This window comes from Blastococcus sp. TF02A-26, assembly GCF_003319125.1.
Lineage (GTDB): Bacteria > Actinomycetota > Actinomycetes > Mycobacteriales > Geodermatophilaceae > Trujillonella.
Genome location: NZ_QOHG01000009.1, coordinates 108,556 through 163,510 on the forward strand (window position 1 = coordinate 108,556; position 54,955 = coordinate 163,510).

At 75.3% G+C, this 54,955-nt stretch carries 58 protein-coding genes (2 of these 58 running past the window's edge); 25 read left to right on the forward strand and 33 right to left on the reverse strand.

All coding sequences use genetic code 11. The features are described from left to right. From DQ240_RS12200 to glgA, 8 genes are all read right to left on the reverse strand, one after another. A protein-coding gene (locus DQ240_RS12200) for a spore photoproduct lyase family protein (protein WP_199589266.1) crosses the window boundary here: on the reverse strand, positions 1–670 show its 5' portion. The gene continues 446 nt to the left of window position 1, outside the view; 670 of the gene's 1,116 nt are visible here — the first part of the coding sequence; it begins with the start codon at positions 668–670; its stop codon lies beyond the left edge, outside the window. Positions 671–751: 81 nt separating this feature from the next. Next, positions 752–1,495 carry an ANTAR domain-containing protein gene (locus DQ240_RS12205; protein ID WP_113839878.1) on the reverse strand — a complete coding sequence of 248 codons (744 nt, stop codon included), beginning with the start codon at positions 1,493–1,495 and terminating at the stop codon, positions 752–754. A 45-nt stretch (positions 1,496–1,540) separates the two neighbouring features. Continuing rightward, positions 1,541–2,638 carry a hypothetical protein gene (locus DQ240_RS12210; RefSeq protein ID WP_233498668.1) on the reverse strand — a complete coding sequence of 366 codons (1,098 nt, stop codon included), beginning with the start codon at positions 2,636–2,638 and terminating at the stop codon, positions 1,541–1,543. Further along, positions 2,635–3,840, reverse strand: coding sequence for a PP2C family protein-serine/threonine phosphatase (locus DQ240_RS12215; RefSeq protein ID WP_233498669.1), 1,206 nt, complete (start codon positions 3,838–3,840; stop codon positions 2,635–2,637). Before DQ240_RS12215 ends, DQ240_RS12210 begins: the two co-directional genes overlap by 4 nt. 46 nt (positions 3,841–3,886) lie before the next feature. Next, positions 3,887–4,672, reverse strand: a complete 786-nt coding sequence (locus tag DQ240_RS12220; RefSeq protein ID WP_113839880.1) for an ABC transporter ATP-binding protein — start codon at positions 4,670–4,672, stop codon at positions 3,887–3,889. Continuing rightward, a complete protein-coding gene (locus DQ240_RS12225) occupies positions 4,669–5,760 on the reverse strand; it encodes an iron ABC transporter permease (RefSeq protein WP_233498670.1) in 1,092 nt (363 codons plus the stop codon). Before DQ240_RS12225 ends, DQ240_RS12220 begins: the two co-directional genes overlap by 4 nt. 11 nt (positions 5,761–5,771) lie before the next feature. Beyond that, a complete protein-coding gene (locus tag DQ240_RS12230; protein ID WP_113839881.1) occupies positions 5,772–6,719 on the reverse strand; it encodes an ABC transporter substrate-binding protein in 948 nt (315 codons plus the stop codon). Positions 6,720–6,954: 235 nt separating this feature from the next. After that, positions 6,955–8,118 carry a glycogen synthase gene (gene glgA / locus DQ240_RS12235; protein WP_113839882.1) on the reverse strand — a complete coding sequence of 388 codons (1,164 nt, stop codon included), beginning with the start codon at positions 8,116–8,118 and terminating at the stop codon, positions 6,955–6,957. A gap of 119 nt (positions 8,119–8,237) precedes the next feature. Between glgA and glgC the strand changes: the two genes are divergently transcribed. Together glgC and DQ240_RS12245 are read left to right on the forward strand one after the other, a co-directional pair. Continuing rightward, positions 8,238–9,458, forward strand: a complete 1,221-nt coding sequence (gene glgC / locus DQ240_RS12240) for a glucose-1-phosphate adenylyltransferase (protein WP_113839883.1) — start codon at positions 8,238–8,240, stop codon at positions 9,456–9,458. Positions 9,459–9,474: 16 nt separating this feature from the next. Continuing rightward, entirely contained in the window at positions 9,475–9,999 is a 525-nt protein-coding gene (locus DQ240_RS12245) for a 2'-5' RNA ligase family protein (protein WP_113839884.1), read from the forward strand. A gap of 7 nt (positions 10,000–10,006) precedes the next feature. Here the strand turns inward: DQ240_RS12245 and DQ240_RS12250 are convergent, their stop codons facing one another. Then, positions 10,007–10,684, reverse strand: coding sequence for an O-methyltransferase (locus DQ240_RS12250; protein ID WP_113839885.1), 678 nt, complete (start codon positions 10,682–10,684; stop codon positions 10,007–10,009). Between the two features lie 199 nt (positions 10,685–10,883). Here DQ240_RS12250 and sigE point away from each other — a divergent pair, with 199 nt between their 5' ends. The 4 genes from sigE (at position 10,884) to DQ240_RS24430 (ending at position 14,227) form a co-directional block, all read left to right on the forward strand. After that, positions 10,884–11,477: an RNA polymerase sigma factor SigE gene (gene sigE, locus DQ240_RS12255; RefSeq protein ID WP_113839957.1), complete on the forward strand. Its 594-nt coding sequence runs from the start codon at positions 10,884–10,886 to the stop codon at positions 11,475–11,477. Next, complete coding sequence (locus DQ240_RS24425) at positions 11,474–12,070, forward strand: anti-sigma factor (protein ID WP_113839886.1); 597 nt, start codon at positions 11,474–11,476, stop codon at positions 12,068–12,070. The genes sigE and DQ240_RS24425 overlap by 4 nt, the downstream gene beginning before the upstream one ends. Before the next feature lie 200 nt (positions 12,071–12,270). Next, positions 12,271–13,713 carry a S1C family serine protease gene (locus tag DQ240_RS12265; protein WP_233498671.1) on the forward strand — a complete coding sequence of 481 codons (1,443 nt, stop codon included), beginning with the start codon at positions 12,271–12,273 and terminating at the stop codon, positions 13,711–13,713. A 73-nt stretch (positions 13,714–13,786) separates the two neighbouring features. Beyond that, the gene (locus tag DQ240_RS24430; RefSeq protein ID WP_113839888.1) at positions 13,787–14,227 is read left to right on the forward strand and encodes a twin-arginine translocase TatA/TatE family subunit; all 441 of its coding nucleotides are present in this window, start codon (positions 13,787–13,789) and stop codon (positions 14,225–14,227) included. A gap of 217 nt (positions 14,228–14,444) precedes the next feature. Here the strand turns inward: DQ240_RS24430 and DQ240_RS12275 are convergent, their stop codons facing one another. After that, the gene (locus DQ240_RS12275) at positions 14,445–15,596 is read right to left on the reverse strand and encodes an Mrp/NBP35 family ATP-binding protein (RefSeq protein WP_113839889.1); all 1,152 of its coding nucleotides are present in this window, start codon (positions 15,594–15,596) and stop codon (positions 14,445–14,447) included. Positions 15,597–15,752: 156 nt separating this feature from the next. Here DQ240_RS12275 and DQ240_RS12280 point away from each other — a divergent pair, with 156 nt between their 5' ends. Genes DQ240_RS12280 through DQ240_RS12290 form a run of 3 tightly spaced genes read left to right on the forward strand, consistent with a single transcriptional unit; the run spans position 15,753 to position 17,283 of the window. Beyond that, positions 15,753–16,262: an SRPBCC family protein gene (locus DQ240_RS12280; RefSeq protein ID WP_199589267.1), complete on the forward strand. Its 510-nt coding sequence runs from the start codon at positions 15,753–15,755 to the stop codon at positions 16,260–16,262. An 11-nt stretch (positions 16,263–16,273) separates the two neighbouring features. Then, on the forward strand, positions 16,274–16,972 hold the full coding sequence (locus DQ240_RS12285; RefSeq protein WP_113839891.1) for an AzlC family ABC transporter permease: 699 nt from the start codon (positions 16,274–16,276) through the stop codon (positions 16,970–16,972). After that, positions 16,969–17,283 (forward strand): AzlD domain-containing protein, encoded by a 315-nt coding sequence (locus DQ240_RS12290; RefSeq protein ID WP_113839892.1) that lies wholly within the window; start codon positions 16,969–16,971, stop codon positions 17,281–17,283. Before DQ240_RS12285 ends, DQ240_RS12290 begins: the two co-directional genes overlap by 4 nt. A gap of 2 nt (positions 17,284–17,285) precedes the next feature. Here DQ240_RS12290 and DQ240_RS12295 read toward each other — a convergent pair whose 3' ends face one another. From DQ240_RS12295 to DQ240_RS12315, 5 genes are read right to left on the reverse strand one after another with little or no spacing between them, the layout of a single operon-like run. Next, entirely contained in the window at positions 17,286–17,771 is a 486-nt protein-coding gene (locus tag DQ240_RS12295) for a Clp protease N-terminal domain-containing protein (RefSeq protein WP_199589268.1), read from the reverse strand. Positions 17,772–17,794: 23 nt separating this feature from the next. After that, a complete protein-coding gene (locus DQ240_RS12300) occupies positions 17,795–18,022 on the reverse strand; it encodes a helix-turn-helix domain-containing protein (RefSeq protein ID WP_113839894.1) in 228 nt (75 codons plus the stop codon). Positions 18,023–18,069: 47 nt separating this feature from the next. Further along, complete coding sequence (locus DQ240_RS12305) at positions 18,070–18,546, reverse strand: methylated-DNA--[protein]-cysteine S-methyltransferase (RefSeq protein ID WP_113839895.1); 477 nt, start codon at positions 18,544–18,546, stop codon at positions 18,070–18,072. Between the two features lie 30 nt (positions 18,547–18,576). Continuing rightward, complete coding sequence (locus tag DQ240_RS12310; protein WP_113839896.1) at positions 18,577–19,101, reverse strand: DUF1003 domain-containing protein; 525 nt, start codon at positions 19,099–19,101, stop codon at positions 18,577–18,579. Beyond that, positions 19,094–20,332 carry a magnesium transporter MgtE N-terminal domain-containing protein gene (locus DQ240_RS12315; protein ID WP_113839897.1) on the reverse strand — a complete coding sequence of 413 codons (1,239 nt, stop codon included), beginning with the start codon at positions 20,330–20,332 and terminating at the stop codon, positions 19,094–19,096. Before DQ240_RS12315 ends, DQ240_RS12310 begins: the two co-directional genes overlap by 8 nt. A 26-nt stretch (positions 20,333–20,358) precedes the next feature. Here DQ240_RS12315 and DQ240_RS12320 point away from each other — a divergent pair, with 26 nt between their 5' ends. The 3 genes from DQ240_RS12320 (at position 20,359) to DQ240_RS12330 (ending at position 23,196) form a co-directional block, all read left to right on the forward strand. Then, complete coding sequence (locus DQ240_RS12320; protein ID WP_113839958.1) at positions 20,359–21,225, forward strand: PhzF family phenazine biosynthesis protein; 867 nt, start codon at positions 20,359–20,361, stop codon at positions 21,223–21,225. A 29-nt stretch (positions 21,226–21,254) separates the two neighbouring features. Next, positions 21,255–22,148: a DMT family transporter gene (locus DQ240_RS12325; protein ID WP_233498672.1), complete on the forward strand. Its 894-nt coding sequence runs from the start codon at positions 21,255–21,257 to the stop codon at positions 22,146–22,148. Positions 22,149–22,242: 94 nt separating this feature from the next. Further along, the gene (locus DQ240_RS12330) at positions 22,243–23,196 is read left to right on the forward strand and encodes a CoA ester lyase (protein ID WP_113839898.1); all 954 of its coding nucleotides are present in this window, start codon (positions 22,243–22,245) and stop codon (positions 23,194–23,196) included. A gap of 88 nt (positions 23,197–23,284) precedes the next feature. Here the strand turns inward: DQ240_RS12330 and DQ240_RS12335 are convergent, their stop codons facing one another. Both DQ240_RS12335 and DQ240_RS12340 read right to left on the reverse strand, forming a co-directional pair. Beyond that, entirely contained in the window at positions 23,285–23,695 is a 411-nt protein-coding gene (locus DQ240_RS12335) for a DUF4190 domain-containing protein (RefSeq protein WP_113839899.1), read from the reverse strand. Positions 23,696–23,708: 13 nt separating this feature from the next. Continuing rightward, a complete protein-coding gene (locus DQ240_RS12340) occupies positions 23,709–24,395 on the reverse strand; it encodes a hypothetical protein (RefSeq protein ID WP_113839900.1) in 687 nt (228 codons plus the stop codon). 130 nt (positions 24,396–24,525) lie between these two features. Between DQ240_RS12340 and DQ240_RS12345 the strand changes: the two genes are divergently transcribed. After that, positions 24,526–25,725: an acyl-CoA dehydrogenase family protein gene (locus tag DQ240_RS12345; protein WP_113839901.1), complete on the forward strand. Its 1,200-nt coding sequence runs from the start codon at positions 24,526–24,528 to the stop codon at positions 25,723–25,725. A 50-nt stretch (positions 25,726–25,775) separates the two neighbouring features. Here the strand turns inward: DQ240_RS12345 and DQ240_RS12350 are convergent, their stop codons facing one another. From DQ240_RS12350 to DQ240_RS12370, 5 genes are all read right to left on the reverse strand, one after another. After that, positions 25,776–26,567: an ABC transporter permease gene (locus tag DQ240_RS12350; RefSeq protein ID WP_113839902.1), complete on the reverse strand. Its 792-nt coding sequence runs from the start codon at positions 26,565–26,567 to the stop codon at positions 25,776–25,778. Then, a complete protein-coding gene (locus DQ240_RS12355; RefSeq protein ID WP_113839903.1) occupies positions 26,564–27,514 on the reverse strand; it encodes an ATP-binding cassette domain-containing protein in 951 nt (316 codons plus the stop codon). The genes DQ240_RS12350 and DQ240_RS12355 overlap by 4 nt, the downstream gene beginning before the upstream one ends. Before the next feature lie 13 nt (positions 27,515–27,527). Then, the gene (locus tag DQ240_RS12360; protein WP_113839904.1) at positions 27,528–28,319 is read right to left on the reverse strand and encodes a DUF4097 family beta strand repeat-containing protein; all 792 of its coding nucleotides are present in this window, start codon (positions 28,317–28,319) and stop codon (positions 27,528–27,530) included. 88 nt (positions 28,320–28,407) lie between these two features. Beyond that, the gene (locus tag DQ240_RS12365) at positions 28,408–28,911 is read right to left on the reverse strand and encodes a toxin-antitoxin system HicB family antitoxin (protein WP_113839905.1); all 504 of its coding nucleotides are present in this window, start codon (positions 28,909–28,911) and stop codon (positions 28,408–28,410) included. 109 nt (positions 28,912–29,020) lie between these two features. Then, on the reverse strand, positions 29,021–29,416 hold the full coding sequence (locus tag DQ240_RS12370) for a hypothetical protein (protein ID WP_113839906.1): 396 nt from the start codon (positions 29,414–29,416) through the stop codon (positions 29,021–29,023). A 79-nt stretch (positions 29,417–29,495) separates the two neighbouring features. Between DQ240_RS12370 and DQ240_RS12375 the strand changes: the two genes are divergently transcribed. Together DQ240_RS12375 and DQ240_RS12380 are read left to right on the forward strand one after the other, a co-directional pair. Further along, on the forward strand, positions 29,496–31,037 hold the full coding sequence (locus DQ240_RS12375) for an acetolactate synthase large subunit (protein WP_113839907.1): 1,542 nt from the start codon (positions 29,496–29,498) through the stop codon (positions 31,035–31,037). Positions 31,038–31,180: 143 nt separating this feature from the next. Then, a complete protein-coding gene (locus tag DQ240_RS12380) occupies positions 31,181–33,781 on the forward strand; it encodes a bifunctional diguanylate cyclase/phosphodiesterase (protein ID WP_147261984.1) in 2,601 nt (866 codons plus the stop codon). A 4-nt stretch (positions 33,782–33,785) separates the two neighbouring features. Here DQ240_RS12380 and DQ240_RS12385 read toward each other — a convergent pair whose 3' ends face one another. Continuing rightward, a complete protein-coding gene (locus DQ240_RS12385) occupies positions 33,786–34,433 on the reverse strand; it encodes a response regulator transcription factor (RefSeq protein ID WP_113839909.1) in 648 nt (215 codons plus the stop codon). Further along, the gene (locus DQ240_RS12390; protein ID WP_113839910.1) at positions 34,430–35,596 is read right to left on the reverse strand and encodes a sensor histidine kinase; all 1,167 of its coding nucleotides are present in this window, start codon (positions 35,594–35,596) and stop codon (positions 34,430–34,432) included. The genes DQ240_RS12385 and DQ240_RS12390 overlap by 4 nt, the downstream gene beginning before the upstream one ends. Positions 35,597–35,766: 170 nt before the next feature. Here DQ240_RS12390 and DQ240_RS12395 point away from each other — a divergent pair, with 170 nt between their 5' ends. Further along, complete coding sequence (locus DQ240_RS12395) at positions 35,767–37,923, forward strand: MMPL family transporter (RefSeq protein WP_113839911.1); 2,157 nt, start codon at positions 35,767–35,769, stop codon at positions 37,921–37,923. Between the two features lie 4 nt (positions 37,924–37,927). Here the strand turns inward: DQ240_RS12395 and DQ240_RS12400 are convergent, their stop codons facing one another. Both DQ240_RS12400 and DQ240_RS12405 read right to left on the reverse strand, forming a co-directional pair. Continuing rightward, positions 37,928–39,007: an acetate/propionate family kinase gene (locus DQ240_RS12400; RefSeq protein ID WP_113839912.1), complete on the reverse strand. Its 1,080-nt coding sequence runs from the start codon at positions 39,005–39,007 to the stop codon at positions 37,928–37,930. Next, on the reverse strand, positions 39,004–41,406 hold the full coding sequence (locus tag DQ240_RS12405; RefSeq protein ID WP_113839913.1) for a phosphoketolase: 2,403 nt from the start codon (positions 41,404–41,406) through the stop codon (positions 39,004–39,006). The genes DQ240_RS12400 and DQ240_RS12405 overlap by 4 nt, the downstream gene beginning before the upstream one ends. A gap of 337 nt (positions 41,407–41,743) precedes the next feature. Between DQ240_RS12405 and DQ240_RS12410 the strand changes: the two genes are divergently transcribed. Genes DQ240_RS12410 through DQ240_RS12435 form a run of 6 tightly spaced genes read left to right on the forward strand, consistent with a single transcriptional unit; the run spans position 41,744 to position 45,879 of the window. Next, positions 41,744–42,988, forward strand: a complete 1,245-nt coding sequence (locus tag DQ240_RS12410) for a CpaF family protein (protein ID WP_113839960.1) — start codon at positions 41,744–41,746, stop codon at positions 42,986–42,988. Beyond that, complete coding sequence (locus DQ240_RS12415; protein WP_233498673.1) at positions 42,976–43,842, forward strand: type II secretion system F family protein; 867 nt, start codon at positions 42,976–42,978, stop codon at positions 43,840–43,842. The genes DQ240_RS12410 and DQ240_RS12415 overlap by 13 nt, the downstream gene beginning before the upstream one ends. Next, complete coding sequence (locus DQ240_RS12420; protein WP_233498674.1) at positions 43,839–44,771, forward strand: type II secretion system F family protein; 933 nt, start codon at positions 43,839–43,841, stop codon at positions 44,769–44,771. The genes DQ240_RS12415 and DQ240_RS12420 overlap by 4 nt, the downstream gene beginning before the upstream one ends. A gap of 28 nt (positions 44,772–44,799) precedes the next feature. Continuing rightward, positions 44,800–45,006: a hypothetical protein gene (locus DQ240_RS12425; RefSeq protein ID WP_113839914.1), complete on the forward strand. Its 207-nt coding sequence runs from the start codon at positions 44,800–44,802 to the stop codon at positions 45,004–45,006. After that, on the forward strand, positions 44,999–45,412 hold the full coding sequence (locus DQ240_RS12430) for a TadE/TadG family type IV pilus assembly protein (RefSeq protein WP_113839915.1): 414 nt from the start codon (positions 44,999–45,001) through the stop codon (positions 45,410–45,412). Before DQ240_RS12425 ends, DQ240_RS12430 begins: the two co-directional genes overlap by 8 nt. Continuing rightward, positions 45,409–45,879 carry a hypothetical protein gene (locus tag DQ240_RS12435; protein WP_233498675.1) on the forward strand — a complete coding sequence of 157 codons (471 nt, stop codon included), beginning with the start codon at positions 45,409–45,411 and terminating at the stop codon, positions 45,877–45,879. Before DQ240_RS12430 ends, DQ240_RS12435 begins: the two co-directional genes overlap by 4 nt. 38 nt (positions 45,880–45,917) lie before the next feature. Here DQ240_RS12435 and DQ240_RS12440 read toward each other — a convergent pair whose 3' ends face one another. The 4 genes from DQ240_RS12440 to DQ240_RS12455 all read right to left on the reverse strand — a co-directional run bounded on the left by DQ240_RS12440 (position 45,918) and on the right by DQ240_RS12455 (position 48,979). Continuing rightward, entirely contained in the window at positions 45,918–46,781 is an 864-nt protein-coding gene (locus tag DQ240_RS12440) for a hypothetical protein (protein WP_147261985.1), read from the reverse strand. A 188-nt stretch (positions 46,782–46,969) separates the two neighbouring features. Then, a complete protein-coding gene (locus DQ240_RS12445) occupies positions 46,970–47,188 on the reverse strand; it encodes a hypothetical protein (RefSeq protein WP_113839917.1) in 219 nt (72 codons plus the stop codon). 98 nt (positions 47,189–47,286) lie between these two features. After that, the gene (locus DQ240_RS12450; protein WP_113839918.1) at positions 47,287–47,928 is read right to left on the reverse strand and encodes a DUF4230 domain-containing protein; all 642 of its coding nucleotides are present in this window, start codon (positions 47,926–47,928) and stop codon (positions 47,287–47,289) included. Positions 47,929–48,055: 127 nt separating this feature from the next. Continuing rightward, positions 48,056–48,979, reverse strand: a complete 924-nt coding sequence (locus tag DQ240_RS12455) for a hypothetical protein (protein WP_113839919.1) — start codon at positions 48,977–48,979, stop codon at positions 48,056–48,058. A 239-nt stretch (positions 48,980–49,218) separates the two neighbouring features. Between DQ240_RS12455 and DQ240_RS12460 the strand changes: the two genes are divergently transcribed. Both DQ240_RS12460 and DQ240_RS12465 read left to right on the forward strand, forming a co-directional pair. Beyond that, positions 49,219–49,884 (forward strand): DUF4142 domain-containing protein, encoded by a 666-nt coding sequence (locus DQ240_RS12460; RefSeq protein ID WP_113839920.1) that lies wholly within the window; start codon positions 49,219–49,221, stop codon positions 49,882–49,884. Beyond that, positions 49,881–50,546, forward strand: a complete 666-nt coding sequence (locus DQ240_RS12465; RefSeq protein ID WP_147261986.1) for a class F sortase — start codon at positions 49,881–49,883, stop codon at positions 50,544–50,546. Before DQ240_RS12460 ends, DQ240_RS12465 begins: the two co-directional genes overlap by 4 nt. A gap of 6 nt (positions 50,547–50,552) precedes the next feature. On the opposite strand, the gene DQ240_RS12470 is transcribed toward DQ240_RS12465, so the two are convergent. Continuing rightward, the gene (locus DQ240_RS12470) at positions 50,553–52,100 is read right to left on the reverse strand and encodes a serine/threonine-protein kinase (protein WP_158548661.1); all 1,548 of its coding nucleotides are present in this window, start codon (positions 52,098–52,100) and stop codon (positions 50,553–50,555) included. A 143-nt stretch (positions 52,101–52,243) separates the two neighbouring features. Here DQ240_RS12470 and DQ240_RS12475 point away from each other — a divergent pair, with 143 nt between their 5' ends. Then, positions 52,244–53,272, forward strand: a complete 1,029-nt coding sequence (locus DQ240_RS12475) for a triacylglycerol lipase (RefSeq protein WP_113839923.1) — start codon at positions 52,244–52,246, stop codon at positions 53,270–53,272. Here DQ240_RS12475 and DQ240_RS12480 read toward each other — a convergent pair. After that, positions 53,262–54,515 (reverse strand): hypothetical protein, encoded by a 1,254-nt coding sequence (locus DQ240_RS12480; protein ID WP_113839924.1) that lies wholly within the window; start codon positions 54,513–54,515, stop codon positions 53,262–53,264. The genes DQ240_RS12475 and DQ240_RS12480 overlap by 11 nt on opposite strands. A 5-nt stretch (positions 54,516–54,520) precedes the next feature. Beyond that, positions 54,521–54,955, reverse strand: the 3' portion of a protein-coding gene (locus DQ240_RS12485; protein ID WP_113839925.1) for a septum formation family protein. It continues 303 nt past the right edge of the window; only the last 435 of its 738 coding nucleotides appear in the window; its start codon lies beyond the right edge, outside the window; its stop codon occupies positions 54,521–54,523.

A 54,955-nucleotide genomic window follows, 5' to 3' on the forward strand; every position in this document is an offset into this window, starting at 1 on the left:
AGAACCGCACGCGGGTCCGGCCCCGGGGGTCGAGGTCGAGCAGCTCCCGGTTCACGTACTTGGTGGCGAACGAGGCCTTGGCCGTCGGCAGCTCGCGGAACGTGGCGACGAGGTCGGCGACGTTGTCGCTGACCAGCGCGTCGACCGAGCAGTCGCTGTTCTCGCCGATGTCGTAGACCCACGACTCGGGGTCGCACTGGTCGGGCTCGGTCTTGACCCCCTGCCGGGCGACGTGCCGGCGCAGGTAGCCGGTGATCTGCTCGATGTTGGTGAAGACGGTGATCGGGTTGGCGAAGCCCTTGCGCCGCGGGACGTAGCAGTAGGCGCAGGCCATGGCGCAGCCGTTGGCGGTCGAGGGCGCGATCCAGTTCGACGAGCGGCTGTTGGCCCGCGCGGACAGGGACTTCTTGACGCCGAGCACGAGGGTCTCGGTCTTCACCCGCACCCAGCGGTCGACGTTGCCCTGGTTGCCGTGCAGCTCGGGGATCTGCCAGTGCGAGGGGACCTCGACCACCTGCGCGGCGGGGAACCGGGCCAGGACGTCGCGGCCGCGGGCGGAGTCCAACGCGGCCGGCTCGGCGTAGATCTCGCGGACGTCGAGCAGCCGGATGGGGGAGGACGGACGGGCGGTCTCGGTCGGGACGGGGGACGACGGGGCGGCGGTCTCCACACCCGGTACAGCCGCTGGTGCGAGTGGGCTGTTCCTACGCCGACCTGCGCCGATCCCCACACGGACGGCGGGAATGGACGGTCACCGGCCGGTTCCCTCCGGCAGGTCGAGAGCGGCGGCCTCGAGCCGGCCCGACAGCAGGTCGGCGGCGACGTCGTCGACCGGGCGGCCGGCGGCGTACGCGGCGGCCCGGAGCAGGTCCAGCGCCCCGCGGGTGTCGGTGCCGTGCGCCACGCTGAGCTGTCCGAGCGCCTCCCAGACGACGGCGCGGCGACGGGCGGCGGGCGTGCGCAGCCACTCCGGTCCGCTCGGCGCGTCCCAGTCCGACCAGACCGCGGCCTCGCTCAGCGTGGACGTGACGAGCGCGCCGACGGCCATGGCCTCGAACACCGGCAGCCGGGGCACCGCGTCCTCGTCGGTGAAGTAGAGGTCGATGGCGATGTTGCCGGCCAGCGAGAGCGGCAGGGGCAGCGCGACGACGCCGCTGTAGGGCGTGCGGCTCATCAGCAGCTCGGCGAACGGCAGCCACCGGCGGCGCAGGTCGTCGCTCATCGCGAAGACCGGTTCGCCGCCGCGGTGCGTGGCCAGGCACGGCCCGGTGCCCACGGTGAACTGCAGCCGCTCGGCGGTGGCGGCGTCCTCCGAGCTGGCACCCAGCGGGAGCCGGCGGCCGGCGCCGTCCTCGACGCTCAGCCCGGCGCCGTCCACCGGGAGCGTGCGCGCGCAGGCCCGCATCAGCCGCACCGGGAGCAGCTCCGGCCCGGTGAGCCCCGGCTCCTCGGCCTGCGCCAGCGCCGTCGTGAAGCGCTCCGCGATGGTCCCCATCCACGCGGGATGCCCCCGTGGGCCCCGGGTCAACCGGCTGGCGGGTCAGCCGGTCGTGCCCGACCGGGTGGTGTAGGCCGCCTCGCGGACGGCGTCGTCGGACTCCAGGCCGGCCCCCAGCGCCCCGCCGACCGTGGCCAGCGAGCAGGTGAGCCAGGCGAGCTCCAGGTAGTCCGAGAGGTGCGCGGCGTGCCCGAGGCCCTCGCTGAAGAGGGGCTCGACCACCAGCAGCAGTCCGCCGGCGATCGCGAGGAGGAAGAGGACGGCGTACAGCGACAGCACCCCGATGACCACCGTGGCGGCGGTGGCCACGTTGAACAGCACCACCTGTTTGCGCACCCGCCGCCCGCGGGGGCGCTCCCACAGCTCCGCGCCCACGATCAGCGTGACGACGACGGCGACGACCGAGCCCAGCGCGACGACGGTGAGCCGGACCCAGCCGAAGGAGTCGGCCAGCCGCCAGACGTCGCTGGTGATCAACGCGAAGACCCCGGCCGCCACCGCGGCGGTGAGGGCCCGCGACAGCCGGATGGCCAGCCGCCAGGGCTGGTTGGCCCGCACCATGCCGACCAGCAGCCGGACGTTGCCGGTGAGGACCCGCGCGGTGAACCGGACGCCCTCGGTGTCCTCGGCGCCGTCGGTGGCGAGCTGGCGCAGCCGCCGGCCCAGCACGGCGCGGTCGTCGGCGTCGATCTCCTCGTCGTCGGTGCCGAGCAGGGTGCGCACCAGCCCGACGGCGGTCTGCAGCGCCCGCCGGTGCCGGCCGACCGCGCCGAGAGCGGGGAGGGAGATGAGCGCGACCGAGTGCAGCGGGCTCGCGGTACCGACCACCGGGCGCCGGGAGACCTCGAGCGGCACGTCGGTCAGAGCGAGGGCGAGGTCCCAGTCCTCGGCCAGCAGGCGGGCGCGGGTGGCGGCGACGATCTCGTCGTCGTCGGCGGGCGGCTGCACGAGGCCGTCCTCGACGGCACGGACGTCCCAGCGCACCTCCGGGTGCTGCGCGGTCAGCTCGGCGGCCAGCTCCGGCGCCAGCCGGGCGGCCAGCTCGGCGGCGGCGCCGGGCGCGGCGACGAGCCCGACGACGACGTCGGGCAGCGCGGAACGACCGGACGCCCGGCCGGCGTCCTCCTCCAGGGCACTCACAGGCGCAGAGCGTCCTCGGAGCCGGTCCGCCACTCGACCATGACGATGCTGGCGTCGTCCTGCAGCTGGCCCTCCTGGTGCTGCATCACGCTGCCCATCAGCCGGCGCATGGTCTCCGGCGGGGTCTCGCCGGCGCCCTCCGCGCGCACGATGAGGTCGGCCAGCCGCTCCTCGCCGAAGAACTCGCCGGACGGCGACCGCGCCTCGACCACGCCGTCGGTGTAGAGCACGACCCGGTCGCCGGGCCGCAGCTGCGTCGAGCAGAGCTCCGGCGGGACGGCCTGGAGCCCCAGCGGCCGGGCCGGCCGGCAGGACGGCGGGTGGATCAGGGCGCCGTCGCGCACGATCAGCGGCTCCGGGTGGCCGCAGTTGACCCACTCCAGCACGCCGCTGCGCTTGTCGAGGCGGGCGAGGGCCGCGGTGGCGAACCGGCTCTCGGGGAACTGGCCGGCGATCACCGCGTCCATGGCGGCGGCGATCTCGACCAGCGGCCGACCGCTGCGCCGGCCGTGCCGGTAGGCCCCGACGGCGGCCGTCGAGAGGAGCGCCGCGGGCAGGCCGTGGCCGACGGCGTCGAGCACCATCAGGTCGACCCAGGGGTCGTTGGCGGCGTAGTCGAACGTGTCCCCGCCGATGTCGTACGCCGGCTCGAGGGCGCCGGTGATGACCACGCGGTCGCTGGCGTACGTGAGCGGCGGCAGCAGGTCCCACTGGATCTCGGCGGCCAGCCCCAGGGGCTTGCGCCGGCGCAGTCGGGCGAAGTGGTCGCTGTAGGCGTCGCGGGTGACCGTGATCTCGGCCAGCAGCGACGCGAAGGTGAGCGCCTCCTCCGTGAAGCGCTCGTCGGGCTCGTCGTCGGTGACCAGCTCGACGACGCCGATCCGCTCCGCGCCGTCCAGCATGGGCAGCCAGAGCCGCGCGGGACCGTCGCCGGGGGAGCGGACCGGCTCCACGCGGCGGAAGGCCCGGCCGGCCGTCGACCCGTCGATGGTGACCTCGTGCCGCTCGGGGACGCCCTCGCCGGCCAGCGGGACCAGCGCGTGCTGGGCGTAGTCGGCGAGGTAGATCACCGCCTCGCGGGCGCCGAGCAGGGCCGCGTGCTCGGCGGCGACGGTGGCCAGGCGGGAGGCCGGCAGGTGGTGCGACGCCCGGACGAGCGACCGCAGCGGGTCCTCACCCGAGACGGACGTCGAGAGGCTCACGACGGAGCAGCGTCGCATCCCCGGCGCGCAGCCGCGCGGGCGGGGATCACCCGGGGCCGCGCAGTGGCAGGACGGCCGGGCCGTCCGGTCCGGCGACGACCCGGGCGCGGGCGCCGTAGTGCGCTTCCAGGGCGGCGGCGGTGACGACGTCGGCGGGGAGCCCCTCGGCGACGACGCGGCCGGCCGACAGCAGCGCCAGCCGGTCGGCGTACTGCCCGGCGAGGGTGAGGTCGTGCAGGGTGCTGAGCACCGTGATCCCGTCCTGCCGGCGCAGCGTGTCGACCAGGTCGAGCACCTGCTGTGCGTGCCCCAGGTCGAGGGCCGCGGTCGGTTCGTCGAGCAGGAGCACCCGCGGCTGCTGGGCCAGCGCGCGGGCGAGCACCGCCCGCTGCTGCTCCCCGCCGGAGAGGGTCGTCAGCAGCCGGCCGGCCAGCCCGTCGAGCTCCAGCCGGCCCATCACCTCGGCCACCACCCGGTGGTCCAGGGCGCGCGGGGCGGCCAGCAGGGCGCGGTGCGGGGTCCGGCCCAGGGCGACGTAGTCGCGGGTGGTCAGCCCCTCGGGCAGCACGGGCTGCTGCGGGGCGTAGGCCACCTGCCGGGCGCGGGCGCGCACCCCGGCGGCGTCCAGCGGCGTGCCGTCGAGGCGGACCTGCCCGTCGTGCGGATGGGCACCGAGCACCGAGCGCAGCAGGGTGGACTTCCCCGAGCCGTTCGGGCCGATGACCGCCAGCCAGCCGCCGGGCTCGACGGTGAGGCGGACGTCGTGCAGCACGGGGGTGCGCCCGTGCGCGGCCCCGAGCCCGACGACCTCCAGCCGCGCGCCGCCGGTCACCGCCGCCGCCCGCGTGCCCAGAGGAGCCCGGCGAAGAACGGGGCGCCGATGAAGGCGGTCACCACGCCCAGCGGCAGCTCGGCGGGGGAGAGGACCACGCGCGCGACCAGGTCGGCGAGCACGAGGAAAGCACCGCCGCCGAGCAGGCAGGCCGGCAGCAGGCGGACGTGCGAGCCACCGACGAGGCGGCGGGCCATGTGCGGGACGACGAGGCCGACGAAGCCGACGAGGCCGCTCACGGCGACCGCCGAGGCGGTGGCCAGCGAGGCCGCGACGATCACCAGGAGCCGGACCCGGGTCGGGTGCACGCCCAGCGAGCGCGCCTCGTCGTCGCCGACGGCGAGCACGTCGAGCGGGCGGGCGCACAGCAGCAGGACGGCCGAGGCCAGCCCCAGGTAGGGCAGGACCAGCAGGATGTCCGACCACTGGGCGCCGCCGAGCTGACCGAGCAGCCAGCCGTACACCTGCTGCAGGTCCTCGGCGTTCTGCTGCTGCACCAGCGTCTGCGCCGCGGCGAGGAACGCGGCCACGGCGACGCCGGCGAGCAGGAGCGTCGCGTTGTTCGACCCGCCCGCGGCGGTGCCGAGCAGCAGGGCGGCCCCGACGCCGGTCAGCGCGCCGGCGAACGCCGCCAGGGGGATGACGCCGATCCCCGCCACGGTCACCCCGGGCGCGTAGGCGATGACCAGCGTCGCGCCCAGCCCGGCCCCGGCGGCGGCACCCAGCAGGTAGGGATCGGCCAGCGGGTTGCGGAACACGCCCTGGTAGCTGCCGCCGGCGACGGCCAGCGCCGCGCCGACCAGCGCGGCCAGCACCACCCGGGGCAGGCGGAGCTGCAGCAGCACCGCCGCCTCGGTCCCGGTGAGCCCGCCGGGGACGTCGACGCCGAGGGGCGACAGCGCCCGGTCCAGCAGGGTGGCGACGACGGCGACGGGCGGGAGCGGCAGCGCGCCGACCCAGATCCCGGCGAGTGCGGCGAGGAGCAGGGCCGCCGCGCCAGCGCAGACGACCAGCAGGGCGCCCGGACGCCGGGCGGACGCGGCGCCGGCCGCCTGCCCGTCCCGGGTGCCGCTGCTCGTCGCTGTCACGCCGGCGCCGATCAGCCGTTCAGCGCCGTGGCGACGGACTCGGCGAAGTCGGCGATCCGCGGACCCCACCGGGAGGCGACGTCGTCGGAGGCCTCGAGGACCCGGCCCTGCTGCACGGCGGGGACCGTGTCGAAGGCCGGTCGCGAGGCGACGGTCGCGGCGGACTCGCCGCAGCAGAGGGTGTCGGCGAGCACGATCAGCTCCGGCGCCTGGCCGACGACGTACTCGGCCGACAGCTGCGGGTAGCCCTCGTTGGCGCCGGCCGCGCCGTCGGCGACGTTCTCCAGCCCGAAGAGGGTGTAGATGCTGCCGATGAGGGTGGAGCTGTCCGCGCTGTAGTAGCTGGGGTCCAGCTCGTGGTAGACCCGCTGCCCCTCCGCCGCCCCGCCCACCGAGGCGACCGCGGCGTCGATCCGGTCCTGCACGTCGGTGACGACGTCGTCGGCGTCGTCGGTGCGGCCGGTCGCCTCGCCGAGCAGGCGCAGCTGGTCGTAGCTGCCCTCGAGGTCGTCGACGGCGGGCAGCAGGAGGACCGGCACCTCCAGCGTCTCCAGCGCGTCGACGATGCCGTTGATGTCGTCGCTGAGCACGACCAGGTCCGGCGCGTAGCTGATGATCGCCTCGGCGTTGGGGGTGTAGGCCGACAGGTCGGTCGTGGGCGCCTCGGCGGGGAAGTCCGACGTGCTGTCGACGGCGACCACCTGCTCGTCCGCGCCGATGGCGAAGAGCATCTCGGTGGCCGTGGCCGACAGGGAGACGATCGCCTCCGGGCGCTCGTCCAGCGTCACCTCGCCGGCGTCGCTGGACACGGTGACCGGGAAGGCCGCGTCGCTGCTGCTCCCGGACCGGTCGGCGTCGGCGGCGGGGTCGTCGGAGCCGCAGGCGGTGACCAGCAGCGCCGCCGGCACCAGGAGTGCGGACAGCAGCCGCCGCGGGGACGAGGACGAGGAGCGGGGCAAGGAGGGCCTCCAGCGGCGGGCAGGCGCCGCCTCCGGGCACGGTCGCCCGGGTGCGCGACCCCTGCCTCGAGGATCGGGACACGACGCAGGGCAGGCGATCTGGCTCGGACCACGGGGGTGGCCACCACAGTTGCGGGACAGCGCCGGGTTCCCACCGGACTTCGCTGCCGGAGCGTCGCCGGCGCTCGGGCCGGCGGAGCGCGACGGTACCAGCGCCGTGCCCGGCGACCGGGGCTCAGCCGAGGAGCGAGCGGTAGACCGCCACGGTCTGCTGGGCGATGGCCGGCCAGCCGAACTCCGACAGCACGCGCTCGCGGCCGGTCGCGCCCATGGCCGCCGCCCGCTGCGGATCGGCGAGCAGCTCGGCCATGCGCGCCGCCAGCCCCGCCTCGAAGGCGGCGGTGTCCGCGGGGTCGTAGGGCACCAGGAGACCGGTCCGCCCGTCGTCGACGACCTCCGGGATGCCGCCGACCGCGCTGGCCACCACGGCGGTGCCGCACGCGGCGGCCTCCAGGTTGACGATGCCCAGCGGCTCGTAGACCGACGGACAGACGAACGCCGTCGCGCCGGTGATGAGCGGGACCAGCTGGTCGCGGGGAAGCATCGCCTCGATCCAGACCACGCCGCTGCGCCGGGCCTGCAGGGCGGCGACCGCCTCGGCCACCTGCTGCCGTTCGGCGGGGGTGTCGGCGGCGCCGGCGCAGAGGACCAGACCGGCCTCGGGCGGGAGCTGGTCGGCCGCGGCCAGCAGGTGGACCAGGCCCTTCTGCCGGGTGATCCGCCCGACGAACAGCGCGTACGGCCGGTCGGGATCCACCCCCAGCGAGCGGACGACGTCGGGCGCGGGCACCGGGCGGTAGGCCTCGGCGTCCACGCCGTTGTGCACCACGTGCACCCGCGCGGGGTCCAGCTCCGGGTACACGGACAGGACGTCGTCGCGCATCCCGGCGCTCACCGCGATCACCGCGTCGGCCGAGAGGTAGGAGGTCCGCTCCACCCACGACGACAGCCGGTAGCCGCCGCCCAGCTGCTCGGCCTTCCACGGCCGGCGCGGCTCCAGCGAGTGCGCGGTCACCACGTGCGGGACGCCGTGGACCAGGGCGGCGAGCATGCCCGCCCCGTTGGCGTACCAGGTGTGGCTGTGCACCAGGTCGGCCCCGCCGAGGGCGGCGGCGATCTCCACGTCGGTGCCCAGCGCCTGGAGCGCGCCGTTCGCGGCGGTCAGCCCGGCGGGGACGGCGTGCGCGGTGGCGTCCGACCGCTCGGCGCCGAAGCAGTGGACGTCGATCTCCGGCCCGGCCGGCAGGGAGCGGAGCGCCGCCACCAGGTGCTCGACGTGCACGCCCGCACCGCCGTAGACGTCCGGCGGCCACTCCCTGGTCACGATGCCGATCTGCACCGCGTCAGCCTAGGAGGACCCCCCGGACCCGGCTCCTCCGCGCGCCTCCCGTCACCCGTCAGGGCGGGGAACAGCACGGTGAGGGGATTACCGATCGGCGCAGCGGATACGTTGCCTGCATGCGTGGCGGTCCTCGGGTGCTCGGCATCGTCCTTGCCGGTGGTGAGGGCAAGCGACTCGCGCCCCTGACCCAGGACCGGGCCAAGCCCGCGGTGCCCTTCGGGGGCAACTACCGGCTGATCGACTTCGTGCTGTCGAACCTGGTCAACGGCGACATCCGGCAGATCGCCGTCCTCACCCAGTACAAGAGCCACAGCCTGGACCGGCACATCACCACGACCTGGCGGATGTCGCAGCTGCTGGGCAACTACGTGACCCCCGTGCCGGCGCAGCAGCGGCTGGGCCCGCGCTGGTACATGGGCAGTGCGGACGCCATCTTCCAGAGCCTCAACCTGATCTACGACGCCCGGCCCGACGTCGTCGTCGTCTTCGGCGCCGACCACGTCTACCGCATGGACCCGGCGCAGATGATCGACCAGCACATGCAGACCGGTGCCGGGGTGACCATCGCCGGCCTGCGGGTCCCGCGCAGCGAGGCCGGCGGCTTCGGGATCATCGACGCCGACGCCGAGGGCAGGGTCCGGCAGTTCCTCGAGAAGCCCGCGGACCCGCCCGGTCTCCCGGACTCCCCGGAGGAGAGCTTCGCCTCCATGGGGAACTACGTGTTCACCACCGACGCGCTGCTCGAGGCGCTGCGGACCGACGCCGAGGACCCGCACTCGGTGCACGACATGGGCGGCTCGATCATGCCGATGCTGGCCGAGGCCGGGGACGCGTGGGTCTACGACTTCTCGACCAACGTCGTCCCTGGCGCGACCGAGCGCGACCACGGCTACTGGCGTGACGTCGGGACGATCGACAGCTACTTCGACGCCCACATGGACCTGGTGTCGGTCACGCCGATCTTCAACCTCTACAACGACCGCTGGCCGATCCTGACCCTCCCGCCGCAGCTGCCGCCGGCGAAGTTCGTCCTCGGCGGTCGAGCGGAGGAGTCGATGGTCAGCGCCGGGGCGATCATCGGTGGCGGCTCGGTGCACCACTCGGTGGTCTCGCCCGGGGTGCGCATCGACCGCGGCGCCCGCGTCGAGGACAGCGTCCTGATGGACGGCGTGCAGATCGGCGAGGGCGCCTACGTCCGCCGGGCCATCCTGGACAAGAACGTCGTCGTCCCCCCGTGGGCGCGCATCGGCGTCGACCTGGACGCCGACCGTCGGCGGTACCACGTCAGCGACGGCGGGGTCACCGTCCTCGGCAAGGGAGCACGGGCCCTCGTCTGAGAGGGACCGCGAGGGGATGACCCGCCCGCTGATCGTCACCCTGCTCCTCGACGAGGAGGCGCAGCAGCGGTTCGACCGGCTGCGGGAGGCGCACTTCCCACCGGAGCGCAACCACCTCGCCGCACACGTGACGCTGTTCCACGCGCTGCCCGGCGAGGAGCTGGCCACCGTGGACGCCGACCTCGCCGCGGCCGCGGACCGTCCGCCGTTCCCCGTTCAGGTCACCGGCGTCCGCTCCCTGGGCCGCGGGGTCGCCTACACGCTGGCGTCGGCCGAGCTCGCCGAGCTGCGTGCCGGGCTGGCCGCCGCGTGGGCGCCGTGGCTGACGCCCCAGGACCGGCAGAGGCACGCGCCGCACGTCACGGTGCAGAACAAGGTCGACCCCGCCGTCGCCCGTGCGCTGCACGCGGACCTCTCGGCCGGCTTCGTCCCCGAGGTGGTGCCGGCCCGCGGCCTGGGCCTGTGGCGCTACCTCGGCGGCCCGTGGGAGCCGGTGGCCGAGCACCCGTTCCGCCCTGGAGGGCGGACGCCGTCGCGCTGAGGACCGGTCAGCGGGCGGTGCTGGCCACGAGCAGCCCGGCGCCGATCGGCAGGACGGCGGAGGTGAGCGCGTCGTCCTCGCGCACCCGGCGGGCCACGTCGCGCCAGGCGACGGTCGCGGCGTCGCGCGCCGACCGGTCGGCGATCCGCCCACCCTCCAGCACCCCGGAGCAGACCAGCAGGCCTCCGGGACGCAGCAGCCCGAGCAGCCCGGCGAGCTCGGGGGCGTAGTCGGTCGGGGTGGTCGCGCAGACGACCAGGTCGTAGGCGCCCGGGGACAGCCGGGGGAGCACCTCCGCGGGCGAGCCGAAGATCATCCGGGTGCGGCCCGGCGGGTGCCCGGCGTCGGCGAACGCCCGCCGCGCAGCGCGCTGCTGCTCCGCGTCGGTGTCCAGGCAGGTGAGGACGCCGTCGCGGCGCATGCCCTGGAGCAGCCACAGGCCGCTCACCCCGCCACCGCTGCCCACGGAGACGACGGCGCGGGCGCCGGCGCCCGAGGCGAGGACGGCGAGGGTGGCGCCGACGGCGGGGCTGACCGGCGGCGGTCCGGGGAGCTGCTCGGCCCGGGTGCGGGCCGCGGTCAGCGCCGGTGTCTCGGCGGCGAACCGGTCGGCGTAGGCGCTGTCGGGGTCGCCGTGCGGGTCCCGGCCCTCGCCACCGAACGGGGGCCGTCCCTGGGCGCTCATCACCGGCCGAGGGTAGTGGCGTCGGCCCCCACCCGGTCGGGCGCCGTCGGCTGTGAAGTGCCTGTGAACGGGAACACCCGTCCGGCAACCGGCCGTTGGACCCGACGTGCGAGGTGCCCGAACCGCCAGTTTCCCCGTCGGAGCCGGTCCGGCCGCGTCCGGACCGGTGGTCGCGGGTCCGATCTGCGATCCTGTGGTCGTGTCCGAGCCCGCCGCCGTCGCCCCGGAGGAGCAGCCCGCCGGTACCGGCTGGGTCGCCCCCACGTGGGAGCAGGTGGTCCGCGAGCACTCGGCCCGCGTGTACCGGCTGGCCTACCGCCTCTCGGGCAACCCGCAGGACGCCGAGGACCTCACCCAGGAGACCTTCGTCCGGGTGTTCCGGTCGCTGGCCGACTTCTCGCCCGGCACCTTCGAGGGCTGGCTGCACCGCATCACGACCAACCTGTTCCTCGACATGGTCCGGCGCCGGCAGCGGATCCGCTTCGACGCGCTGCCCGAGGACACCGAGCGGCTGCCCGGCACCTCGCCGAGCCCCGAGCAGGTGTACGCCGACACCCACCTCGACCCGCAGGTGCAGGCCGCGCTCGACGCGCTGGCGCCGGAGTTCCGCGTGGCCGTCGTCCTGTGCGACATCGAGGGCCTGACCTACGAGGAGATCGCGGCCACCCTGGGCGTGAAGCTCGGCACCGTCCGCAGCCGCATCCACCGCGGTCGCGTGCAGCTCCGGCAGGCCCTGGCCCACCTCGCGCCCCGGCGTCCCGAGGCCGTCCCGGCGGAGGAGGGCGGGGCATGAGCCTGCCCGAGAGCCACCTGGCGCAGGAGGCCATCGCCGCGCTGGTCGACGGCGAGCTGGCCAGCGGTCCCGCCACCCGCGCCGCCCGGCACCTCGCCGGCTGCGCGTCCTGCCGCATGGCGGTGGAGGCGCAGCGGGAGGCCAAGGAGGCGCTGCACCGGGCGACCGACGTCGCCATCCCCGGCGACCTGCTCAGCCGGCTCCGCGAGATCCCGTTCACGGCCGAGGTGCCCGGCGCCGGCGGTCCCGGCGCCCTGAGCGCCGACGCCGGCCGGCTCACCCTGCGCGACGGCAGCGGCTCCTGGGCGGTGCCGCTCGAGCCGCAGCCGGCGTCCCCGGCCCGCTCCGGGTCCGCGCGCTGGCTGCGCCGCGGGGTGGCCGGCACGCTGGCCGGTCTCGGCATCGGCGTCACCGCGCTGGCCCTGAGCCTGCCCGGTCCCGACGAGCGACCCGGCGGTCCGGCCGACCCGGTCGCCGACTCCCGCGGGCCCGCCGAGCGCAGCGAGGTCGTGCCGCCGGTCGTGCGCACCCTCACCGGCGCCGACCCGACCGTCGCCGTCGTCCCCGCGGGCACCCGCGCCGGCACCCCCTGACCACCACCCGCTGACCGGTCCGGCGCCCGCGCCGACCGACCGACGCCCCGCGCCCGGGGGAGGACCCGCTGCCCGAGACCCCGCCGTCCCCCCAGGGTGACGACCGTCCTGCCGTCGACGGGTCCCCGGACGAGGCCTTCGCCCGGCCGGCCGGCCGCGCCGGCGGCTTCGACCCGCCGGCGGGCCGGACCCGCCCCGCGGTGCCGGCTCCGGCCCAGCCCAACCCGGCCCTCCGGACGGCGTTCGGCCGCCCGGCCGAGGTCGGCGGCACCTTCGCCGAGGGCCGGCCGACGCTGCCGCCCCGGCCGGCCGCGCCGCCTCCGCCGGAGGCCGTCCTCCGTGCCTTCGCCCCGCCCGGGACCGACCGCCGCGGCCTGCAGGAGCCGCCCGGTGGCCGCCCCGGCCGCCGGCGCACCTCGGCCGGACCCTGGTGGAAGCCCGACGCCAGGAGCGACCCCTGGCGCGACCCGCACGCTCCCGCCGGCCTGGCCGGACCCGCCGTCTTCCCCGACGAGGACGAGCAGGAGGGCCCGGTCGTCGTCGACGCCAAGGGCCGCAAGCGACTGCGCCTGCGGGACCTGTCGGTCCGCATCTCGGCGCTGGTGCTGCTCGCCGTCCTCGTGGTCGGCGCGCTGGGTGGTGCGCTGGGCTACTGGCTGACCCGGAGCGCCGCCGAGTCGCCGCTGCTGGACCCCGACTCGCAGCTGTCGCAGGTCGACGAGGGCGTCGTCCGGGAGCCGGGGTCGGTCGCCGAGATCGCCGAGGCCATCACGCCCGCCGTTGTCTCCATCGAGGTCCGGCTCGGTGACGCCGGCGCGACCGGCTCCGGGGTCGTCGTCGACGGCGAGAACGGTTACATCGTCACCAACAACCACGTCATCTCCGGCGCCGACGGCAACGACGACGCCGAGATCCGCGCGGTCTTCTCCGACGGCAGCGGATCCGAGGCCCGCATCGTCGGCCGCGACCCCGCCAGCGACATCGCCGTCATCAAGGTGGAGAAGCCCGGGCTGCTCGAGGCGTCGCTCGGCAGCGTCGACGACCTCGTGGTCGGGGACCCCGTCATCGCCGTCGGCTCGCCCCTCGGGCTGGCCGGCACCGTGACCAGCGGCATCGTCAGCGCGCTCGACCGGCCGGTCCGGCTCTCCGGCGAGGGCAGCGACACCAACGCGGTGATCAGCGCGGTGCAGACCGACGCCCCCATCAACCCGGGCAACTCCGGTGGCGCCCTCGTCGACGCCACCGGCGCGGTGATCGGGATCAACACCGCCATCGCCTCGCTCGGCGGCGGCAGCGTGGGCCTGGGCTTCGCCATCCCGATCGACACCGCCCGGGACATCGCCGAGCAGCTGATCACGACCGGCCGGGCGGTGCACGCCACCCTCGGGGTCAACGCGCGGTCGGTCACCGACGGCACGCGCGACGGCGCACTGGTCGTGAACGTCGAGCCCGAGGGCCCCGCCGCGAACGCCGGGCTGCGCGAGCAGGACGTGATCATCGCCGTCGACGACATGCAGGTCGGCAGCTCCGAGGAGCTCGTCGTGGCCGTCGACTCGCGCGCGCCGGGTGACCGGGTGCGGATCGAGTACGTGCGCGGCGGTGCGGAGTCGACCACGGTCGAGGCCGTCCTGGCGGAGGCCTAGCGGCCCGGAGGCGCCGGGGGGGACCTACGCTGGGTGCGTCCGCGCCGAGCGGCCGGGCAGGACGGGAGCTGCGGTGTTCGACTCGATCGGCTGGGGCGAGATCGTCGTCCTCGCGCTGGCCGCGTTGTTCATCTTCGGTCCCGAGCGGCTGCCGCACCTGGCCAAGGACGCCGCGGCCGGGCTGAAGAAGCTCCGCGGCGCCATCACCGGCGTCCGGTCCCAGATGGACGAGTCGCTGGGCGAGGACCTCGCCGGGCTGCGCGACCTCGACCTGCGCAAGTACCACCCGAAGACGTTCATCCGGGACCAGCTGCTCGCCGACGACGACGCCCCGCCGGTGCGCCGCGGCACCGCCGACGGCAACGGCTCCGGTGGGCTGGCCAGGGAGACCGCCGGGGCGACGGCGGCCGGTGCCGGGCTCACCCCCGGGCGGCGCGCGCTGGCCGCCCGGCAGGCCGCCGCCCGCCCCCGCGACGCCGGCACACCCCCGCCCTTCGACGTCGACGCCACCTGACGCGACGCGGGGGCCGGAGGCCGTGACATCGCGGTCCTCCGGACCGCACCGCGGCCAGGTGCCGTCCCCGGCTGAGCTGAGCCCTACCGTCGCCCCCGGCGAGGACCCTCCGGGCCCGTCACCGGGCACGACGACCGCAGGCGCGCGTCCCCCACTCCGCAGGAACGCGAGAGGCCCGGTCCCGCGCGGGGACCGGGCCTCTCGGGCGTTCAGCAGGTCAGTGCTTGACCGGGGTCAGACCCAGGGACATGCCGGACAGGCCGCGCTGGCGGACGGCGAGGGAGTCGGCGACCTTCTCCAGCGCCTTCGCGGCGGGGGAGTCGGGCTCGGCGAGCACGATCGGGGCGCCGCTGTCGCCGGCCTCGCGCAGCCGGGTGTCGAGCGGGATCTGACCCAGCAGCGGCACGCGGGCGCCGAGGGTCTTGGTGAGCGCGTCGGAGACGGCCTCGCCACCGCCGGCGCCGAACACCTCCATGCGGGAGCCGTCGGGCAGGTCCAGCCACGACATGTTCTCCACGACGCCGACCACCTGCTGGTGGGTCTGCGTGGCGATCGCGCCGGCCCGCTCGGCCACCTCGGCGGCGGCCAGCTGCGGCGTCGTCACCACGAGGATCTCGGCGTTGGGCACCAGCTGGGCCACCGAGATCGCGACGTCACCGGTTCCCGGCGGGAGGTCCATGAGCAGGACGTCGAGGTCACCCCACCACACGTCGGCGAGGAACTGCTGCAGCGCGCGGTGCAGCATCGGCCCGCGCCACACGACCGGGGTGTTGCCCGGGGTGAACATGCCGATCGAGATGACCTTCACGCCGTAGGACTGCGGCGGCATGATCATGTTGTCGACCTGCGTCGGCTTGTCGTCCACGCCGAGCATGCGCGGCACCGAGTGGCCGTAGATGTCGGCGTCGACCACGCCGACGGACAGGCCGCGCTTGGCCAGCGCGGCGGCCAGGTTCACCGTCACGCTGGACTTGCCGACGCCGCCCTTGCCGGACGCGACCGCGTAGACGCGGGTCAGCGAGCCGGGCTGGGCGAAGGGGATGACCGGGTCGGCGGCGTCGGACCCGCGGACGACCTTGCGGAGCTCGGCGCGCTGCTCGTCGTTCATGACGTCGAGCACCACCTGCACCGAGGTCACGCCGGCGACGGCGCCGACGGCCTGGGTCACGCGGTTGGTGATCGTCTCGCGCATGGGGCAGCCGGCGACGGTCAGGTAGACCTCGACGCGGACGGCGCCGTCCGCGCCGATCTGCACGTCCTTGAGCATGCCGAGGTCGGTGATGGGCCGGTTGATCTCCGGGTCCTGGACGGTGGCCAGGGCGGCGTTGATCGCGTCGAGCGCCGGCTGACCGGTCAGGGTGTCGGACATCGGGATGTGTGTCTCCTTCGACGGGGCACCCGTTCCGGCCTCCGGGCCTCGGCGCCACCTGCGCACACGGGTCTTCAGCCACTGTACGGCGGCGCGTGCGGCAGGCCTGCCGCCGCCGGGGTGATCTGCTGCTCAGCGGCTGCCATGCTCGCCGGCATGAGCAGCGCTGACGAGGTCGTGCCCGACGACGCCGAGCGGATCGAGGTCTCCCGCTTCGTGCCCGCCTCCCCGGCCGAGGTGTTCGCCGTCCTCCGCGATCCCCAGGGCCACGTCGACATCGACGCCTCCGGGATGCTGATGGACGCGGAGGGCGAGCCGGTCTCGGCCGTCGGCGACCGCTTCCTCGTGCACATGGACCGGGAGGCGCTGGGCGACCTGCCGATGGGGAAGTACGACGTCGAGGTGGTCATCACCGTCTTCGAGGCGGAGCGGGAGATCGCCTGGACCATCGAGGGCACGGTCCGCCCGCCGCTGCAGCACGTGTACGGCTACCGGCTCGAGCCCGTCGACGGCGGCACCCGGGTCACCTCGTACTACGACTGGTCGAACCTGCGGCAGGACTACCGCGCGTTCCTGACCTTCCCGATCGTCCCGGAGTCCGCGCTCAAGGGGACGCTGGGGATCCTCGACCGGACCGTGCGCCGGCGCAGGTCGCGGTCCGCCTAACCTCGGGCACCGTGCCCGATCCCGCCCGCGCCGCCGTCCTCCGCGACGCCATCGGGCTGGGGGCGGCGGTCGGCCTCTACGGCGTCGCGTTCGGTGCAGCCGCCGCAGCGGCCGGGCTGGACGCCTGGCAGGCGCTGGTCATGTCGCTGCTGATGTTCACGGGCGCCTCGCAGTTCGCCCTGGTGGGTGTGCTCGGCTCGGGGGGCAGCGCGCTGGCGGCCGCGGGCAGCGCGCTGCTGCTCGGCACGCGCAACACCGTCTACGGCGTCCGGCTCGTGCCGCTGCTGCGGCCGCGCGGCGTGGTCCGCCGGATGGGCACGGCGCACTGGGTCATCGACGAGACGACGGCGATGGCGGTGGCCGCTCCGGAGACCCGGCTGGCCCGCGTCGCCTTCCTCGCCACCGGCGCCAGCGTCTACGTGCTCTGGAACGCCACCACCGTCGTCGGGGCGCTGGGCTCGGCGGCGCTGGGGGAGACCGCGCAGGCGGCGCTGGACGCCGTCGTCCCGGCCGCCTTCCTCGCGCTGCTGTGGCCGCGGTTGCGCCGTCCGTTCGCCGAGCCGGCCGTGCAGCGCCGGGTCGCCCTGGGTGGCGCGGTCGTCGCGCTGGCGCTGACGCCGTTCGTGCCGGCGGGCGTGCAGGTGATCGCGGCGGTCGTCGCGGTGGCGCTGGCCGGCCGGCCCCGCCCCCGGGCCGAGGCGGCGGCATGAGCGACGACACGCTCTGGGTGCTGGTCGTCGGTGCCTCGCTCGGCTGCTACCTGCTGAAGCTCGCCGGGCTGTCGGTGCCGGCTCCGTGGGTGGAGCAGCCCTGGGTGGCCCGCGTCGTCGACTTCGTGCCGGCGGCGCTGCTGGCCGCGCTGGTCGCCGTCCAGGCGGCGACGGCGGACCAGCGCCTGGTGATCGACGGCCGGCTGGCGGGCCTGTCGGTGGCCGCCCTGGCCCTGGCCCTGCGGGCGCCGTTCATCGTGGTCCTCGTGCTGGCCGGCGGCACCGGGGCGGTGGTCCACCTCCTCGCCTGAGCTCAGGCCGGGACGCCGCCCTCGACCCGGGCCGCCGCGAGCACCTGGTCGCGCTCGATCCCGAGCCGGCGGAGCGCGCGGGCCGCCGTGCCCCGCTCCAGCTCCGCGGCGGCGGCGACGACGTGGGCGCCACGCAGCCCGGCCGGGGTCGCGGAGCGGGACAGCTCCACGGCGCGCTGGAACACCTGCTGCGCCTGCGGGCTGGTGCGCAGCGGTCCGGTGGCCGGCGCGGCCAGGGCCGGTGCGGGGCCGGCGTCCAGCCCGAGGCCGGTGAGCGCGTCGTCGTGGACGGCCGTCACCGCCGCCCGCAGCGCCGCGACGTCGGTGTCCACCGCGGCCAGGGCGCGACCCGCCGTGCCGTCGGGCAGCTCGGCGGCCGAGAGGAGCAGGTGCTCGGGGCCGGGGACGGCCTCCCCGGCGGCCCGCGCCTCGGTCTCGGCGCCGGTGAGCAGGCGCTTGATGGTGCGGATGTCCCGGATCGCCGTCATCAGACCCATCGTCGTCTCCCTCGTCACCGTCCGCGCCGGGCGCGGACCTCGGCTGCCAGCTTCTTGTGTGCGGCCTGTGCGCTGATCCCGAGCGCCTCGCCGATCTGGGCCCACGTCCAGCCCTGCTCGACCGCCTCGGTCACCGCCTCGGTCTCCAGCCGTGCCGCCAGCCGGCGGAGCGCCACGACGGCGGCGAGCGCCGCCTCCGGGTCCTCCGGGGCGGGCACGGGCGGGAGGTCGACCACGCGCATCAACCTATGTTGATGGCGGCTCACCGTCAACCACCGTTGATGGCGGGTCAGAACAGCCGGGTGTCGCGCTGTTCCAGGTCGAGCAGGAACCGCTTGCGCGCCAGCCCGCCGCCGAAGCCGACGAGGCCGCCGTCGGCGCCCACGACGCGGTGGCACGGCACGACGACGGCCAGCGGGTTCCGCCCGCACGCCAGCCCGACCGCCTGCGCCCCGCCCGGCTCCCCGACCGCGCGCGCGACCTGGCCGTAGGAGCGGGTCTCGCCGTAGGGGATGCGTGCCAGCTCGTCCCAGACCGCGCGCTCGAACGCGCTGCCGAGGGGGCGGCTCCTCAGCTCGAAGGTGGTCCGGTCGCCGCGGAAGTACTCGTCGAGCTGACCGGTCACGGCGGCGAGCGCCGCGTCGTCCCGCGGGCCGAGGTCGGCCTCGGGACCCGGTGGGTCGAGGAACAGCCGGAGCAGCACGCCGTCCTCGGCCACGACGGTCAGCGGTCCGATCGGCGAGGGCACCGCGGCGTGCGCGCGCATGGCCGCAGTGTGCCGCGCGGGACCGACAGCTCAGGGCTGGCGGGCGCTCTCCCGGTCCTTCTTCTTCCGGGCCTTCTCGTCCCGCTTGTCGGGGTCCTCGCCGACCAGCCGCGTGAGCTCCCCGCGGATGAAGTCGCGGGTGGCGAGCTCGCCCACCGCGACCCGCAGTGCCGCGAGCTCGCGGGCCAGGTACTCGGTGTCGGCGCGGGTGCTCGCGGCGCGGGCCCGGTCCTCCTCGGCCTGCACCCGGTCGCGGTCGGCCTGCCGGTTCTGCGCCAGGAGGATCAGCGGGGCGGCGTAGGCGGCCTGCGTGGAGAACGCCAGGTTGAGCAGGATGAACGGGTAGGGGTCCCACCGCAGGTTCACCGCGGCGACGTTCAGGGTGATCCAGGCGATGACGATGATCGTCTGGACGGCGAGGAACCGGCCGGTGCCCAGGAACCGCGCGATGCCCTCCGCGAACCGGCCGACGGCGTCGGGGTCCAGTCGCAGGAAGTTGCCGAGTCCGCGCGCCTGGCCCCGGGGGACGTCGAGCCGGCGGCCGGCCTCAGCCACGCCGGGCCCGCTCGCGCCAGTCCTCGGGCAGCAGGTGGTCCAGGACGTCGTCCACGCTGACGGCGCCGACCAGCCGGCCCTGGTCGTCGACGACCGGTGCGGCCACCAGGTTGTAGGTGGCGAAGTAGTGGGTGACCTCGGCCAGCGGGGCCTCCGGGCGGAGCGGCTCGAGGTCGTCGAGGACCCCGCTGACCAGGCTCGACGGGGGCTCGCGCAGCAGCCGCTGGATGTGCGCCAGCCCCAGGTAGCGGCCGGTCGGCGTGGCCGACGGCGGCCGGCAGACGTAGACCTGGCTGGCCAGGGCCGGGGTGAGCTCGGGTGCCCGCACCCGGGCCAGCGCCTCGGCGATCGTCGCGTCGGGCGTGAGGATGACCGGCTCGCTGGTCATGATCCCGCCGGCGGTGTCCTCCGAGTACTGCAGCAGCTGGCGGACCGGCGCGGCCTCGTCGGGCTCCATCAGCTCCAGGAGCCGGTTGCGGTCGACGTTGGACAGCTCGGCCAGCAGGTCCGCGGCGTCGTCGGGGTCCATCTCCTCCAGGACGTCGGCGGCGCGGGCCTCCTCGAGCGTGCCGAGGATGGTGACCTGCTCGGCCTCGGGCAGCTCGCCGAGGACGTCGGCCAGCCGCTCGTCGTCGAGCGCCTCGGCCACCTCGTGCCGCCGCTTGATCGGCAGGTCCTGCAGCGCGTGCGCCAGGTCGGCGGCGTTGAGCTCGCGGTAGGTGGCGATCAGCGTCTCGGTGCCCTGGCCGGACTGGGGCAGCGCCAGCCCGCTGACCTCGTCCCAGGCGAGCTGGTGCAGCTGCCCGCGGCGGCCGATCCGGCCCGGCTCCTGGACGGCGAGCCGGGTGATCTGCCACTCGCCGGTGCGGGTCTGCTCGATGCCGGCGTCCACGACGGCGGCCCGGCGACCGGACTCGGTGATCGTCACGGTCCGGTCGAGCAGCTCGCCGAGCACGAGCGTCTCGCCGCGGCGCTGCTCGAAGCGCTTCAGGTTGATCGTGCCCGAGGAGAGCACCACAGAGCCGGGGTCGACGGAGGTGACCCGGCCCATCGGCACGAAGATCCGGCGGCGGGTCACCACCTCGACGACCAGCCCCAGCACCCGCGGGCAGCCGCTGTCCACCCGGAGTGCGACGACGGCGTCCCGCACCTTGCCGACCCGGTCGCCGTTGGGGTCGAAGACGGTCAGTCCGGCGAGCCGCGAGACGTAGGCCCGCGTCACCGTCGTCATGGGCGCTGAGGCTACCGTCGGCTGCCGTGGACGCCCCGGCAGCACTGGACTACGAGATCGTGGACGTGTTCGCCCCGCACGCGTTCGCCGGTAACTCCCTCGCCGTCGTCTTCGACGCCGACGGGCTGACCACCGGGCAGTGCCAGCGGCTGGCGAACGAGTTCAACCTCTCGGAGACCTCGTTCCTGTCGGCTCCGCGCGAGGGCGGCGACTACCGGCTGCGCATCTTCACCCCGAACGTGGAGCTGCCCTTCGCCGGCCACCCCAGCGTCGGCGCCGCGCACACGCTGGTCCGCACCGGCCGGCTGGCCGCCGGGACGCTGCACCAGGAGTGCGGCGCCGGCGTGCTCGACGTCGTCGTGGACGGCGCCGGTGCCCGGCTCTCCGGGGGCACCCCGACGCTGGCGGAGGGGCCTGACCCCGCCGACCTCGCCGAGGCTCTCGGGCTGTCCCGCGCCGATCTGGTGGGCCACCCCGCCGACGTCGCCGGGTGCGGCCTGGCCTTCACCTACCTGCACGTCCACCCCGACGCCGTCGACCGCGCGCTGCCCGACCCCGCAGCGCTCGACGCGATCGGCGGGCACGGGGTGTCCGTCTTCTCCTGGGACCACGCGACCGCGACCGCCCGCGCCCGCGTCTTCGCCGACGGCCTCGGGTGGGGCGAGGACCCGGCCACCGGGTCGGCCGCGCTCGGCACCGGCGTCTGGCTGGCGGCGGCCGGCCTGCTCGCGGGGGAGGGGACCAGCGACTACGTCGTCCGTCAGGGCGAGTGGATGGGCCGCCCGTCGGTGCTGACCTGCACCGTGACCACGACCGCGGGTGCGGCGCTCGCCGCGACCGTCGCCGGGCCGGTCGTCCCGGTGGCCTCGGGACGCATCCGGGTGCCCTCCTGAACGACAGCCGGGCGGCCGCCGCGTGGGCGGTGCACCGGCCGGGGACCCGGGAGGTCGGGCTGCTCTCCCTGGCCGTCGTCGGCATCAGCCTGTCCGCGCCGCTGACCACCCTGCTGAGCGCGCCGATGCTGGCGCTGGCCTTCTGGCGCAACGCCGCCGGCGCCGCCGTCCTGCTGCCGGTCCTGCTGCTCCGCGAGCGCGCCGTCCTGCGCGGCCTGCGGCTGCGCGACCTCGGGAGCTCCGTCGTCGCCGGGCTCTTCCTGGCCGCGCACTTCGCCGCGTGGCTGCCCAGCCTGTCGATGACCACGGTCGCCGCGTCCACCGCGCTGGTGACCACCACCCCCATCTGGACGGCGCTGGCCGCGCGGGCGGTGGGGGTGCGGCTGCCGGGCGCGGTGTGGGGCGGGCTGGTGCTGGCCGTCGTCGGCGTCGCGCTGATCGCCGGGGTCGACGTCACGGTGAGCGCGCGGGCGCTGGCCGGCGACGCGCTGGCCCTGCTCGGGGCCGTCTGCGCCGGCGGCTACGTGCTGGCCGGGGCCCGGGCCCGGGAGCGGCTGTCGACCTCGGCCTACGCCGTCGTCTGCTACGGGGTCTGCGCGGTCGCCGTCGCCGTCGCGGCGCTGGTCACCGACACCCCGCTCGGCGGCTTCACCGCCCGGGACTGGTGGCTGATCGCGGCCATCACCTTCTGCGCGCAGCTGCTCGGGCACACGCTGCTCAACTCCGTGCTGGCCACGGTCGGCCCGACGATGGTCAGCCTCGTCGTGCTGCTCGAGGTGCCCGGTGCGCTGGTGTTCGCGCTGGTCCTGCTCGGACAGCTGCCGCCGCTGCTGGCGCTGCCGGGCGTGCTGCTCGTCGTCGCCGGGGTCGGTCTGGTGGTCCGCGCCAGCCGGCCGGCGACGCTCGTGGAACCGGCCACATAGCCCCGCCCTGGGACGGCGCGGTGATCACGCCGTCGCTACTCTCCGGTAACTGAGGGGCGGCGAGGGCGCCGCCGAACCCACAGCAGGAGGCACCGTGGCCCAGCTCCGTTCCCGCCGTTCCAACCTCGCCGTCCCGGGCAGCAACCCGCGCTTCCTGGAGAAGGCGAAGGGGCTGAACGCCGACCAGGTCTTCCTCGACCTGGAGGACGCCTGCGCCCCGCTGGCCAAGCCCGGCGCCCGGAAGAACATCGTCGCGGCGCTCAACGAGGGTGGCTGGGGCGACAAGATCCGTACCGTCCGCGTCAACGACTGGACGACGGAGTGGACCTTCCAGGACGTGCTCGAGGTCGTCGGCGGCGCCGGCGCGAACCTCGACTGCATCATGCTGCCGAAGGTCCAGGACGCCGCCCAGGTCAAGGCGCTGGACATGCTGCTCACCCAGATCGAGAAGGCCAACGGGCTGGAGGTCGGCCGGATCGGCATCGAGGCGCAGATCGAGACCGCGCAGGGCCTCATCAACGTCAACGACATCGCGTTCGCCAGCGACCGCATCGAGACGATCATCTTCGGCCCGGCCGACTTCATGGCCAGCATCAACATGAAGTCGCTGGTCGTGGGCGCCCTGCACCCGGACTACCCGGGCGACCCGTTCCACTACATCCTCATGCAGATCCTGATGGCCGCGCGCGCCCGCGGCGTGCAGGCCATCGACGGCCCCTTCCTGCAGGTGCGCGACGTGCCCGCGTTCGAGGAGGTCGCCAAGCGCTCCGCCGTCCTCGGGTTCGACGGCAAGTGGGTGCTGCACCCGGGCCAGGTCGACGCCGCGAACGAGATCTACTCGCCGTCGCAGGAGGACTACGACCACGCCGAGCTGATCCTCGACGCCTACGAGTGGGCGACGTCGGAGGCCGGCGGCAAGAAGGGCTCGGCCATGCTGGGCGACGAGATGATCGACGAGGCCAGCCGCAAGATGGCCCTGGTCATCGCCGGCAAGGGCCGCGCGGCGGGCATGTCCCGCACCTCGTCCTTCACGCCCCCCGAAGCCTGACGCGACGGGGCCGTCTGGCGTCACCAGCCGACGGCCCCGTCCGGAGGCTCGCCCCGAGCTCGCGAGGGGTGAGAGGGACGGGGTCCTTCTAGGGGCCGAAGGAGGCCGACGAGGCCAGGACGACGAAGAAGAGCAGGCCGAGCACGAACAGGCCGACCGCGATGCCGCCGACGATCACGCCGGCCAGGGCCATGCCGTCGCCCTCCTCGCCGGTCTCGCGGATCTGCCGCCGCGCGACGAGGCCCAGCACGAGGCTCGCCGGCGCGAACACGAAGATGAAGACCAGCGCCAGGATCGCCATCGTGTTGGTCGGACGCCGGTAGACGTAGCCGTACCCCGGCGGCGGGTAGCCCGGCGGGCCGTATCCCGGCGGCGGGCCGTAACCGGGAGGCGGGCCGTAAGCGGGAGGCGGGCCGTAGCCGGGAGGCGGGCCGTAGCCGGGCGGGGGAGCGGAGGCCGGAGGTGGGTCGCCGCGGTAGAAGTCGCCGTCGCTGCTCACGTGGTCCTCCCGATCACTGGCCGACCGCGGCGCCGGGCAGGGCGCGCAGTCGCTGGGCGATGCCCTGGGCGGCTCCCGCGCCCGCCGCAGGATCCTCCGCGATGAGCACCGACACCACCGCGCCACGCCCCTGGGCGATCACGTCCTGGGTGGCGCCGTCGGGCAACCGGTAGCGGGCCACGACGACGTCCTCGGCCAGCCCGTCGATCGCCGGCGGGTCGAGGAAGGTGCGGTCGTCGGCCGGGCAGGCCGCGAGGGCGTCCCGGAGCTCGGTGAGGGCGAGCGCGCCCGCGGCCGGCGAGGCGTAGGCGATCGCCTCCGACGCGACACCCGGTGCGCCACCGGGGTCCAGTCCGACGACGGGGAACTTGACGGTGCGCTGCGCCTCGGAGGCGAAGGTGACCCCGCAGATGCCCTCGAGGCTCGGGTTGCCCGCCAGGTCGCTGCCCTCGGGCACCGGGTTGGCCTGCACCGACCAGCCGGCCGGGAGGTCGGTGGTCCGCAGGGCGGCGGCGAGGGCGCCCTCCCCGGCGTTGCGCACCGTGGCCGGGTCGATCGCCGCCCCGGCGGACTCCGCGGCCTGGGCGGGGGCGGGCGCGCTCGTCGGGGTGGTGCGGGACGCGGCGCCGTCGTCCTCCCCGCCGCAGCCGGCCAGCAGCAGGGCGGCGAGCACGACGGGCACGAGCCGGCGGGAGGACATCGCACCGACGCTAGCCCTCCCGGGGGACTCCGCCGCCGGAGGTGATCGGCGCCACGGAGAGGGATGGGCCGGCGTCCCGCATACTCGCGGGTAACAAATGGACACCGGAGTCCCCGGAGGAGCGCAACCGATGGCACGTCTCGCCCAGACCGCCGACCTGACCGACGTCCAGCAGGAGATCCTGTCGACGGTCCGCAGCTTCGTGGACAAGGAGATCATCCCCGCCGCGCAGGAGCTCGAGCACGCCGACGAGTACCCGCAGGAGATCGTCGACGGCCTCAAGGAGCTCGGGATCTTCGGGCTGATGATCCCGGAGGAGTACGGCGGCCTCGGTGAGAGCCTGCTGACCTACGCGCTGGCGGTCGAGGAGATCGCCCGCGGCTGGATGAGCGTCTCCGGCGTCATCAACACCCACTTCATCGTCGCCTACATGCTCCGCCAGCACGGCACCGCCGAGCAGAAGGAGCGGCTGCTGCCGCTCATGGCCACCGGCGAGGTGACCGGCGCGTTCTCCATGTCCGAGCCCGGCCTCGGGTCCGACGTCGCGGCCATCCGCACCAAGGCGACCAAGACCGACGACGGCGGGTACGTCATCGACGGCCAGAAGATGTGGCTGACCAACGGCGGCTCCTCCTCGCTGGTGGCGGCGCTGGTGAAGACCGACCTCGGCCACGACAAGCCGCACCAGAACCTCACGACGTTCCTGGTCGAGAAGCCCCGCGGCTTCGGCGAGGTCGCCCCCGGGCTGACCATCCCCGGGAAGATCGACAAGATGGGCTACAAGGGCGTCGACACCACCGAGCTGGTGTTCGACGGCTATCGGATCGGGGCCGACGCGATCCTCGGTGGCGAGCCCGGTCGCGGCTTCGCCCAGATGATGGACGGCGTCGAGGTCGGCCGGGTCAACGTCGCCGCCCGCGGCTGCGGCATCGCGATCCGCGCCTTCGAGCTCGGCATCCAGTACGCCCAGCAGCGGGAGACCTTCGGCAAGCCGATCGCCCAGCACCAGGCGATCGCGTTCAAGCTCGCCGAGATGGCCACCAAGGTCGAGGCGGCCCACACGATGATGGTCCGGGCGGCCCGGCTCAAGGACGCGGGCGTGCGCTCCGACGTCGAGGCCGGCATGGCCAAGGTGATCGCCAGCGAGTACGCCGCCGAGGTGACCCAGGAGTCCTTCCGCATCCACGGCGGCTACGGCTACTCCAAGGAGTACGAGATCGAGCGCCTCATGCGCGAGGCGCCGTTCCTGCTCATCGGCGAGGGCACCAGCGAGATCCAGAAGACGATCATCAGCCGGAACCTGCTCAAGGAGTACGCGCTCAAGCGCTGAGCTCCGAACGCCAGAGGCCCAGAACCGGTGCGGTTCTGGGCCTCTGGCGTTCAGCGGGCGGGCCGGCGCTCGTAGTTGCGCCGGGCCCACCACCAGCCGACGACGGTGAAGGCGACGCACCAGGCGACCGCGACCGCACCGCTGCTGCCGATCCCGGTCCCGGTGAGCAGGCCGCGCAGCGTCTCGATGATCGGCGTGAAGGGCTGGTGCTCGGCGAACCATCTCAGCCCCGCGGGCATCGAGTCGGTCGGCACGAAACCGCTGCCGAAGAAGGGCAGGAGCAGCAGCGGCATCGGCACGTTGCTGGCCGCCTCGACCGTCTTCGTGGCCAGGCCCATGGCGACCGAGAGCCAGGACAGCGCCAGGCTGACCAGCGCCAGGAAGCCGATCGCGGCCAGCCACTCGAGGACGCCGGCGTCCGGGCGGAAGCCGACGAGGAGGGCGGCGCCGACCACCAGGGTCAGGCCGACCAGCGTCTGGACGACCGCGCCGCCGACGTGCCCGGCGAGCACCGCGGCGCGGGAGATGGACATCGTCCGGAAGCGGCTGATGATGCCCTGGGTCATGTCCATGGCGATGGAGATCGCGGTGCCCTGCGCCGCCGCCGCGATGGCGAGGACCAGCAGGCCCGGGGTCAGGTACTCGGCGTACTCCGCCCGGCCGCCCGAGGGACCGCCGAGCCCCGCGCCCAGCGTGCCGCCGAAGACGTAGACGAACAGCAGCAGGAAGACGATCGGCATGGCGGCGACGATCACCGTCAGCGACGGGTAGCGGAGCGCGTGCTTGAGGTTGCGGCGCAGCATCGTCGCCGAGTCCGACATCGTGGAGCTCAGCGTGGTCACGGGGTGCTCACCTCCACGTTCGGCGTGGGGCGGCCGGTCAGGGCCAGGAAGACGTCGTCCAGGTCGGGCTCGTGCACGGTCAGCTCGGCGACCTCGACCGCGGCGTCGTCGAGGCGGGCGAGCACCTCCTTGAGCGCGCGCACGCTGCCGTCGCTGGGGACCTCGAGGACCAGTGCGTCGGCGTCGGCACCGGCCGTCCCGAGCGCCCGGGTGGCGCCGTCGAGCGCCGTCCGGTCGGCGAACCGCAGTCGCAGCGAGCCGCCGGGCACCTGCCGCTTGAGCTCCGCCGCGGTGCCCTCGGCGACCAGCCGGCCGCCGTCGAGGACGCCGATCCGGTCGGCCAGTTGGTCGGCCTCCTCCAGGTACTGCGTGGTGAGCAGGACGGTGACGCCCTCGCCGACCAGGCCCCGGACGACGTCCCACACCGCGCGTCGGCTGCGCGGGTCCAGGCCGGTGGTGGGCTCGTCGAGGAACACGATCCGCGGGTCGCCCATCAGGCCCATCGCCAGGTCGAGCTTGCGGCGCATGCCCCCGGAGTACGTCGACGGGCTGGTGGCCGCGGCCTCGACCAGGTCGAACCGTTCGAGCAGGTCCGCGGCGCGGGCCCGTCCGGTCCGGCGGTCCAGGTGCAGCAGGTCGGCGACGAGGCGGAGGTTCTCGGCGCCGGTCAGCAGGTCGTCGACCGCGGTGGACTGACCGGTGACGGCGATGGCGGCGCGGACCGCCCGGGGGTCTCGGGTGACGTCGGCTCCGCCCACGAGCACCTCGCCGGCGTCCGGCGGGGTCAGGGTGGACAGGATGTCCACGGTCGTCGTCTTGCCGGAGCCGTTGGGGCCCAGCAGCGCGAACACCGAGCCCTCGGCGACGGTGAGGTCCAGACCGTCGAGGACGACCTGGGTGCCGAAGGACTTGCGCAGCCCCCGGACGGAGATGGCGGGTCTGGTCATGGCAGGTCTCCTCTCAGGCCCGGCGGATCGTGATGTCGCCGTAGGACGTGCGGGCGTGGATCTCGACCGTCTCGTCGGCGCCCTCGGGCCCCTCGCTCTCGGTCAGCATGTTGCGGACGCGGCCGGTGCCGGCGGAGACGTCGAGCCAGGCCGCGGTCCCCGCGCGCACGCCGGCCTCGACGTCGCCGTAGGCGGTCTCGAGCACCAGCGAGCCGCGGCCGGCCTGACCGACGCGTACCTGGCCGTACTTGGTCGTGCCGATCACCGAGCCCAGTGCCCGGTCGACGTCGACGTTGCCGTAGCCGGTCTCCAACCGGGCCGGGCCGGCGGTCTCGCCGATCCGGATCTCCCCGTAGGAGGTGGCCACCTCGGTGCGGCCGTCGACGGTGTCGGCGGCGATGTTCCCGCTGGAGCTGCGGGCACTCAGGCTCGCGGCCCGGTCCAGACGCACGCCTCCGTGCTTGCACTCGAGGTCCGCCTCGCCCAGCTGCCCGGTGCACGTGACGTCACCGGCGGTGGTGCGCGCGGCGAGCGCGGAGCCCGTCGGCAGGACGACGTCCACCTCGATCTCCGGCCCGGAGCCGAAGAACAGCAGGCGGGGCCGGCTGGTCGACCGGACGGTCAGCTCCCCGTCCCGGAAGGTGACCTGGGCCTGCTCGGCGGCCGTGACGTCGGCGGAGCTGGCCGGGTTGCGCGGGCGGACGGTGACGGTGGTGTCGTGCCGGTCGTCCGCGCGGACCTGCACGGTGCCGTACACGATCTCGATGCGGGCCCGGATGGGTCCGGGTGTGTCGAACGTGGGCATGGCTGCGCCCTCCTCGGGGCAGGGGGGATCGCCCCCGGACCGGTCGGTCGGGGTCGGCGGTGCTGGTGCGGGGTGCTGCGGTGCGGGGCTAGCGCGCCCAGCCGGTGTACTCGGCGCCGTGGGCCCGGCGGCCGCGACGCGGTTCGGACGGACGTCCCGACGGGTCGACGGCGTTGGCGACCGCACGGACCAGCCAGGTGTTGACCGAGACGCCGAGGCGGGTGGCCGCCTCGTCGACCCGGGCCTTGAGCGGCTCGGGCAGCCGCAGGGTGATGCGGAGGGTCTCGCCCTCCTCCACGTCCGGGACGGGCTCGGCCGCGGGTGCGGCCGGCGGTGCCGGCTCGGGTGCCGGGGGAGCGGTCACCGCGAAGCCGAGGTCGGCCCCGCGGAGCCGGACGTCGACGGTCCCGGGGGCGATCGCGGCGGTGATCTCCTCGGCCGCCTGGGACAGCGCGCTGAGCAGCGCCAGGCGGACCGAGGACTCCAGCGGGGCGAGGAGCCGCTCCGCCAGGTCGCGGGCCTCGTCGCCGCCGGCGTCGGCCGCGGCCAGCAGGTCGCGGCGGAGCTGGTCGACGAAGGGTGCGAGGTCCATGACGTCACTGTGACACCACCGTGGTGTCACGTCAAGGACTGGTGACACCATCGTGGTGTCACATGGCGTCAGTGGGTGTCGCCGGGCGGCACCGGGCCGCGCGGGGCGGTCAGCTGCGGCGGGCCATCACCGGGAGGTAGACGGCCAGGGCCATGAGCAGCATCGCCAGCGGGACGTGCACGACGATCAGGCCCCGGGTGTCGTCGCCGAAGTAGCCGAGGAAGTACTCGGCGAGCAGCAGCACGAACAGCGCCGCGGTCGCGATCACCACCGGACGGCGGTGCCGCATCCAGACGGCCGCGGCCACGGTCGAGAGCAGCGCCAGCACGATCGTCGCCTCACCGGCGTGCTGGTGCACCGACACCCAGGTGCCGTAGTCGTCGGTGCCCAGGAACAGCCCGGCCCAGAGACCCTGCAGCAGCACGCCGAGGGTGGTGAGCCCCACCAGTGCGCTGAACGCGGGGTGCGGACGGGCGGGGGCGACGGTGGGCTCCGGGGTGCTCATGGCTCCTCGTTCGACGGCGGCGGCGGGCCCGCCCAGTCTGGCCCAGCGGGGGCCGCGACCTCGTGCGAGGGTCGCTGACGTGAACGGAGCACAGGCACTGATCCGCACGCTCGTGGCCTCGGGGGTCGACGTCTGCTTCGCCAACCCCGGCACGTCGGAGATGCACTTCGTCGCGGCCCTGGACGACGTCCCGGAGATGCGCGGGGTGCTGACCCTGTTCGAGGGCGTCGCCACCGGGGCGGCGGACGGCTACGCGCGGATGGCCGGGCGTCCCGCCGCCACGCTGCTGCACCTCGGGCCGGGCCTGGGCAACGGGCTGGCCAACCTGCACAACGCCCGCCGCGGCGGCGCGCCGCTGGTGAACGTCGTCGGCGACCACGCGCGGTCGCACAAGCGGCTGGACGCGCCCCTGGAGTCCGACATCGACGCGGTCGCCGGCAGCGTCTCCGGCTGGGTGCGCCGGTCGCTGGCCCCGGAGGACGTCGCCGCCGACGCCGTCGAGGCGGTGGCCGCCGCCGCGCGCGGGCAGATCGCGACGCTGGTGCTCCCGGCCGACGTCTCCTGGTCCGAGGGTGCGGAGCCGGCCGACCCGCCGTCCCCCTGGTACGCGCCGGTGCCGCCCGGCTACCGGCTCACCCAGGTCGCCGCGGCCCTGCGCTCGGGAGAGCCGGTGGTGCTGTTCGTCGGCGGGGACGTCGTGGCGTCCGAGGCCGGCCTGCGGGCGGCCGCCCAGGTCGCGACGGGCACCGGCGCGCGGCTGCTGAGCGAGACCTTCCCGGCGCGGACGGTCCGCGGAGCTGGGCTGCCGGACCTGCAGCGGCTGCCGTACCCGCCGGAGCTGGCGATGGCGTCGCTGGCCGGGACGGCGCACCTGGTGGTGGCCGGCGCCCGGCCGCCGGTGCACTTCTTCGGCTACCCCGACACCCCGGGCACGCCGGTGCCCGACGGCTGCCGGGTGCACGTGCTCTCGGAGCCGGGGGAGGACGGCGCCGCGGCGCTCCGCGAGCTGGCGGACCTGGTGGCCAGGGAGGTCCAGCCGGAACTGCTCGAGGCCTCCCGACCGGAGCTGCCGACCGGCGAGCTGACCCCGCGGACGATGGCGGCGGTCGTCGGGGCGCTGCTGCCGGAGCGGGCGATCGTGGTCGACGAGGCGCTGACCTCCGGCGTCGGCCTGGCGGAGCTGACCTCGGGTGCACCGCGGCACGACTGGCTGGCCCTCACCGGCGGGGCGATCGGCGACGGGCTGCCGATGGCGGTGGGAGCGGCGGTGGCGGCCCCGGACCGGCCGGTGCTGGCGATCCAGGCCGACGGCAGCGCGATGTACACGATCTCCGCGCTCTGGACGATGGCCCGCGAGCAGCTCGACGTCACGGTGCTGGTCTGCGACAACGGCTCCTACGCGATCCTCGAGCACGAGCTCTCCCGGGTCGGTGCCTCCAGCGGCGGGGAACGGGCCGGCAAGCTGCTCGACCTGGGTGGCCCCGGGCTGGACTTCGTCGCCCTCGCCACGGGCATGGGGGTGCCGGCCACCCGCGCCACGACGGCGGAGGAGCTGGCCGACCAGCTGCGCACCGCGCTGGCCGAGCCGGGACCGCACCTGGTGGACGCCGTCCTGCGCTGACCCCCGTCCTCACCCTCGCGGGTGAGCGCGGGTTTCGCCGGATGCAGCTCCGCCTCGCTCGCGCCGATGCCCTCCCCCGACGGAGCTGTCGGCGACGGAGGCGTGCAGTGGGGCGAGACGGGCGAGCGTGGGTGGCCGGCGGCGTGCTGGCCTCCGTCGCGGTGCTGTCCGTGTTCGCCGGCGTCCACGGCAGCCTGGCCGGCTCGGCGATCTACCACGGGGTGGAGTTCGCGGCCGTGTGCCTGGCCTGGTGGGGCACCCGGCGCCAGCCGCCGCTGACCCGGCCGGCCATGGGGCTGGTCGCGCTGGGCGTGACCCTCTACTTCCTCGGCGACGTCAGCTGGTGGGTCCAGGCGGAGCTCGAGGTCGGTGCCGACGTGGCGCCGTCGGACGGCTTCTACCTCGCCGGCTACGTCGCCCTCGCCGCCGGACTCTGGCGGTTGGCCGGCACGCGCGACCGCGGCCGGGACGAGATCGTCGCCGGCTGGATCGACGCGCTCGTCGTCTTCGTCGCGGGGCTCGCCCTGGTCTGGCAGCTGTCGCTGGCGTCGATCGTCTCCGACGCCGCGCTGCCGGTCGGGACGCGGCTGGTCTGGTCGCTGTACCCCGCCCTCGACGCGGCGCTGATCGGTCTGGTGATCCGGCTTCTGGTCCAGCGCAGTCGCGGGGAACTGACCGGCCTCACCGTCGCCGCCGGCGCGGCCGTCTGGATGGTCTGCGACCTGGGCTACCTGCTCGGGGCCGACGCCGAGCTCATGAACCTCTGGCTGGACGCCGGCTGGATGGTCGGGGCGGTGCTGCTGGCACTGTCGACCCTGCCCCAGCGCTCGGTGACGCCCCGGCCCGAGAGCCGGCACAGCCTGGTGCGCAGTGGCCTGAGCCGGCTGGCCGTCTGCCTCGGTGCGCTGCTCGTGCCCGCCGCCATGGAGTTCGTCCTCGAGCTGACCGACGCGGACGAGACCCCGGGCCTGGTGCTGATCGTGACGCTCGCGCTGACCGCGCTCGTCTTCGTCCGCGCCTCCCTCCTGGTCCGGGGTGAGGCAGCCGCCCGGGCACGGGTGTCGTCGCAGCAGCGGTACAGCGCCGCGCTCGCCGCGCACAGCTCCGACGCCGTCGTCGTGCTCGGTCGCGACGGCCGGCTGCTCAGCGACCCGGCCACCCTGCCCGTGCTGTTCCAGGTGTCCGGCGACGAGCCGGTGGAGTCCGGTGACCTGGTCCGGCTGCTCGGGGCGGATCCGCAGGAGGCGCACGTGCTGTTCCGGCGGGCGCTCCAGGCGGCGGGCGAGGTCGTCGACGGCGAGCTGATGTGCGAGCGCGGTGGGGTGCCGTTCTGGATCGGCGCCCGGGTGGTGGACCTGAGCGACCACAGCGACGTCGGCGGCGTCGTCGTCCACGTCACCGACATCACCGACCGCAAGCGCGCCGAGGAGGCGCTGGCCCACCAGGCCTTCCACGACGCCCTGACCGGGCTGGCCAACCGCGCGCTGTTCGCCGACCGGGTGGAGCAGGCGCTGCGGCGCAGCGCCCGCGGCGGCGGCCGCCCGGCGGTCGTGTTCATCGACCTGGACGGCTTCAAGGGCGTCAACGACACCCTCGGTCATCCCGCCGGCGACACGCTGCTGCGCGAGGTCGCCGCCCGGCTGCGCTCGGTGGTCCGCCTCGACGACACCGTGGCCCGGCTCGGCGGCGACGAGTTCGCCCTCCTGGTCGAGCAGTCCGGCACCGGTCCCGACGAGGCCGTCGCGACGGCGGAGCGGGTGCTCGCCGCGCTCGCCGAGCCGATCGCGCTCGACGGCCAGAGCGTGACCGTGTCGGGCAGCGTCGGCATCGCCGTGGGCGAGGCCGACGCGACCAGCGACTCCCTCGTCGGGGACGCCGACATCGCCATGTACGCGGCGAAGATGGCCGGCCGGGGCCGGTCGGTGGTCTTCGACTCCGGGATGCGCGCCTCCGCCGTCGCGGCCCGGGAGCTCGAGCAGGAGCTGCAGGGCGCGCTGGCGGCCGGCGAGTTCCGGCTGGTCTACCAGCCGGTGATCGACCTGGCCGACGGCTCGGTCACCGGCTTCGAGGCACTGCTGCGCTGGGACTCGCCGGTCCTGGGGCCGGTGTCGCCGACCCGCTTCGTCCCGGTCGCCGAGGCCTCGGGGCTGATCGAGGAGATCGGGTCGTGGGCGCTGCGCGAGGCGTGCGCCACCGCGGCCGCCTGGCGCGCCGAGCACGGCCGCGACCTGACGATGGCGGTCAACGTGTCGGCGGTGCAGCTGACCTCCCCGCACCTGGTCGACCACATCGTCGGGGCGCTGACGGCCAGCGGCCTGCCGCCCGCGGCGCTGGTGCTCGAGGTGACCGAGACGGCTCTGGTCGAGGACCCGGACCGGGCCAGCGAGTGCCTCGCGGCGCTGCGTGCGCTCGGGCTGCGGCTGGCGCTGGACGACTTCGGCACCGGCTACTCGTCGCTGGCGCACCTGCGCCAGTTCACCGTCGACGTCCTGAAGATCGACCGGTCGTTCGTCGCCACCATCGGTGAGGACGGCGTGATGCCGCCGATCGTCCGCGGGATGATCGACCTCGGCCGCACGCTCGGGCTGGAGATCGTCGCCGAGGGCGTGGAGACCGAGGCGCAGCGGCAGCTGCTGGTCGACGGCCGCTGCGACCTGGCGCAGGGCCACCTGTTCGCCCGGGCGCTGGAGCCGGCGGACGCCTCGCTGCTGCTGCTGTCGGACGCGGCCCGTACCGGCGCCTGACCCCTCAGGTCACCAGGCCCGCGCGCCAGGCCATCGCCACGAGCTGGGCGCGGTCGCGGGCCGCGAGCTTGGTGAGCACCCGGCCCACGTGGGTGCGCGCGGTGGCCGGGCTCATGTGCAGCTCCCGGCCGATCTCGTCGTTCGACAGACCCTGCGCGACGGCCACGAGCACCTCGCGCTCGCGGTCGGTGAGCTGGGCCAGCAGCCCGGAGTCCGTCGGCGCCGGGACCTGCAGCGCAGCGGCGAGCACGCTGCGGGTCACGCCCGGGTCGAGCACCGCCTCGCCGCCGGCCGCCGCCCGCACCGCGCGGCGCAGGGCCTCGGGCTCGGCGTCCTTGAGCAGGAACCCGCTGGCGCCGGCGCGCAGCGCGCCGAACACCAGCTCGTCGTCGTCGAAGGTGGTGAGCGCGAGGACCGCGGTCGCGCCCATCGCCGGGTCGGCGACGATCCGCCGGGTCGCCTCGATGCCGTCGAGCACCGGCATCCGCAGGTCCATCAGGACGACGTCGGCCGGGACCGCGCGCAGCCGGTCCAGCGCCGCGCGACCGTCCCCGGCCTCGCCGGTGACCTCGAGGTCCTCGTCGCGCTCGAGCACCGCGCGGATGCCGGCCCGGACCAGTGGCTGGTCGTCGACGACGAGGACGCGGATCACGCCGGCGTCCGCACCCGGCCGGGCGCGACGGGCAGCAGGGCGCTGACCGCGAACCCGCCGCCGGGCCGGTCGGCGGCCAGCAGCCGGCCACCGAGCAGCGCCACGCGTTCGCGCATCCCCTCCAGCCCGTGCCCCGTGCCGTCGGCACCTCCGCTGCCGCGCCCGTCGTCGGCCACGGTCACCGTCAGCGAGTCGGTGTCGTGGGCGACGGTCACGGTCGCGGTCGAGGCGTCCGCGTGCCGCAGCACGTTGGTGAGCGCCTCCTGGACCACGCGGTGGGCGGTGGCCTCCACCGCGGCCGGCAGCGGGCGCGGGTCACCGTCGACGACCAGGCGGACGTCCACCCCGGCCGCCGCCGTGGCCGCGACGAGGTCGGGGACGTCGGCCAGGCCGCGGGTGCGGCACGGGCCGTCGGACGGCTCACCGCGCAGCAGCCCGACGGTGTCGCGCAGGTCCCCGAGCACGTCGCGGCTGACCGCGCGGATGGTGTCGACGGCGCGGCGGGCGGCGGCCGGACGCCCGTCGTCGAGGGCCTCGGCGGCGACGGCGGCGTGCAGGGTGACGACGGCGACGGCGTGCCCGAGCGAGTCGTGCACGTCGCGGGCGATCCGCATCCGCTCCTCGTCGACCAGGCGGCGGGCGTGGGCCTCGCGCTCCTCGTCGGCCCGCCGCAGCCGCTCGGCCAGCTCTGCGGACCAGCCGCGCCGTGAGCGGACGGCGTCGCCGAGGGCGAGCACCGCGGCCATGAGCGCGAGCGACAGCGCGCCGTCGTACGCGATGAGCCCGGCCTTCTCGTTCTGGCCGTCGCTGATCAGCCGGAACACGCTCGACAACGCCAGGCCGGTGCCGGCGGTCACCGCGCCCAACCGCAGCCGCCCCGACAGGGCGACGACGAACAGCGCCGGTGCCAGCGGCAGCGCCAGCCCGACCGCCGAGTAGCCGGTCAGGTAGAAGCCGTAGAGCAGCGCGATGCTGGCGAACAGCGCGGGCACGGGCGCGCGACGGGCGACGAGCATCGGCAGCCCGACGACGGCGCAGAGCGCGAAGCCGAGAGCGTCGGTGGGCCGCGCCTCCGGTTCCAGGTGGCCGGCCAGCGCGGCCCAGGCGGGCAGCACGGAGGCGAGCACCAGCACGACGTCGAGGCGTCCGGGGCGCCAGCTCATGCGGGCAGGCTAGGGGTCCCGGGGGTCCGCGCGCGTCCGCGTCGCGACGTATCCGCCCGGACCGGGGTACGTCAGGGAGCGCAGCCAGGTCGGTCGCCGCAGCGGATTCCCGGCGGCCCGGGCGTTCCTAGCGTTCGCGTCGTCCGTCCGGCCGTCGTCAGGAGCTCCCCGTGCTCGCGTCCCTCGCCCGAACCTGTGCCCGAGCCCGGTGGCTCGTCGTCGGCGCCTGGCTGGCCGCCGTCGTCGTCCTGTCGGTCCTGGCCGGTGCCTTCGCCGGCCCGACCAGCGACGACTTCGCGCTTCCCGACTCGGAGAGCCAGCGCGCCTCCGACCTGCTGGCCGACGCCGGGTTCGACGCCCGGTCCGGCACACAGGCGCAGGTGGTCCTGTCGTCGGCCGACGGGATCGACCGCCCCGAGGTGCGGGCCGCGGTGGCCGACCTCGCCGACGGCATCGCGGCGGATCTCCCCGGGGCGGAGGTGACCAGCCCGTTCGCCCCCGGCGGGGAGCGGCAGATCGCGCCGGGCGGGGAGATCGCCTACCTGCAGGTCGACCTCCCGCAGCGGGACCCCGCCGACCTGGCCGACGCCGCCGACGCCCTGGGCGCGCTGCGGGACGGCGTCGACGTGCCCGGCCTGCAGGTGGAGGTGGGCCTGCCCATGGACGAGGAGGGTGGCGGAGGACCGCCGGCCGAGGTGATCGGCGTCCTGGCCGCGGCGGTCATCCTGCTCATCGCCTTCGGATCGCTGGTGGCGATGGCGCTGCCGCTGGTCATCGGCGTCCTCGGTGCCCTGTGCGGGGTGGCGGCGATCGAGCTGGCCGCGCACGGCATCGACGTGCCGAGCTTCGCCGGCGCCGCCGCCGGGATGATCGCGATCGGCGTCGGCATCGACTACGCGCTCCTGGTGGTGACCCGGTTCCGCGAGTCGCTGCGCGAGGGGACGCCGGTGGTCGAGGCGGTGGCCCTGGCCCAGCACACGGCCGGCCGGTCGGTGCTCTTCGCCGGCACCACGGTGGTCATCGCCTCGCTGGGCCTGGTGCTCATGGGCATGGAGCTGATCACCGGGGTCGCGATCGGCATCGCCGCCGCCGTGCTGGTCACCATGCTGGCCGCGGTGACCCTGCTCCCGGCGCTGCTCGGCATCGTCGGACCGCGGCTGCAGCGGGCCCGGGCCCGCCGGGGGACCGACGGGTCCGGTGCCGGTGCCCAGCGGTGGGCGCGGACGGTCCAGCGCCGCCCGGTGGTGTGGGTGGTCGCTTCCCTGGTGCTGCTCGGCGTGCTCGCCGTACCCGTGCTCGACCTGCGGCTGGGCTTCAGCGACGCCGGCACGATGGCGGAGGAGACGTCGGCGCGGAAGGCCTACGACCTGGTCGCCGAGGGCTTCGGCCCGGGCGTGAACGCCCCGTTCGTGGTGGCGGTGAGCGGTCCGGACGCCTCGTCGGTCGCCCGTGACGTGGCCGACGCCGTGGCCGACGACCCGGGGGTGGCCTCGGTCGGCCCGCCGCAGGTGGCCGAGGACGGCGGCACCGCGGTCCTGCAGGTCGTGCCGACGTCGGCGCCGCGCGACGAGGAGACCACCGAGCTGGTGCACCGGCTGCGCGACGACGTCGTCCCCGACGCGGTGTCCGGGTCGGGTGCGGAGGTGGCGATCGGGGGAGCGCAGCCGGCGGCGGTGGACTTCGCCGACTACACGGGGGAGCGGCTGCCGGTGTTCCTCGGCGTGGTGCTGGCGCTGTCGTTCCTGCTGCTGACCGTCGTCTTCCGGGGGCTGGTCGTGGCGCTCAAGGCGGTGGTGGTGAACGTGCTGTCGATCGCCGCGGCGTTCGGCGTGCTGGTCGCCGTCTTCCAGTGGGGCTGGGCGACCGACGTGCTGGGCATCGAGGGCGTCGGGCCGATCGAGGCCTGGGTGCCGATGATGCTGATCGCGATCGTGTTCGGCCTGTCGATGGACTACGAGGTGTTCCTGCTCTCGCGGATCCGGGAGGAGTACGACCGGACCGGGGACAACGCCTCGGCGGTCGCGACCGGTCTCGCGCGGACGGCCCGGGTGATCACGGCCGCGGCGGCGATCATGGTGTGCGTCTTCGGCAGCTTCGTGCTCGGCTCGGCGCGGGAGCTCCAGCTGTTCGGGTTCGGGCTGGCGGTGGCGGTGCTGATCGACGCGACGGTCGTCCGGATGGTGCTGGTGCCGGCGGCGATGGAGCTGCTCGGCCGGGCGAACTGGTGGCTGCCGCGCTCGCTGGACCGGGCGCTGCCGCACCTGACGGTCGAGGGCCCGGTGCCCCCGGCGCCGGCCTCTGTCCGGGAGCCCGCCGCGGTCGGCTGACCCCTCACCCCCGCAGGAGCCGGCGCACCTGCCGGTCCATGACGATCTCCTCGTCGGCGGTGACGACCAGGACGCGGACGCCGGCGCCGGCGGGGGAGATCGGCCCGGGGCCGGCGGCCGCGGGGTCGAGCGCGACGCCCAGGTGGGCGAGCATGCCGGCGACGGCCGACCGCACTCCCGCCGAGTGCTCGCCGATCCCGCCCGTGAACACCAGGGTGTCCAGGCCGCCGAGCAGCGCGGTGTAGCCGGCGACCGTGGTGGCCACCGAGCGGGTGAACACCTCCAGCGCCAGCGGGCAGTCGTCGTCCCCCGCGGCGGCGCGCGCCTCGACGTCCTGCATGTCGGTGACCCCGCCGGTCAGCCCGGCGATGCCGGAGCGGTGGTTGACCAGGTCGCGCAGTTCCGGGATCGACCAGCCGTGCTCGCCGAGGAAGAGGACGGCGTCGGGGTCCAGGTCACCGGTCCGCGTCGCCGAGAGGACGCCGCCGGTGGGGGAGAAGCTCATCGAGGTGGCCACCGGCCGGCCGCCGTCGAGCGCGGTCACGCTGCACCCGCCGCCGAGGTGGGCGACCACGGCCCGGCCGAGGTCGGGCACCGTGTCGACGACGTGCTCCAGGTTCAGCCCGTGGAAGCCGTAGCGCCGCACGCCCAGCCGGGCGACCTCCTCGGGCAGCGGCAGCCGGGTCGCGGCCTCGGGGAGGACGGCGTGGAAGGCCGTGTCGAAGCAGGCGACGTGCGGCAGCGCCGGCCACCGCTCCCGTGCCGCCGCGATCGCCGCGATCGCCCCGGGCAGGTGCAGCGGCGCGAAGGGGACCAGCTCGCGCAGGGAGGCGACGAGGCCGTCGTCCACCCGTTCCGGGGCGGTGTGCCGGGGGCCGCCGTGCACCACCCGGTGGGCGACGGCGACCAGCTCGACGCCGGCGTCGTCCACCCGGCCGGCGAGCTCGGCGACCGCGCCGGCGACGTCGTCGGGCGGGCGGGGGACGTGCACGTCCAGCACCCGCCGGCCCGCGGCGTCGTGCACCGCGGCCTTGAGCGACCGGGATCCCGGGTTGAGCGCCAGGACGGCGCCGCCGGCCGTCATCCCTGCCAGGTCCAGTCGCGCACCTCCGGCATGTCCTCCAGGTGCTCGCGCACGTAGGAGTGGTGCCGCTCGAGCTGGGCGCGGCAGAACGCGGCGAGCTCGGTGCCCTTCTCCGGCGCCCGCCGCGACCGGCGCAGCGCCTCCAGCACCAGGTGGTAGCGGCTCATCCGGTTCAGCACGACCATGTCGAACGGCGTGGTCGTCGTCCCCTGCTCCTCGAAGCCGCGCACATGGAAGCGGTCGGGCCGGGTGCGGCCGTGCAGCAGCTGGTGCACCGCGCGGGCGTAACCGTGGAAGGCGAAGACGACGTCGGTGTCGGCGGTGAACAGCTCGACGAAGCGGTCCTCGGGGAAGCCGTGCGGGTGGTCGTCGTGCGGCAGCAGCGCCATGAGGTCGACGACGTTGACCATCCGTACCCGCAGCCACGGCACGTGCTGCCGCAGCAGCTCGGCGGCGGCGAGGGTCTCCTGGGTCGGGACGTCACCGGCCGCGGCGAGGACGACGTCGGGCGGGCCGTCGTCGGTCTCGGTGCCGGCCCAGGCCCACACCGAGGCGCCGGCGGCGGCGTGCTCGCGGGCCTGGTCGAGGGTCAGGTACTGCAGGTGCTTCTGCTTGTCGGCGACGAGCAGGTTGACGTGGTCGGTGCTGCGCAGGCAGTGGTCGGCGACCGACAGCAGCGTGTTGGCGTCCGGCGGCAGCCACACCCGGACGACCTTGGGCGACAGCGGCATGACGGTGTCGAGCAGGCCGGGACCCTGGTGGCTGAAGCCGTTGTGGTCGTTGCGCCAGCACGTGCTGGTCAGCAGGATCGTCAGCGAGGAGACCGGCGCCCGCCACGGCAGGTCGGCGGCGTGCTGCAGCCACTTCACGTGCTGCACCACCATCGAGGCGCTCACCATCGCGAAGGCCTCGTAGGTGGCGAACAGGCCGTGCCGGCCGGTGAGCAGGTAGCCCTCCAGCCAGCCCTGGCACAGGTGCTCGCTCAGCACCTCCATGACCCGGCCGTGCGGGGAGAGGTGGTCGTCGGTGGGGAGCACCTCGGCCTGCAGGCAGCGGTCGGTGACCTCGAAGACGGCCTGCAGCCGGTTGCTCGCCGTCTCGTCGGGACAGAAGAGCCGGAAGGTCCCGCCGCCGTCCTCGGTGGTGGTGCGGAGGTAGACGTCGCGCAGCAGCTCACCCAGCGGGTGGGTGGTCTCGGCGAGCGTGGCGCCGGGGGCGGGGACGTCGACGGCGTAGGACTCGAGCGGCGGCAGGTCCAGCGGGGTGCGCCGCCGGCCGCCGTTGGCGTACGGGCTCGCCCCCATGCGCAGGTCGCCGCCGGGGGCGAGCGCCGCCAGCTCGGGCACCAGGGCGCCGTCGTCGGTGAACAGGGTCTCGGGGGAGTAGGAGCGCAGCCACTGCTCGAGCAGGGCCAGGTGGGCGGGGTCGGTCTGCACGCCCGACAGCGGCACCTGGTGGGAGCGGGCGGTGCCCTCGACCTGGACGCCGTCGACCTCGTGCGGGCCGGTCCAGCCCTTCGGGGTGCGCAGCACGATGGCCGGCCAGCGGGGGCGCACGACCTCCTCGCCGCCACGCGCCGCGGCCTGGATCTCGCGGATCCGGTCGTGCGCCGTGCGCAGCGCCGCCTCGAGGTCGCGGAAGACGGTGCGCGGGTCGTCCCCGGCGACGACGACCGGTGCCCAGCCCTGGCTGCTGAGGTAGCCGGTGACGTCCTCGTCGGAGGAGCGGCCCCACACGGTGGGGCTGCCGATCTTGTAGCCGTTGAGGTGCAGGATCGGCAGCACGGCGCCGTCGCGGCGGGCGTCGAGGAACGCCGGGATCTTCCACGAGCCCGACAGCGGCCCGGTCTCGGCCTCGCCGTCGCCGACGACGCAGGCGACGAGCAGGTCGGGGGAGTCGAAGGCGGCGCCGGCCGCGTGGACCAGCGCGTACCCGAGCTCGCCGCCCTCGTGGATGCTGCCCGGGGTCGGCACGCTGACGTGGCTGGGGATCCCCCCGGGGCTGGAGAACTGGCGGAACAGCCGCAGGACGCCCGCCTCGTCCTGGCCCACCAGCGGGTAGATCTCGCTGTAGGTGCCCTCGAGGTAGGTGCTCGCCACGAGAGCGGGGCCGCCGTGCCCGGGGCCGGCGACGTACAGGCACGGTGTCCCGGTGCGCCGGATGAGCCGGTTGAGCTGCACGTAGACCGCCGAGAGACCGGGGCTGGTGCCCCAGTGCCCGAGCAGCCGCGGCTTCACGTCGTCGTGCTGCAGCGGACAGCGCAGCAGCGGGTTGGCGCGGAGGTAGATCTGCCCGACGGTCAGGTAGTTGGCCGCGGCCCACCACCGCAGGTCCAGCTCCAGGTCCTCGTCGCCGTAGCTGTCGTCGACCGCGGTCGCCGCGGGGGTCTGCAACGCCATGCGCCTCAGTCTGTCGGGCGACGGTGAACGCGGCCGGTCGGGGTGGTGACGAGTGCAGCGTCGCCGGCAGCGGGGCGGGACGAGCCCCGGCCCGCGGGTACTCCTCCCGGCTCGCTCGGGCTCTGCCCCGTATGTGGGGCAGAGCCCGAGCGAGCGGAGGAGGACACGTCCGTGGGCTGCCGCTCAGGCGGACGGGTGTCACCCGTTCGGTGGGTCCTGACCGCCCCGTGAGCGTGAGCTGTCCACAGGGCGCTGCCTGTGCGGCGCGCGGAACCGGCCGGTCCTCCTACAGTCCCCGCGATCTGGGGAGCGGACGACACGGGGGTGGGGCGTGCCGATGGCGGCGAGCGCGCTCGAGGTCGTGGACGGCGAGGTGCGCGAGCTCATCCGCCGTCGCGGCCTGGACCCGCTGGTGGACCCCGTACCGGTCCGCCTCCTGGTGCGCGACGTCGTCGCCGACTACTCCGAGCGGTCGCTGAACTCGACGCTGCCGCCGATCGCCGACCCGGAATCGGTGGTCCGCGACGTGCTCGACCGCGTGGCGGGGTTCGGCCCGCTGCAGCGCTACCTGGACGACCCGGAGATCGAGGAGATCTGGGTCAACGAGCCCGGGCGGGTGTTCGTGGCCCGTCGTGGACGCAGCGAGCTGACGACGACGATCCTGGGCGCGGGGGAGCTGGCCGACCTGGTCGAGCGGATGCTGCGCGCCTCCGGTCGCCGCCTCGACATGTCGACGCCGTTCGTGGACGCGACGCTCCCCGACGGCTCCCGCCTCCATGTGGTGATCCCGGACATCACCAGGCGCGACATGGCGGTGAACATCCGCAAGTTCGTGCTGCAGGCGCACTCCCTCGACGAGCTGGTGCAGCTGGGGACGCTGACCGCGCACGCGGCCCGGTTCCTCGAGGCCGCCGTCGCCGCCGGGCTCAACGTCCTCGTCTCCGGCGGCACCCAGGCCGGCAAGACCACGCTCCTGAACTGCCTGTGCGCGGCCATCCCGGCGCGGGAGCGGGTGATCACCTGCGAGGAGGTCTTCGAGCTGCGGGTGCCGCTGCCCGACGTCGTCGCGATGCAGACCCGTCAGCCGAACCTCGAGGGCGCCGGCGAGATCCCGTTGCGCCGGCTCGTCAAGGAGGCGCTGCGGATGCGGCCCTCGCGGATCGTCGTCGGGGAGGTGCGCCAAGAGGAGTGCCTCGACCTGCTGATCGCGCTCAACTCGGGTCTGCCGGGCATGTGCACGTTGCACGCCAACAGCGCGCGCGAGGCCGTGACGAAGATGTGCACCCTCCCGCTGCTGGCCGGCGAGAACATCGGCCACGCCTTCGTCGTCCCCACCGTGGCGGCCAGCGTCGACCTCGTCGTGCACGTCGGCACCGATCCCGACGGCCGGCGCCGCGTCCGCGAGATCGTCGCCGTCCCCGGCCGCACGGAGGACGGCGTGGTCGAGCTGGCCGACGTCTTCACCACCCGCGACGGGCGGCTGGTCCGCGCCGGCGGTCACCCGCCGCACCCCGAGCGGTTCGCCGCCCAGGGCATCGACCTCGCCGCCGTGCTGGAGGACACCGGCCGGTGGGACCGGTGACCGGCGCGTTCCTGGGGCTCCTGCTCGGCGTCGGTCTGCTGCTGATCTGGCGCAGCGGCCCGCGGGCGCCGCAGCGCAGGCCGGGCCCGCGGCGGACCGGACGGCGCCAGCAGCAGCTCGCGGCGGCCGGTCTGACCGGGATCAACGCCGCGCAGCTGCTCGCGCTGCAGATCGGCCTCGGGCTCGTGGTGCTGGTCGTCGTCCTGCTGAGCACGGGCACGGTCACGGTGAGCCTGGCGTTCGCCGTCTTCGGCTTCGCGCTGCCCGCGGTCCAGGTGCGCCGGCTGGCGGTGCGTCGCCGGGCGGACCTGCGCGAGGTCTGGCCGGAGGTGGTCGACAACCTCGCCTCCGCCGTCCGCGCCGGGTTGTCGCTGCCGGAGGCGCTGGCCGCGCTCGCGGTCCGGGGGCCGGAGGTGCTGCGGCCGGCCTTCGGCCGGTTCGCCGCCGAGTACCGCAGCAGCGGCCGCTTCAGCACGTGCCTCGACCGCCTCAAGGACGACCTCGCCGACCCGGTCGCCGACCGCATCGTGGAGACGCTGCGGGTGGCGCGGGAGGTCGGCGGCAGCGACCTCGGGCGGGTGCTGCGCACGCTCGCGACCTTCCTCCGCGAGGACGCCCGCGCCCGCGCGGAGCTCGAGACCCGGCAGGGGTGGGTGGTGCAGGCGGCGCGGCTGGCGGTCGCCGCGCCGTGGGTGGTGCTGCTGCTCCTGGCCACCCAGTCGACCACCCTCGCCGCGTACGACTCGGCGGCCGGGACGGCGCTGCTGCTCGGTGGCGGGGTGGTGTGCCTGGTCGCCTACCGGCTGATGCTGCGGATCGGGCGGCTGCCGCAGGACGTGCGGGTGCTCCGGTGATCCTCGGGATGCTGCTCGGGCTGACCGCGGCGACCGGCGTGCTGCTGGTCGTCGGCTACGCGCCGCCGTTCCGCTCGGTCCGGCTGGTCGACCGGCTCGCGCCCTACCTGCAGGACGCACCGCCGCCGTCCCGGTTGCTGGGGACCGCGACCGAGCCCGGTCTGCTCACCGCCGCGCGGCGGGTGTTCGGACCGGTGGTGACCGACGGCGCCCGGCTCCTCGACCGCACGCTCGGCGGGCGGGCCGCGGTCCGCCGCCGACTCGACGCGCTGGCCTCGGACACGACCGTCGAGGACTTCCGGGTGGAGCAGGTCGTCTGGGGCGGGCTGGGCCTGCTCGGCGCGGCCGGGGTGGCGCTGCTGGGCACGGTGGCCGCGGCCGAGTTCAACGTCCTGTCCGTGGGGCTTCTCTGCGTGGCCGGGCTGGTCGGCGGGCTGCTCGGCCGCGACTGGTGGCTGACGCGGCAGGTCGCTCGCCGCGAGGAGTTGCTGCTCGCCGAGTTCCCGGTCGTCGCCGAGCTGCTCGCGCTGGCCGTCACGGCCGGGGAGGGGCCGGCGGCCGCGATCGACCGGGTCACCCGGCTCTCCGGCGGCGAGCTGGCCCGCGAGCTGGGTGGGGCGCTGGGCCGAGCCCGCGCGGGGGTGCCGCTCACCGAGGCCCTGCAGCAGGTCGCCGACCGGACGTCGCTGGACCCGCTGGCCCGGTTCGTCGACGGCCTGCTCGTCGCCATCGAGCGCGGCACGCCACTGGCCGAGGTCCTGCGGGCGCAGGCCGCCGACGTCCGCGAGGCGGGCAAGCGACGGCTGCTCGAGGCCGGTGGCCGCAAGGAGATCGCGATGATGGTCCCGGTCGTCTTCCTGGTGCTGCCGGTCACCGTCCTCTTCGCCCTGTTCCCGGGCCTGATCAGCATCGTCTCGCTGGCGTCGTGAGCGCAGCGACCGACCGAGGAGGACGCCCGTGCGTCTCGTGACCGTGTTCCTGGCTGTGCTCGTGGCGCTGGCCGCCCGGCTCCGTGGGGACGATCCCGAGCGGGGCGACGTGCCCGGCTGGGTGATGATCACCGTGATGACGGCGGCGCTGGTGCTCGCCATCCTCATCCCGTTCCGCGAGGCGATCGTGGACGCGGTCTCCAACGCCCTGGACTCCGTCACGACAGGTGGCTGAGCAGCAGCTCCCCGCCGACGACGGCGCGCAGCGGGGCAGTGCCGTCGTCGAGTTCGTGCTGGTCTCGGTGCTGATCGTGGTGCTGCTCCTGGCGGTGCTGCAGGTGGCGGTCTACGTGCACGTGCGGAACGTGGTCGCGGCCAGTGCGCAGGAGGGTGCGCGGTACGCGGCGAACGCGGACGTGGCGGTGGCCGACGGGGGTGCCCGCACGTCCGAGATCGTCGCCGCGGCGACCACCGAGGGGACCGCGGCCGGTCTGACGTGCACCTCGACCGAGGAGGTCGACGAGACCGGCCTGCCGCTGGTGGTGGTGCGCTGCACCGGGGCCGTGCCGACGCTGCTCGCCGGGCTCGGTGACCTTCTGCCGGTGGACGTGACCGGTCGCGCCGTCCGGGAGGGGCCGTGAGGTGGGTGCTCGCCCGCCTGCGCGGGACGGGCGACGGCGAGCGCGGGTCGTCGCTGGTGGAGTTCATCTTCGTCGCGCTCGTGGTCTTCGTGCCGCTGGTCTATCTGGTGGCCGGCTTCTCCTCGGTGCAGCGCGGTGTCTTCGCGGCGACGGCGGCCGCGCGGGAGGCGGGCCGGGCGCTGGGCACGGCGCCGGACGTCGCGACCGGGATGGCGCGGGCCGAGCGGGCGGTGGAGCTGGCGGTGGCCGACCAGTCGGTGGAGGCCACGGACGTCCGGCTGGAGTTCGCGCCGGCCGGGTCGGACTGCGACGCGGCCGGCAGCTACAGCCCGACGCTCCTACCGGGGGAGGAGTTCAACGTCTGCGTGACGGTGACCGTGCGGATCCCGCTGCTGCCGGAGTTCATCGACGCCAACACCGCCACCGGCCAGTTCGTCGTCGAGCGCGACCGCTACGTCGACCCCTGACCCCGACATCGCTCGTCAGGCCGGCCCGGCCGTCACGCTCATCCGGAGGCCGGTCTGCGGGATCGTCCACCGGTCGACGGCGGATCCTGCTCCTGTTCCTTCTTCTTCTCGAGCTTGCTCACGAGGTCGTGCAGGGGTTTGGTCCCCGCGCCCACTACCAGCGCCGTGACGACGAGGTCGACGACCCGGTTGGGGTTCGCGGAATCCGGTGCCGCGATGGCGGTCAGCAGGAGTGCGTCCAGGCTGCCGGCGATGACGGCCGAGACGCCGACCGCCAGGCCCCAGTGGATGATCGCCGCCGTCTGGCGCGCCTTGTCGTAAGCGGCCTGCTTCTGCGCCAGGACCGCCAGCTTCGTCTTCTCCTCGGCGGCGGTCGCCGCCTGGCTCACGTCGGCGTCCGCCTCGTCCCGCGCGTCCTTCGCCGCAGAGGTGTCGGCGAACCGGGCGAGGGGTTCCAGCAGGCGCTCCACGGCGAGGGCCAGCACGAACAGGGCGGCGAAGGCGCTGAAGTCCGACCCCACCCGGTAGGCACCCTCCGGCCCGACGTTGAGGAGGAGCAGGGAGCCGACGAGGAGCCCGAGGACGGCGATCCCGCCGCCCACCTTCATCGCCTTCGCCCACTCCGCGGTCGTGAGGGCGCTCGGAGCGGTTGCGGCGACCGAGGCCCTGCCCTCGGCGGCGGCAGGACCACCGCTCGTGCCCTCGGCAACCGCTCGGGACCGCTGGACGTCCTCGCCGTCCGGTGGGCCGCCGTCGCCGTCCGGTGGGCCGCCGTCGCCGTCCACGGCCGGCTCGGGGACGAACGGGCGAACGTCCACCAGGCGCCAGGTCAGCGGCTGCACCTGGGGCGCTGCCGCGAGCGGATCCGGCGTGTGGCGGCGGGTGACCCGGGCGACTGCCATGGCGATCTCCTTCGAGGTGACGCCATGGTGCTCGCCTCGGGGTGCGGTGTACATGGCCTCCGTCGCGGCGAACGGCACTCGGCCGGGGGCCAGCCGGACGTCGAGCGATGTGCGCTGAGAGGCTCATCCCGGTGCTGGAACGAGCGCTGGGTGCACATCGCTCGTGAGCGACCGCGGAGGGCAGGGCCTCAGGTGCGAGGAGCGGGGTGGCCCTCGACGGTCGCGGTGAACTCGAACCACGCCTGACCGCGCCACTCGGGGCCGGGGATCGGCCCGTCGACGGCGAGCGTGCTCCAGTCGGGCACGCGCCCGCCGGCGGTCGCGATCAGCTGCAGCCGCTCCTGCAGCTGCTGCGTCGCGCGGGTGGGATCGTCGCTCGGCAGTGCCGCGGCCGCCCGGTACCTCATGTGCGGAGCGTGGCGGTGCGCACGGCGCGACACGGTCCTGATCAGCGCCGTGTCGGCGGACCGGGATCCGCCGCCCGGACGGTCGTGACGGTCGGTGGTCAGTCGGCGGCGGGCTCGAACTCGACCGTGACGTCCTCGACGCCCAGCGACCCGGCCAGCGAGGTCAGCATGTCGCGGGTGCCGTCCTCGGCGCGCTCGAGCAGGTCGCTGTCGACGGCGGAGGACTCCAGCCGCTCCTCGGCGAGGGAGTAGAGCGCGCTCTCGTCGGTCGGGTCGTCGCCCAGCGCGTCCCCGACGCGGTCGAGCAGCCCCCGGTCGCGGTCGAGCACTCGGCTCTCGTCGGGGTCGATGCGCGCCTCGCTCAGCTGCGGTGCCGGCAGGGTGATGGTCGCCGAGTTGCCGTCCTCGGAGAGCTTCACGGCGTCCGGGCCCAGCTCGGCGAAGTCCACGTAGGCGTCCACCGTGCCGGTGGCGAGGAACTGCACGCGCTCGCCGCTGATCACCGAGGGCACGTACGGGGTGTCGGACTCGATGTCGACGACGACCTGGAAGCTGCCGGTCGCCGCGTGGTACTCGTCCAGGTCGGCGAGGGAGACCAGCAGCGGGGTGGTGGTGCGGTCGACCTGCTCGGGAGCGAAGGGGTTGCCCCAGTCGAACGACCCGACGGCGAGGACGCCCAGACCCACGGCGCCCGCGGCCACTCCGGCCTTGACCAGTCCACGACGGCTCTTCGACGGCATGCGAGGGCTCCTCGGTGTCGCTGGGGGGAACCCCCGGGCGATCCGCCTCGCGGGGGTACGCCCTACAGCACCGCGGCGGCCGATCCCATTCCCGTCGCGACGACTCTCCGCGACGGGCGCAACCGCCTCAGGGGACGAAGATCCCGCTGATCGCCACGACCTCGCCGTCGACCACGGTGAGCCGCATGTAGGAGTGCTCGTCGGCGCCGTCGGAGACACCGGCGGTGCCGGCCAGCGCGGCGACGGAGGCGACGGCGACGTCGTCGCCGGTCCACGTGTCGACGTAGGAGGCGGTCGCCCCGGCAGCGACGGGGAGAGCGGTCACCCGGTCGTCGGTGTCGCGGACGTAGTAGGCGGTGCACCGCTCGGTGCCGTCGGAGTGCACGCCGTCCTCGGCGCAGGCGGCCGCGGCGTCGCGGCCCTCGAACCACTCGACGAGGTCGACGTGCACGGTGCCGGCGGAGACCGCCCGCAGGACGCCGACGTGGCGACCGTCGGCCAGGCCCCCGGCGACCACGGGCTGCGTGGTGCGGACGCTCACCCGGTCGTCGAGCTGGAACGCGGTGCCGGTCCAGCCGTAGGTGACCGACGCCCAGTGCGCCGGGCAGCAGGTGGGGTCGTCGGCCGCGGCGGCGCGCCCGGCGACGGTGAGGGCCCGACCGTCGGTGGTCAGCGTGGCGTCGACGAAGGGGATGCCCTCGCCGAGGACGTCCAGCGCCGCGGGCTCGCCACGGGAGACGTCGAAGACGACGACGTCCTGACCGGGCTCGGAGGCGGCGCTCGGGCAGGCCGACAGCACGAGGACCTCGTCGGTGCCGTCGCCGGTGAGGTCGGCGCGCGAGGTCGCGACCGTCAGCTCGTCCCAGCTCTCGGCCGGCAGTCCGTCGGCGACCCACTCGGCGCGGGAGGCACAGCCCGCGGCGCCGTAGGCCAGCGCCTTCCAGTCCGGCGACACGTCCGGTGCGGCGGACGGTCCGGTGCTCCCGGCGGTGCACCCGCCCAGCACGGCGCCGCCGGCCAGGAGGAGCGCGGGGAGACGGCGGCTGGACATCGGGCTGCTCCGGGGGAGGTCGGGCGGGCTCGTGCCCGCACCGAGGACATCGACGTGGGACGCCTGGGACTTGAGTGGTGGATGTGACGGATGTGACGAGCCGTCGTCGGCAGATGTGCACCGATCGGTCGTGCGACATCCGGTCGGGCGCGTGTGGTCGTGGAAGGTCCGGGTAGGGGGTCGCCACCACCCATCGCGCCCTCAGCCCCGGGTCGCCTGCATGCCGTCACGGAGTCCGCATGCGTCGCACGTCCCGTCTCCTCCTCCTCCCGGTCGTCGCCCTGGGCGCCGTCCTCCTCAGCGCCTCCCCGGCCGCCGCGGCGCCGTCCGACCAGGACGTCGCCTGGATGCAGGCGGCCCACCAGAGCAACCTCACCGAGATCGCCGCCGGCCAGGCGGCGCAGCAGATGGCCACCGACCAGCGGGTGCGCCAGCTCGGTCAGATGTTCATCGACATGCACACCCAGCTCGACACGCAGCTGACCCAGGCCGCGCAGCAGATAGGGGTGGAGCTCCCCGCCGAGCCCAGCGCGTCGCAGCAGCAGCAGCTCGCCGCCGTGCAGCAGAACACCGGCCCCGCCTTCGATCGGGCGTGGGTCTCGCAGCAGCTCGGCTCGCACCAGACCACGCTGGCCGCCAGCCAGCGCGAGGTGCAGAACGGCTCCGACCCGATGGTGGTCCAGCTGGCCCAGGCCAGCACGCCGGTCGTCCAGCAGCACCTCGACGAGCTGCGCGCTCTGGCCGGGCAGTACGGCCTGCCCACCTCGGTGGACGCGGGCAGCGGCGGGCAGGCCGCGGACGACGGGATGACCGCCCTCGGCTGGGGCATCGCCGGCGTCGGCGGGGTCATCCTGCTGACCGGTTCCGCCGCGCTGGTCCGCCGCCGCGGGGTGACCGCCGCGTGAGGTCCCCGCGCGTCCGGCACCCCGGGGTGCTGGTCGTCGCGGGCGCCCTGCTCGTCGGCTCGGGACTGGTGCTCACCGGCACCGGCTCCCGGGCCGACGCGCCGGACTTCGGCACCCCGGTCGCAGCCACGACCTCCCCGTCGACCCACCCGACCGGTCCACCCGCGGCGCCGCCTCCCGCGCCGCTCCCGGCGCCGGATCCGGCGGTGCCCGCCGCCCCGGCGGCGGTCACCCTGCCCGCGGTCGCCGACGCCGTTCCGCTCGTCCCGGTCGGCGTCCTCCCCGGCGGCGGCCTCGCCCTGCCCGAGCGCCCCACGGTGCTCGGCTGGTACGCCGCCGGGGCGGTTCCCGGCAGCCCGGCGGGGACGGCGGTCCTCGCCGGGCACATCGACTCGGCGGTCTACGGCGCGGGCCCGCTCGAGGGTCTGCTGGAGCTGGCCATGGGGGACCCGGTCACCGTCACCGACGAGGCCGGCCGGACGCACGCCTACGTCGTCTCCGCCCGGACGTCCCAGCCCAAGTCGGCCCTGCCGCCGGAGCTGTTCCGCACCGACGGTCCTCCGCAGCTGGCCCTGGTGACCTGTGGCGGGGAGTTCGACGAGCGCACCGGCTCCTACGCGGACAACGTCGTCGTGCTGGCGGTGCCCGCGCCGGGCGGCTGATCGAGGTCAGCGGCGCGAGAACAGCAGCGGCCGGAAGAACTCCGCGACCAGCCAGGCCAGCACCGTCGTCGCGGCGGTCGCGAGGAAGGCGCCGCCCATCTCGCCGGTCGCGCCGGCGGCCACCTGCACCGTCGTGTAGGCGACGGCGCCCACGAGGTTCGACGCCACCAGCGCGGCACGCCAGCCGAGCCCGGGCCGCACGAGACGCCAGACCACCAGGTCGGCGACCTGCGCGCCGGCGAACGCCACCGGCCCGGCCAGCGACGCGCCCGACCCCTGCTCGACGAGCACCAGCGTGCCCACGGCCAGCGCCGCCCCGACCCACGGCAACCCGCCGGCGCGGTCCAGCGCGTCGCGGACCCCGAGCGACAGGCCGAGCAGCACCTCGCCGGCCAGCGCGGTCAACCCGAAGCCGACCATGACGCCCACCGGGTACTCGGCGTCGGCGCGGTCCATGGACGCGACCAGCGCGACGAACAGCGCGAACAGGACCCCCGCGAGCAGGGGCCGGTGCCGCTTCGGCGCCGGCCGGGGCGGAGGGCCCGGGGGAGGTGCCGGAGGCGGAGCGCCCTGGGGGCGACCCTGCGGGAGCGGCAGCCACGGGGGTGGACCGGCGGGGGCCGGCGCCCGGGGCGCGGGGCGGAGCAGCGGCGTGGGGGAGCGCGGCGCCGGCGCCGGGACGGCGACGGGCGGCCGGGTCGCGGGCCGCGGCGCCGGGGCGGCGGGCGTGGCCACCGCCCGCCGGGCCTCGGCGACCAGCTGCCCCGCGGTCGCGGTGCGGCGGGCCGGATCGCGGGCCAGCGCGCGGCGCACCACGGCGTCCAGCGCCGGGGGCACGTCGGCCCGCCGGGCCCAGATCGGCGGCGGCTCGGTGTGCAGGTGGGCGTGGTACGCGCTGGGCAGGCTGCTGCTGGGGAACGCGCGGACGCCGGTCAGGCACTCGTAGAGCACGCAGCCGAGCGCGTAGACGTCCACCCGGGGGTCGACGTCGGAGCCGGTCACGAACCGCTCCGGGGCCATGTACTCGTAGGAGCCGATCGCCGTCCCGGTCTGGGTGATGGACACGCCGTCGGACGACGACCGGGCGATGCCGAAGTCGACGAGGTAGACGAACGGGTCGTCGGGGCGCCCGGTCAGCAGCACGTTCGAGGGCTTCACGTCGCGGTGCACCAGGCCGTCGGCGTGCGCGGCGTCCAGCGCCTCGGCCAGCTGCGCGACCACCGACAACGCCGTCGGCACCGGCAGCGGTCCCCAGCGGGCCAGCCGGGACGCGAGGTCCTCGCCCTCGACGAGCCGCATGTCCAGGAACAGCCGGCCGTCGATCTCGCCGTACCGGTGGATCGGGACGACGTGCGGACCGCGCAGCCGAGCGGTCAGCCGTGCCTCGCGCTGGAACCGGGCGCGGTAGCCCTCGTCGGCGGCCAGGTGCGGGGACAGCAGCTTGAGCGCGACCACCCGCTCGTGCTCGGTGTCCCAGGCGCGGTGGACCTCGCCCATGCCGCCGCGGCCCAGCGGACCGAGGAGCCGGTAGGGACCGAAGGTCGCTCCGTGCACCCCGCCCCCTGGTCGTCCCGGCCGGATCCGAGCATCCCACGACCGCTCCCGCACCGGGGGCACCCGGGCGCGCATCCGGTCGGCGAGCGGCTCGTTGGTCCCCGCGGCGGGCGACGGTGCCCGGCCGATGAGGAGGGACGCTCGTGCGACTGCCCCGGATCCGCCTGCTCGTCCTGCTGGTCGCGGCCCTGCTCGCCCTCGGCACGGGGGTCGCCTCGGCCACGCCGCCCCGCGGGCCGGCCACCGGGGAGTTCGCGCCACTGGACCGGCCCGGGCCCCGGCTGAGCGTGTCGCCCGCGCAGCTGCAGGCGGCGCTGCACTGCAACGGCCCCCTCACCGGCCTGACCCGGGACCCGGTCCTGCTGGTGCCCGGCACGACCCTGACGCCCGAGGTCAACTTCGGCTGGAACTACCTGCGGGCGTTCGACCAGGACGGCCGGCGGTGGTGCACCGTGACGCTGCCCCACGACGCGACCGGCGACATCCAGGTCGCGGCGGAGTACGTGGTGCACGCGCTGCGCAGCGTCAGCGCCGCGGCGCACCGCGACGTCGACGTCGTCGGGTTCAGCCAGGGCGGCATGGTGCCCCGCTGGGCCCTGCGGTTCTGGCCGGACACCCGCGACCTCGTCGACGACCTCGTGGGCCTGAGCCCGTCGAACCACGGGACCGTGCTCGCCGACGTCGCCTGCACGCGCCCGTGCAACCCCTCGTTCCACCAGCAGGCCTCGCGGTCGCGCTTCCTCCAGGCGCTCAACAGCGGCGTGGAGACCTTCGCCGGGATCGACTACACGGTCGCCTACACGCAGACCGACGAGGTCGTCGTCCCCAACGCCGGGCCGGCGCCCAGCTCGGCGCTGCGCACCGGGGCCGGCGCCGTCGCGAACATCGCGCTGCAGGAGGTGTGCCCGGGGCATCTCGCCGACCACTTCCTGATCGGCAGCTCCGACGCCGTCGGGCACGCGATCGTCGTGGACGCGCTGGACAACGACGGCCCGGCGGTGGCGTCCCGGATCCCGCGCACGGTCTGCGCGCTGCCCTTCCACCGCGGCGTCGATCCCCTGACGGCGGTGCCGGACTTCCTGGCGATGGTGGCCTACGCCGGGGACCCGGCAGGCAACGCGCCGGACGTGCCGGCCGAGCCGCCGCTGGCGCCCTACGTCCTCAGGCGCTGAGGACGCCGGTCTCCCGGGCCAGGGCGGTGCCGCGGTGCAGCAGGGCCGCGACGTCGCCGAGGTCCCCGGGCCGCCAGCGCAGGATCCAGACGGCGAACACCCCGTCGCGGACGGCGTAGCGCATCGGGTCCGAGGGCGAGTCCACCGGCAGCCCCCCGGGTGGGGTGGGCGCGGCGTCGCCGGCGGGCAGCAGCAGCGCCGTCCGCCCGCTGTTGCGCTCGTGCACCGGCGCCTCGGTGTGCAGCGCGAGCCGCGCCGTCGACGGGAGGCCGGGCAGCGCGCCCCGCAGCACCGCGACCGGCTCGCCCGGTACGGGGTTCGTGGGGAAGGCGGCCGCGTACGCGTGGGGGTCCTCCGGCACCAGCCCGCGGGCGGCGGCCTCGGCGAGGAGCGCGGTCTGCTGCCGCTCCGGGAGCCAGGCCGGGTCCGCGGGCGGCGGCAGCGGCTGCTCGAACGGCTGCGGCCGGTGCAGCGGCCGGCACGCGGCGGCCAGCGCGTCCGCGGCGTCCCGCACCCACAGCAGCAGCTGGTCCAGCTCCGGCACGGTGGAGACGTAGCTGTTGCGGACCACGCGCAGGGTGCCGAAGCGATACTCCAGCTCGAAGAACGGCAGCCCGGCGCCGGCCCGGAGGACGGCGGCCAGCGGGCCGGTGACCAGGCGCTCGACGAGGCCCGCGGGGAGCGCGGCCCCGCCGAGCAGCGTCAGCCCCGGCAGCCCGTACTGCTTCAGCTTCGTCTCCGCCTTCGAGGGCGCCCAGCCGAGCGATCGGTTCGTGATCCGGAAGGAGGGGAGCAGCGCCGCCTCGGGCACCAGGGCCGCCGCCCCCGTGCACGGCAGCGTGACGAACAGGTCGTCGGCCTCCGTGTGGTTCAGGAAGCGCCGCGGGGCGTTCCAGAGCCGGCTCATGGGCGGGACGACCTTCACGAACCAGAAGGAGTGGTTGCCGGCCGGCTCGTCGTCCGGGCCCAGCGGCCAGGCGTAGCGCCAGTGCCACAGGCAGCAGTCCCGGTCGCCGACGGCGCCGCGGACGACGTTGAACTGCAACTCCGGCTCCAGCGGCAGGGCCGCGAAGTGACCGCTGGCGTTCGCGCTGCCGACGTACTGCAGGCCCCGGGACTCCGCGTAGGGAGTCAGGTCCACGGACGGGTGCCCGCGCTTGGAGTCCTGGCGGTCGCCGGGGACGAAGGAGGCCCGGCCGGCCAGGCGGGCGGCGACCGGCGGGATCGCGGTGGTCGTGGTCATCGGGATCAGCGCCGGGCGCCGGCGAGCGAGCCGGTCGTCGTCGGGGCGGTGGGGTCGGTGACCGTGCAGACGACCGCGTGGTCGCCGACGCCCTCCCAGCTGCCCTGGGTGGGGAGCAACGCCTGGTAGAGCAGGACCGAGGAGCCGTAGTCGATGCCGGCGAAGCCGTAGAAGGCGCTCAGGCACAGGCCGTCGCCGGCGGCGCTCACCGCCGCCTCGCCCGGCCAGGGCGTGGCCGGGAGGTCGGTCACCGCGTAGACCTCGTGGGTGTGCGGCTCGCTGCACGGGACGACGTCGACGGCGGACACCGTGCCGGTCGCGATGTCGGTGAGGCACTGCCCCTCGGTGAGGGTGAGGACGTCGGTGCCCGCACCGGGGGCGGCGGGGACGGCGCCGCCGGGGGTGGCGGCGTCGATCTGCTCCCGCACGTCGACGCTCGC

Coding starts and splice junctions, on each gene's coding strand:
- DQ240_RS12250 (WP_113839885.1), bottom strand. CDS start 10,684: ATGAGCGCCCAGGGACGGCCCCCGTTCGGTGGCGAGGGCCGGGACCCG.
- DQ240_RS12305 (WP_113839895.1), bottom strand. CDS start 18,546: ATGCGCGCGCACGCCGCGGTGCCCTCGCCGATCGGACCGCTGACCGTC.
- DQ240_RS12275 (WP_113839889.1), bottom strand. CDS start 15,596: ATGTCCGACACCCTGACCGGTCAGCCGGCGCTCGACGCGATCAACGCC.
- DQ240_RS12290 (WP_113839892.1), top strand. CDS start 16,969: ATGAGCGACGACACGCTCTGGGTGCTGGTCGTCGGTGCCTCGCTCGGC.
- DQ240_RS12445 (WP_113839917.1), bottom strand. CDS start 47,188: ATGAGGTACCGGGCGGCCGCGGCACTGCCGAGCGACGATCCCACCCGC.
- DQ240_RS12355 (WP_113839903.1), bottom strand. CDS start 27,514: ATGACCAGACCCGCCATCTCCGTCCGGGGGCTGCGCAAGTCCTTCGGC.
- DQ240_RS12345 (WP_113839901.1), top strand. CDS start 24,526: ATGGCACGTCTCGCCCAGACCGCCGACCTGACCGACGTCCAGCAGGAG.
- DQ240_RS12450 (WP_113839918.1), bottom strand. CDS start 47,928: ATGCCGTCGAAGAGCCGTCGTGGACTGGTCAAGGCCGGAGTGGCCGCG.
- glgC (WP_113839883.1), top strand. CDS start 8,238: ATGCGTGGCGGTCCTCGGGTGCTCGGCATCGTCCTTGCCGGTGGTGAG.
- DQ240_RS12245 (WP_113839884.1), top strand. CDS start 9,475: ATGACCCGCCCGCTGATCGTCACCCTGCTCCTCGACGAGGAGGCGCAG.
- DQ240_RS12440 (WP_147261985.1), bottom strand. CDS start 46,781: ATGGCAGTCGCCCGGGTCACCCGCCGCCACACGCCGGATCCGCTCGCG.
- DQ240_RS24425 (WP_113839886.1), top strand. CDS start 11,474: ATGAGCCTGCCCGAGAGCCACCTGGCGCAGGAGGCCATCGCCGCGCTG.
- DQ240_RS12365 (WP_113839905.1), bottom strand. CDS start 28,911: ATGGACCTCGCACCCTTCGTCGACCAGCTCCGCCGCGACCTGCTGGCC.
- DQ240_RS12400 (WP_113839912.1), bottom strand. CDS start 39,007: ATGACGGCCGGCGGCGCCGTCCTGGCGCTCAACCCGGGATCCCGGTCG.
- DQ240_RS12280 (WP_199589267.1), top strand. CDS start 15,753: ATGAGCAGCGCTGACGAGGTCGTGCCCGACGACGCCGAGCGGATCGAG.
- DQ240_RS12300 (WP_113839894.1), bottom strand. CDS start 18,022: ATGCGCGTGGTCGACCTCCCGCCCGTGCCCGCCCCGGAGGACCCGGAG.
- DQ240_RS12410 (WP_113839960.1), top strand. CDS start 41,744: ATGGCGGCGAGCGCGCTCGAGGTCGTGGACGGCGAGGTGCGCGAGCTC.
- DQ240_RS12390 (WP_113839910.1), bottom strand. CDS start 35,596: ATGAGCTGGCGCCCCGGACGCCTCGACGTCGTGCTGGTGCTCGCCTCC.
- DQ240_RS12460 (WP_113839920.1), top strand. CDS start 49,219: ATGCGTCGCACGTCCCGTCTCCTCCTCCTCCCGGTCGTCGCCCTGGGC.
- DQ240_RS12370 (WP_113839906.1), bottom strand. CDS start 29,416: ATGAGCACCCCGGAGCCCACCGTCGCCCCCGCCCGTCCGCACCCCGCG.
- DQ240_RS12205 (WP_113839878.1), bottom strand. CDS start 1,495: ATGGGGACCATCGCGGAGCGCTTCACGACGGCGCTGGCGCAGGCCGAG.
- DQ240_RS12295 (WP_199589268.1), bottom strand. CDS start 17,771: ATGACGGCGATCCGGGACATCCGCACCATCAAGCGCCTGCTCACCGGC.
- DQ240_RS12480 (WP_113839924.1), bottom strand. CDS start 54,515: ATGACCACGACCACCGCGATCCCGCCGGTCGCCGCCCGCCTGGCCGGC.
- DQ240_RS12455 (WP_113839919.1), bottom strand. CDS start 48,979: ATGTCCAGCCGCCGTCTCCCCGCGCTCCTCCTGGCCGGCGGCGCCGTG.
- DQ240_RS12360 (WP_113839904.1), bottom strand. CDS start 28,319: ATGCCCACGTTCGACACACCCGGACCCATCCGGGCCCGCATCGAGATC.
- DQ240_RS12315 (WP_113839897.1), bottom strand. CDS start 20,332: ATGACGACGGTGACGCGGGCCTACGTCTCGCGGCTCGCCGGACTGACC.
- DQ240_RS12340 (WP_113839900.1), bottom strand. CDS start 24,395: ATGTCCTCCCGCCGGCTCGTGCCCGTCGTGCTCGCCGCCCTGCTGCTG.
- DQ240_RS12405 (WP_113839913.1), bottom strand. CDS start 41,406: ATGGCGTTGCAGACCCCCGCGGCGACCGCGGTCGACGACAGCTACGGC.